Genomic DNA, 57,671 nt, shown 5'->3' on the forward strand with positions numbered 1-57,671 from the left:
AGTGTTACAAATCAAGAGGTGGCTAAGCAAAACGAATTGAGAATAGTTTCTGCAACTGTTGCAGCAACGCAAGTGTTAGAAAGGATGGATGTGGACTTGGTCGGTGTCCCTACAACGAATAGTGTTTTGCCTGAAAGATACTCTCAAGTAGAAAAAGTTGGACAGGCTTTTTCCCCAGATTTTGAGAAAATAGTATCTTTAACACCTAATTTGACTGTTGTTGATTCTAGTTTTGAAGAAAAATTAAAGGAGCAAGCGGCACAATACGGTTTAGATGTTTTTTATTTTGATACAACATCATTTGAAAATTTCAAAAATACAATTGTGCAATTAGGGAAATCCGTAAATAGAGAAAGCAATGCACAGGAAATAGTGAACTCTTTAGATTCGTCAGTTGCAGATGTTGTTGCTAAAAAGACAGAATCCAATAAAGACATCAAAGTAGCTTTGATATTTGGGACTTCAGAAAGTTTCATGTTGGCAACTAACAAATCCTACGTGGGAGATTTGTTAAATACGGTTGGTGTAAATAATATTACAGATGAAATAAGTGGAACTGATTCTGCTTACGTAAATTTTAGCTTGGAGACGATTGTTGAAAAGAATCCAGATATAATTCTTAGATTGGTTCATGGTGATACTGAGGCTGCAGCTAAAGCATTCAACGAAGAATTTACCTCTAATCCTGTTTGGCAATCTCTTGATGCTGTTAAGAATAACAGGGTATATGATTTAGATGCATCTGTATTTGGTGTTACAGCAAATTTGAAAGTGGTAGATGCAATTAACGAATTAGGAAGTATAATTTATGGGCAATAGGCTAAAACATAAAGGTAAACTAACTATTATAATAATTACTTTTTTAATTTTAGTAGTTTTATTTGTGTTATTTTCTACAGTGGGAAGTGTTAAACTAAGTTATTCAGAGATCTTTTCAGCTTTGATTAATAATGACAACAAAGTTGTAACTACTATAGTTTATCAAATTAGACTTCCGAGAAATGTACTGGCGATTTTGGTTGGAGCAGATTTAGCAGTATCTGGACTGTTACTTCAGGTAGTTATGAAAAATCCTTTATCTGATCCCGGAATAACTGGAGTTTCATCAGGAGCTAGTGTTGTTGCTATAGTTATATTATTGTTATTACCTCAGTTCACATATATCTTGCCATTAGGTTCTTTCTTTGGAGGTTCACTTGCTTGTGCCTGCGTGTATTTTATGGCTTGGAAAGATGGACTTAAGCCAGTAAGAGTTATTTTATCAGGTGTTGCGGTAAATGCGATTTTAGGTGGAGTAATATCTTTATTGACTGTGTTTTATAGTGATAGGATTCAAAGTGCCTTGTTGTGGTTAAATGGTAGTCTGGCAGCTAAAACGTGGAATGATGTTAAAGTGTTAGCCATTTATTCTATCGCGGGAATTTCGGTTGCTTTATGTTGTGCAAGAAGTGCGAACATATTGGGACTAGGTGATGAAACAGCTATAAATTTAGGAATTAATATCAACAAGACCAGATTGTTTTTATCAGCTGTTGCAGTGTTTTTGGCTGGAATTTCTACGGCTATCGTTGGTATAGTGAGTTTTGTAGGATTAATAGTTCCACATGTAGGGAGGATGATAATTGGATCAAATCATAAATATTTAATTCCATTTTCCATAGCTTTAGGAGCTTTAGTTTTGATGGTGGCTGATACCATAGCACGTAGTTTGTTAGGTGCTTTAGAGCTTCCAGTAGGTGTTATTATGTCTATAGTTGGTGGGCCATTCTTTTTGTATCTTCTTAGAAAAAGGGGGAATATTACTTGATACAGACTAGCGATTTGAAGGTGGGATATGAAAGAAATATAGTAATAGACAAACTATCACTTAAGATAGAAGAGGGAGAGCTTGTATCTATAATAGGTCCAAATGGTTCGGGAAAATCAACTTTACTTAAATCCATTGCAAGATTTATAAATAAGGAGTCTGGTGAGATACTATTATTGAATAAGACTTTAGGATCTATGCGAAATGGTGATATTGCAAAAACACTGTCCGTTGTTTTACAACATAATTCTTCACCGGGGGATATTACAGTGAAGGAACTTGTGTATTATGGAAGGAGTCCACATAAAAAATGGTATGAGTGTAGGAATAGATATGACGAAGAGATTGTTGAGTGGGCTATTATTAATACAGGGATGAGTAAATTTCACGATAGAAAAGTTATGAGTTTGTCAGGAGGAGAACGTCAAAGAGCTTGGATAGCGATGTCTTTGGCTCAAAAAACAGATATATTATTTTTAGACGAGCCTACTACGTATTTAGACATGTGTTGTCAGCTTGAACTTATGCAACTTATTGAAGATATAAATAGAAAGTTTAACATGACAATCGTTATGGTTCTTCATGATTTGAATCAAGCCATAAGGCATAGCAATAGAATTATACTTATGAAAGATGGTAAGATTATAGTTGATGGATGCCCTGATGAGATTATAACAGAAGAGATAATTTATGATGTTTATAATGTAAGGTGTAGTATAGGGAAGTGTCCTGTAGTCAACAAAAAATATATTTATCCTATTGGTGTGTGTAGTTAATAGGAAATAAAAATTAAGATTTAGGAGATAGTAAGATTATGGAAAGTTTAATCAAAAATCAAAAATCATTAATGATAAGTTCTTTAGATAAAAATGGGAATCCAAAAATAAGTTGTGCTCCATTTGTTTATATGAATAACAATTTGTATATTTATATAAGCAAGGTTGCTGATCATTATGATAATATTATTAATAATGGTAATATTAGTGTTATGATAATAGAGGATGAAAAAGATTCAGATTTAGTTTTCGTGAGAAAGAGAGTTTCATTTTCTTGCAATGCGAAATTGATAGAGGATAATGATGATATCCTTGATGAATTTTCTAAAAGAAATGGAGAACAAATAATGAGTAAACTAAGAAATATGGATTTTAATCTGTTCGAGATCACTTTAGAAAAGGGAAGACTTGTTAAAGGATTTGGACAAGCTTATGACGTGGTAAAAGTTAATGATAAATTTGAATTAACTCATGTTGTTATTGAAAAAAATCATGCAGAAAAGGCTAGCACTTAAGACATTGCGTTGAAATAAAACTGGTAGTATGCTCTTAAAAACAATTAACCTCAAAGTATGTTAAATCTTTGGGGTTAATTTTTATTTTATTTAAATGATGGATGATTAACATCAAGATTTGAAAATTTATTTTTGTCTGGAGATGGTGAAGATAAGTCGAAATATATTCTTGAATCTGACGTAGTACCAAAATCTTTATTGGATCCAGTTTCCTGAATTTTGTTAAATGCTTTTCTAAACATTGCATTATGTGCTTCTTCACGATTTAACAAGAAATCTATAATTTGGCGAACCTTCTTGTCATCAATTTGTCTATACAAATATTCATATACAACTTTTGCCCTTTGTTCTGATGCTATATTTGACAAAAGGTCAGCACATAAATCTCCCGTTACTGATACATAATCACCAGTCCATGAGTACCCAGATGAATTAACTAGTCCTGGACTTAATCCAAAATTTACGTGAGTTTGGATTTCCCCAACTTGAGTTGCAGAAGAATCAACATCATGACCATTGAGAAGTGTAATTGTTTGAGAAATTATTTCTAAATGTCCTAGTTCTTCTGCCGCAATATCTAAAAACAGATCTTTTATTTCTAAATTCTTTATTCTGAAGCTTTGAGACATATATTGAAGTGCGGCCTTTAATTCTCCATTTGAACCACCAAGTTGTTCCTGTAAGAGAGCAGCATAATGAGGATTTGGTTTTTCAATTTCTACAGGAAACAATAATTGTTTTTCATGTTTGAACATATATAATCTCCTTTTTGAAATATTTAAATATTAGTATTTTATAAATAATTTAAAAATATACAAAGGTATAATTATTTTTCTAGACATAGATAGATTTATTATTTAAACTTAATTGTATAAGCGTAAAGGAGGAGGTCCTGTGCCTATTATCAAAGATTACATAGATGAACTTTTTCAAAAGAATGATCTCTCTGATGATAAGCTATTATACATTTTGGAAAACGTGGATGATCGTTGGAGAAATTATTTGGTTTTTAGATCTAATGAAATTCGTATGAAGACATATGGAAATAAAGTTTTTATGAGGGGACTTATCGAGTTTACGAATTATTGTAAAAAGAATTGTGAATATTGTGGTATTCAAAACAAAAATACCAAAGCTCAGCGTTATAGGTTGACCTATGATCAAATTATGGAGTGTGCAGAGATAGGAGATAGATTGGGTTACAAAACGTATGTTCTTCAAGGAGGTGAAGACCCATATTTCAATGATGAGGTTATGATTGACATAATAAAGGGAATCAAAAAAAGATTTCCTAACAATGCAATAACTTTGTCTTTGGGTGAAAGAGGATATGACTCTTATAAAAAAATGTTTGATGCTGGTGCTGATAGGTATTTGTTAAGACATGAAACTGCATCGAAGGATCTTTATGAATGGTTGCATCCAGGAGAAGTTTTTGGAGATAGAATTCAGTGTTTGTATAATTTAAAGAAAATCGGATATCAATTTGGTGCTGGTTTTATGGTTGGTTTACCAAGACAGACAAATATGGATTTAGTTAAAGATTTAAGATTTGTAAAAGAGATTGAGCCACATATGTGTGGAATAGGACCTTTTATTCCACAAAGTGAAACTTCTCTTGGTAAGTATTCTGCCGGAACTCTTGAGGATACTATAACTATGCTTGCTATAGTTAGAATTTTGTTACCTAGTGTTTTGCTTCCAGCGACAACCGCTCTTGGAAGTATAAATAAAGGCGGGCGTGAAAAAGGAATTAAGGCTGGAGGAAATGTCGTTATGCCAAACTTATCACCGACAAATGTTCGAGATAAATATGCATTATACGATGGTAAAATTTGCACAGGCGATGAAGCTGCAGAGTGTAGGATGTGTATAGAACGAAGAATAAATAGTGCGGGATTTGAAGTGGCTATAACTCGGGGAGATAATGTTAAATGGGCTAAGGATAATCCTCATATTCTCCAATACGATACTAACGCCAGATCTATGGGTGGAATACTTGGATTTTGATTTTTAAGATTAGATGTTTAGAGGGGAAATAATTTCATATGTTGAGTACGCCTAATTCAAATAGAAAACATATTGGGATATATGGAAAAGTAAATTCTGGGAAATCATCATTGATTAATGAACTTGTGCAACAACACATATCCTCGGTTTCGCCTTTTAGTGGAACAACAACTGATGTTGTATACAAGGCTATGGAGTTAATACCTGTTGGTCCTGTTCTCTTTATAGATACTCCAGGGATCGGTGATTTAACAGAGCTTGGTGAAACTAGGATTAAAAATACATATAAAACGTTGAGTAGAGTAGATACTGCTTTGTACGTTATGGATTCTATAGATATTGATCATGACTTGTATAATGAAATGAAACTTAACTTCAAAAGATTTAATATTCCGTTTTTGACGGTTGTAAATAAAATTGACTTAGTTGATAATGCTAAACAGGATTTATTGAAAGCAGAATTTGATGATGCTGTTTTTATTTCTGTAAAAAACAAAATCGGAATCGACGATGTCAGAAATAAAATTGTAGATTTTCTAAAACAGGAAAATGAAGAGGGACCTATCGTAGGTGATATACTTCCTTATAACAGTAAAGTAATACTGGTAGTTCCAATTGATTCAGAGGCACCGAAAGGTAGGATAATTTTACCTCAGGTTCAATGCATAAGAGATTGTCTTGATCATGGAATAAAAAGTTATGTTGTTCGTGATACAGAACTTGAAGGGGCTCTAAATGACATAAAGGAAGTTGATCTTGTCATAACTGATTCTCAGGCTTTTAAGAAAGTAGGGGATATTGTTCCTTTAGATGTAATGCTTACAAGCTTTTCGATTTTGTTTGCAAGGCATAAAGGTGATTTGAACATTTTCTTAGAGGGAATTCGAAAAATAGAGAGTTTAAATAAGAGGTCTAAGATATTGGTTTTGGAAAGTTGCTCTCATAACATTTCTCATGAAGATGTTGGAAGATTTAAAATACCAAATTTATTAAACAAAAGAGTTGGATTTGATTTAGAATACCATTTTTATATAAGACATGATGTACCAGAGGATATCAAGAAATATGATTTAGTCATACATTGCGGTGCTTGTATGATTAATAGGAAAACCGTATTAAACAGAATAGAACGGTGCAAATATGAAAATGTAAGTATAACAAATTATGGAATTCTCTTAGCGTATCTAACAGGAAATCTCGAAAGATCTATAGCTATTTTTAAAAACAATATACATGATAAGAGCTCACAAATGCTTTGATGCTGTTTTGTCAACAAAGCGATTATTGGGTGATTTTATTTTTGTAAGGAAGTATATTGGTATTTGTTATTTACCTTTAGAGAATGAGTAAACAAGGAGAAAAGATATTTTATTATAAGAATTTGCATTGGTTGTAGAAATTATCTAGCGATTTCTTACAGTCAAGATCGGTAGAAAGAAGGTATGCGTATGAATGATAAAATAATACAGAATCAGCGGCTTGATTATTTGATAGATCAATTCAAAGCTGAATTTGATGAATATAAAGATTTGCAGATACCAAGTGATATAAGTAGCAAATGGCGTATGCTCCGTTCGCTCATGAATATTCGTATGCCACGAAAGATGGATGAAGAAATTTTGAATGCTCAGGATGAATATTTGCAGGAGTGCATTAAGGAAAATGGGATCGTTAAGCTTTCAGATATTCCAATAATAAAAAATGGATTATCCATATGGCAGGGCGATATAACTAGGCTTGCTGTAGATGCTATTGTAAATGCTGCTAATTCTCAAATGATCGGATGTTTTATTCCGATGCATACCTGTATCGATAATTGCATTCATACCTTTGCTGGAGTTCAACTTCGAGATGAGTGCAATCGACGGATGAATAATATGAGAGAGAGGTATGGTAAGAATTATGAACAGCCGATTGCTGTTCCGATGTTGACAGATGCCTATAACCTTCCTGCAAAGAAAATCATCCATATTGTAGGTCCTGTTGTTCAATATAAGCTGACATCGGAATTAGAAAATAATCTTAAAGAATGCTATTGGAATACTTTGGATATGTGTAAAGAAAATGATTTGAAGAGCGTTGCGTTTTGCTGTATTTCTACGGGTGAGTTTCACTTTCCAAACAAACGAGCAGCTGAGATTTCAATAGAAACCACTATTAATTGGATTAAAGAACATATGGGATGCATGGAAAGAGTGATATTTAACGTTTTTAAGGATGAGGATAAGAAACACTATGAAGAATTTATATAGTAAAATGCCGAATGGTTACCAAGAGAGTATTCAAAAGAGATTAAATGCAGCAAGATATTTTAGTAAGAACATGTCTTTAGGTACAGGGGTAAAGGAGGAAAATATAGCAAATCTGAAACATAAAATCGAGACTATGGACGCTATCATAATCGGATCCGAGGCAAGACTTTCTACATCTGCCGGACTTACATACAGTGGCGAGCGTTTTGAACGATACTTCTTTGATTTTGCGAATAAGTATGATATCCATGATATTTATTCTGGTGGTTTTTACGATTTTCCTGATGTTGAAACGAAATGGGCATGGTGGGCAAGGCATATATATTACAATCGCTATATCGAACCACCTAAACCTGTCTATAAGGATCTTCTTGCATTGGTGAAAGGAAAAGACTATTTTTCTATTACAACTAATGTGGATCATCAGTTTCAAAGATCGGGATTTGATAAAAAACGACTCCTCTATACACAGGGAGATTACGGTCTTTTTCAAACTTTGGATGGTAGAAATGGTAAGACCTATGATAATGAAGAATGGGTCATGAAAGCGATGGAGGCACAAGGTTTTACGAAGGATGAGGATGGTGTGTTTCAAGTGCCAGAGAGTAAAAATATTGTTATGAAAATTCCATCAGAATTAATTCCTAAATGCCTGGATGACGCTTCGGATGTTACAATGAATCTTCGTGTAGATGATTCATTTGTCGAAGATGAGGGATGGCACAGAGCATCAGCAGCATATTCTGGCTTTCTTCAAAGATTTAAGAATCTCAATGTGTTATACCTAGAACTCGGTGTGGGAGTTAATACACCGATTATTGTGAAATATCCGTTTTGGCATATGACAATGACAAATAATAATTCTATTTATGCTTGTATCAATTGTGGTGAGGCATTTTGCCCACTTGAAATTGAGGATAGGAGCATATGCATAAATAGTGATATCGGTGAAGTATTTGCACAAATGAATGAAGGTATTTAATTATTGTTTTGTTGAGTAGGAACTTAGATGTATTTAGCGAAAATACATCGTATTGATAGAGATTTTAGTTTTACTTTGACTTTGACTGTATGAAGCTATCGTAGATGATACTACGGGTATCTGGATTGTAAGTAGTAAAGATAAGAAGACGATCATATTAAGAGCAAAGGCATCTCTGTATGATCGTTTTTTATTTTTGGAAATAGAAAGAAAATAGGAAGATATGAATAGAAAATTATTTTTTTATATATTTCAAGTGTAATAACTCATGTGCTTTTCCCTTTCCCGGTTCGCCCATATATTTTTCATACATTTTTACTATTGCAGGATTTTGGTGTGACTTTCTGTATTTTAGATTTTTATCTTGATTATATAAAACTTTACCCCTTAACGACCTAAAGTCTATTTTCTCTCTCATATCTTGAGGAATACGAGGTTGTCCTCCACCATTTATGCAACCACCGTTACAAGCCATAACTTCTATGAAGTGGTATTGCCTTTTTTCAAGGAGACCTTCCTTTTTCATTTTGAAGAAATTACCTGCTCCATTTACAACAGCTACATTATATTTCTCATTATTTATTTCGACTGTAGCCTCTTTAATTCCTTGAAACCCACGTACATCTTCGTATTCTATTTTTTCTAAATATTTACCTTCCAAAATATCTTTTACACTTCTTAAAGCAGCTTCCATAACTCCACCTGTGACACCAAATATTGCTCCAGCACCACTATAGAGTCCCATTGCTTCATCCATTTCTCCATCCTCAAGTGAAGAGAAATCAATTTTCAATTCCTTGAGCATCATGCCAAACTCACGTGTAGTTATGACTGCATCAATATTTCTTATATCGTTATTTATCATCTCTGATCTATCTGCTTCGTATTTTTTCGCAGTACACGGCATTATGGTAACTGTAAAAACTTTTTTTGGATCAATGTTTTCAATCTCTGGATAATATGATTTGCTAGCAGCTCCAAAAATTTGTTGGGGAGATTTGGCAGATGACAAATTGCTCAAAAGCTCTGGATAAAAATTCTCAACTAGCCTAACCCATGCAGGACAACAAGATGTAAATATAGGAAAATCTGTATCTTTATTTCGTATTTTGTTCGCAAGTTCATTCGCTTCTTCCATTATTGTGAGATCTGCCCCAAAATTTATATCAAATATTTTATCAAAACCAATCTTTCTGAGAGCTGTATATATTTTGTGAGTTACGTCTATTCCGTAATCCATTTTAAAGAGCTCTCCTAATGACGTTCTAACAGATGGAGCCATTGCTACAATTACATGTTTCTCAGGATCGTCAAGAGCTTGCTTTACACGATCAATATGAGATTTTTCATATAGAGCGTCTACTGGACAAACATTTACACATTGACCACAAAGTAAACAGTTTGTATCATCAAAACAATTCAAATCCTGAGGTCCAATAATTACTTCTCCGTTTATATCATGAAACAAAATTGAATTTGTACCAACCTTTTCTTTGCATACAGCAACGCAGCGTCCACATTTAATACAACGAGATCTATCTATGACTATTGACTTGCTTCTTGAGTCTATGTATGAATCATGATCTTTTACAATAAAGGGTTTTGAAGCACGTGCTTTGGTTTGAACGACTAACGGTAAAAGTTCACAGGTTTCACGTCTCTTACACTTTCCGCAAGTAAAATTGTGTGAATTCAAAATCTTTGATACAGCATCTTTGATTGCTTCATTAACTTTATCACTATCAGTCCTTATAACCATATTGTCTTTTGCTATTGTCGAGCATGAGTAAACCAGTCTATCCTCTCCCTCAATTTCAACTAAGCAAGTTCCGCATTTATTTGTATTTGCACAGCCTTTTAAGTAGCATAGAGTTTTTATTTTAATCTCATTGTCGTTTGCGATTTCTAAAATTGTTTGATTCTCTTGAACTGATATTTTTTTATCATTAATAGATATAGTAATCATAAAAATTACCTCCACAATTTGAAAAAATTAACAGACCAAAATTGGGAATAATACGAAATGATTTTAACATAAAACCGTTTAATTATCATCCAAAATAATAAAATTCATATTTTGAATTTATTTATTTAAATACGTTAATAAATAAACATTAATTAAATAAACATTGATATTCAATTTTTAGTTATGATGAATTAGCATAAATAAAAAACTACATAATGAGTAAACATAAAGCTAGATAAACACCTAACAGCATTTTTAATAAACGTAAAGTTTGAATTTGAAAATAAAATTAACTTGTTTGAAACTAAATTTTATTTTTTATGGTATATAATTAAACGATTGTCTAAAAAACAATGAGTTGGGAGGTTTTAAATGTTTGGAGTATTTAAACACTTAAAGGATTACAAAAATGTTATTGTTCTCATAATTGCTTTGGTTTTTATTCAATCTATAATGGAACTTTTTCTCCCTACTATAATGTCGGGAGTAATTGATGATGGAATAGTTAAAAAAGATATGAATCGGATAATAGTCCAGTCTCTAAAGATGATTGGAGTAATAGTTGTTTCTATCATTAGTTCATTGACTTCTCTGTATCTAGCGTCCAAAGTTGCGGTTAGATTCAGTCAAGATATTCGAAGGAAGATATTTGTGAAGGTCCAAAGCTTTTCGTCACGAGAGTTTAATAAATTTGGAGTTGCCTCACTTATAAATAGAACCACAAACGATATAACACAAATTCAAATACTTACACTTATGTTGCTTAGAATGATGATTTTTGGACCGCTAATGGCAATAGGTGGATTGATAATAGCTATTTATAGCGATGTTAAGTTGGCAACTGTATTAATTGTATCAGTTCCAACGTTGCTTGTTATAGTTTCCTTTATAGGAATTAGGACCATGAGGATATTCTCTTTGATGCAGAAAAAATTGGATAGAGTTAATTTGATTTTTAGGGAGAATCTAACAGGAATAAGAGTTATAAGAGCTTTTAATAAACAGAAATATGAAGAAAAGAGATTTGATAATGCAAATAAAGATTTGACCAAATTCACAGCTAACGCTTACAAAATATTTGCGAGGCTTATGCCTGTTATGATGTTGATATTTTATTTAAATTCTGTTGCCATAATATGGTTTGGTGGTCACAGAGTTGGTGGTGGGACTCTTTTAGTTGGAGATTTAATTGCATTCATTCAGTACTCTAATCAAATAATGATAGCACTTATGACATTTTTTATGTTATTCGGTATAATTCCCAAAGCTGTTTCTTCAGCTAAAAGGATCGGCGAGGTATTAGAAACAGATTTTTCGATATCAGATTTAGATGAACCCACAATATTGAATAATGATTCAAAGGTTTCTTTGAAATTTGATAATGTCAGTTTTGCTTACAATGAAACTGGGGAATACGATATAGAAGATATAGATTTTGAATGTGTGGCTGGTGAAACTGTTGCCATAATTGGTGGAACCGGTTCAGGAAAATCGAGTGTTTTAAATTTAATAATGAGATTTTATGATGTTAGTAAAGGCAGTATATTAATTAATGGAATTGACATAAGAGAAATTTCTCAAAAAGAATTAAGGGAGCAAGTAGGTTATATTCCTCAAAAGGCTGTTTTATTTTCAGGAACTGTTCGTTCAAATTTGTGTTACGGTAAGGAAAATGCAACAGAGGAAGAAATGATAAATGCATTAAAGATTTCTCAATCTTATGATTTTGTATATAGCCTTGATAAGAATTTGGATGCTCCTATTTCTCAGGGAGGGGCTAACTTATCAGGAGGTCAAAAGCAAAGGCTATCTATAGCGAGAGCACTAATTAGAAATCCTAAGATATATTTATTTGATGATAGTTTTTCTGCATTAGATTTTAAAACAGATGTTAAATTAAGAACTGCTCTTAAGGAAAATGTTAAAGATTCAATAGTTATAATCGTTGGTCAAAGAATTACATCGATTATGAACTCAGATAAGATAATTGTTTTAGATAATGGGAAAATTGTAGGTATCGGTAACCACAGAGAACTTTTAGATAATTGCAAGGTGTATCAAGAAATTGCAAAATCTCAATTGTCAGAGGAGGAGTTATCATGAGTAAACGAGATGTAAAATCTTTCTCTGGATCTAAATCTAGGAATTCCAAAAAGACAACGGCACGATTGTTTGGATATTTTAAAGCAAGATCAGGTTTGTTAATTTTAATTATAATTTTTGCTATAGTAGGTCAAGTTTTTACAATATTGGGACCTAAGATAATGAGTACTGCTGTTAATGAAATTTTCAATGGATCTGTTAGAATTGCAAATGGAACGGGCGGAATTAATTTCGCTTATATAGGAAGGATAATTTTGATATTGGTATTTATCTATATTTTAGGATGTGTATTTGTTTATTTGCAAAATTACATTATGGCAAATGTTGGGCAGAATACAATGCATGACATAAGAAAGGATATAAATTTGAAAATATCACGAATTCCACTTAAGTATTATGATACTCAAACATATGGTGAGATATTGAGCAGACTAACAAATGATGTTGAACTTGTTAGTACGACAATTCAAGAGAGCGTAACTCAATTTATTTCATCAGTTATAACAATAGTGGGAGTTATATCTTTCATGATAAGCATAAGTCCAGTAATGACTGTTGTGGCTGTAGGGATTTTGATATTTGGGATATTTTGTATAAAGCCAATGATTGTAAAGGCACAAAAATATTTTAGAAATCAACAAAACTCTATAGGGAATTTAAATGGCTATATTGAAGAAATGTTTTCGGGTTATAACGTTGTAAAGGCATTTGGACGTGAGCCTAATAATATTAAGGAATTTGATGAAATAAATAACAGACTATATGAAAATGGTTGGAAGTCACAGTTTATATCTGGCATAGTGATGCCGGTGATGATGTTTATAAACAATATAAATTATATTGTTATAGCATTAATAGGAGGATACTCTGCCATAATTGGTAAAATGGGTATAGGAGATATACAAGCATTTATACAGTACTCAAGGCAATTTGGTATGCCTATAAATCAACTTGCGAGTATTTCAAATATTTATCAGTCTACAATAGCTGCAGCCGAGAGGATTTTTGAGTTTTTAGATGAAGAGGAGTCTGAAGGTAATGATGGGGAAGGAAAGCAAATAGAGAATGTTTTAGGAAATGTGAGATTTGAAAATGTAAGATTTGGATATTACCCAGATCAAATTTTAATGAGTGATATTAATATTGATGTAAAACCTGGTCAAAAGGTTGCCATAGTTGGGCATACAGGTGCTGGTAAAACAACACTTGTAAATTTATTAATGAGATTTTATGAAATAAACTCTGGAAGTATAAAGATAGATGGTGTAGATATATCGGAAATGAGCAGAGAGTATTTGAGAAGTTTATTTGCTATGGTTTTGCAAGATATATGGTTGTTTAATGGAACTATAAATGAGAATTTGGCCTATGGAAGATTGGATGATGTGACACAGGAGGAAATTTTATCTGCCTCTAAATCAGCTCACACAGATGAGTTTGTAAAATTACTTGAGAATGGTTATGACACGGTGTTAAATGAAGATGCATCCAATATTTCTCAAGGGCAAAGGCAACTTTTAACTATAGCTAGAGCTATAATTGCTAATCCTAAGATTTTGATACTTGATGAGGCAACAAGCAATGTGGATACAAGAACAGAAGCTTTGATACAAAATGCTATGAAGACTTTAATGAAAGGGCGAACTAGTTTTGTGATAGCTCATAGGCTTTCAACGATAAAAGATTCAGATATAATACTCGTTATGAAGCAAGGTGATATAATAGAACAGGGGAATCATGATGAACTTATGAGGCAAAATGGTGTTTATGCAGATTTGTATAATAGCCAATTTTCTGAAGATGCTTAAAGTTTTAAAAAAGAGCATGCATCCTAGCGATGTTTGCTCTTTTCTTTTTTTAGATTACGCACATGAGGATAAGAGAGGATCAACCCAGAAACCTCTCTCACAAAATGGCACACATTTTAATTAAACGAATAGATATTTTGGAAATTTGAAGTTTATTTAATTCAAATAATGTGTTACATTAAAGAGCATAACACACTACACTTGGCGGGAATATGTGGGAATCGAACCCACCCATCGTGGTATTAGCACGACAACGCAGTTTTGAAGACTGGCGAGTCCACCAGAACTCATCTATCCCCACAACATACTGAGTATTATAGTTTATTGTGGTATAAATGTCAAACAGAATAAAGGTTAGGAGATTTTTGTTTTATGAACATAAAATTTATGAAAAGTGACAAATTTAAATCAAATAGTATAAGTTTAAATATTCCAATTGACATAGATGAGAAAATTACAGATTTAAATTTACTTATTCAGATGTTAAAAATTGGGACAAAGAAGTATGACTCCGTTAAAAAAATATACAGTAAACTTCAGGATATGTACGGTACATATTTTAATTGTTATATAAATAAGTGCGGTGAAGTTGCTGTATTTACAATTTATTTGGAATTTTTAAAGGACAGTTACATAGATAAAGATATTTCTTTATGGAATGAAATTATAGATTTTCTATATGAGGTTTTTTGTAATCCTTTGATACGTGATGGAAGTTTTAATGAAGTATTTTTAGAAATTGAAAGAGAGAACGTAAGAAAGAATATTTTAAGTTTATATGATTCTAAAAGTTATTATGCTTATATTAGATGTGAGCAAATATCAACTCAGAATGAGCCTTATTCAAATTACATATATGGAGATGTTATGATACTAAAACACATAACAGGAGAAAGCTTGTATAAATTTTACTTAAAATTAAAAGAAATGCCTTACTATTTTTTTATAATTGGTGATTTTGATGAAACAAAAGTACGTTACTCAATTGAAGAGAAATTTAAAAAAGGTATAACGAAGAAATTTTATACAAACAATAACAAGTTTTTGAAAACTTATTTTGTCGAAGAGTCCGAACAGTTTGACGTTAGTCAAACAAAATTAGTAATAAACTTCAAGACTCCAATAACGATTTTTAATGGAGATTATTATGCATTTTTTGTTTTTAATAAAATACTTGGGGGAGGATATTCAAAGCTTTATAGAGAGATTAGAGTTAAGAGGAATCTGGTATATAATATAAATTCTCATTATGAAAAGTTTAAAGGAATGCTATCTATAGAATGTGGAATTAATGACGAAAATTTTGAATTGACTAAAGATGTTATATTAAACGAGATTGATAATATATCAAACGGTTCAGTTACTCAGGAGGATATAGATAATGCAAAAAGTAGTATTAAACGTGTTTTGATGTCTGTTCAAGATAAAATAATATCAATTCATTCATTTATGGTTCCACTTCTCATATTTGAAAAAGAAGGAAGAATTGATGAATTTTTAAGAGAAATAAAGTTAGTAGATAGAGATAGAATCATCGACTCCTCTAAACAAATAGCAAAATCAGCTATATTTTCTGTAAGACCTATAAAGGAGAATTAATATGAAAGTATTTAAAGACGATAAATTGAAAGAATCTATACAGGTTTTTAAAGTCAATGGATTACATGTTTACGTTATGGAAAAGAAACAATTTTCTAATGTGTTATGTTCATTTGTAGTAAAATATGGTTCGAATGATATTTCTTTCAAGATTGACAGTGATAAGAATTTCAAAAGGTATCCTTTGGGAATTGCACATTTCTTAGAACATAAAATGTTCGATGGTAATGAGAAAGATGAGGTTTTTAAAAAATTCTCTAAAATAGGAGCGGATGTGAATGCTTATACAACTTACGATGTAACAAATTACTATTTTAATACCACAGATAAATTTGAAGATTGTATAAGATATTTGTGCGAAATGATTTATGGATTAAATTTAAGCGAAGAGAGTGTGGAAAGTGAAAAATTAGTAATAGAACAAGAAATCAAGATGTATGATGACGACCCTTACACTAAAGTATATAGAAATTTTATTACTACAATGTACGAAGATCATCCTATAAGAAACGATATACTTGGAGATAACAATACAGCAAATGCTATAACGAAAAATCATCTTGAAGATTGTTATGAAAATTTTTATTCAAATAATAATATGTTTCTTACCATCGTAGGAAATGTAGATGTGAGTGAGGCTAAACACATCTTAAGTAAATATGTAAAAGATAAGATAAAGCCTGATGTTATACGAGAAAAGTTCAATGCATATTCACCAATCAATAAACACTATGTTGAGGAAAATATGGGAATGAATGTACCGACCAACATTTTAGGATTTAAAGATATGACTTTAATAAATTCGACAGATACTGATTATGTAAGGAAACTTATTGTTTTTGAAATGATACATAGGATTTATTTTAGAGCAACCTCGGATTTTTATGATAAAATTTATAAGAGTAAGATTATTGATGGAAGTTATTATACTGAATACTCTCGTGGGAATGATTATGGTCATTATATGTTTTATGGAGATGGAGAGAAATTTAAGTACTTAGCAGAGAATTTGTTTAATTATTATTCTAAATATGATTTTTCGAAAGATAAAAATATATTTGATAGAGTTAAGAGGTCTATGCAGGGAAATTACATAAGTTTGTTCAATAGTGTAGACAATATTTCAAATTTAATGATTGTATTAATAAAAAATAGATCAAATTTATTTGAGTACCTTGATGTGCTGAATAGAATAAAGCTCGATGATGTTATTTATGAGTTTAAGAATATATTTAATGAATCTAATATGGTTCATTCTAAGATTTTTTAAATAATAAAGCCAGATTTCATTTTGAAATTTGGCATTTATGTTTATATGGAAAAATTTCCAAAAATATAGAATATACATATTTTCTTTTATAATTCAAAAATATATAATTGATTTAGTAATTATATTGGTAAGAAATGAGGAATATTTTTGAAATTTGAACATTTTCCAGTAATGTTGAATGAATGTGTAGATGCTCTCAATATAAAACCAAATGGAGTTTATATAGATTGTACACTTGGAGGAGGAGGACATTCTTATGAAATTTTAAAAAGATTAAATAGTGATGGGAAACTTATTGCTATTGATCAAGATGATTATTCAATTAAGTATTGCGTAAAAAAATTTGAAGGGATAGAAAATATTAAAATTATTAAGGGAAATTTTGAAAATATAAACTTTATAATTAAAAGTTTGGATTTAGAAAGAGTAGATGGTATCTTGATGGATCTTGGCGTATCTTCACATCAAATTGATACAGAAGATAGAGGGTTTAGTTATATGCGGAATAGTGTACTTGATATGCGTATGGATAGATCTAATGAGTTAACAGCTGAGAGTATTATTAATACTTACAGTGAAGAGAGATTGTCTGAAATATTTAAAATTTATGGAGAGGAAAGATACCATAAAAAAATTGCTTCTAGCATTATAAAGAGAAGGAATATTAAACCAATACGGATGACTTTTGATTTAGTTGAAATAATAGACAAAGTTATTCCAGGCTATGAGAGTAGGATTAGAGGACATTCTTCAAAAAAGGTTTTTCAGGCTTTGAGAATAGAAGTTAATAGGGAATTGGAGATTTTGGAAAACTCTATAATAGATTCGATAAATAGTTTAAGTATTGGTGGAAGAATTGTAATTATAACTTTCCATTCGTTAGAAGATAAAATAGTGAAAAAGGTTTTTAAATATTTATCTATGGACTGTATATGTTCTAAGGATTTACCTATATGTTGTTGCAGTAAAAAGAAAGAAATAAATATATTGAATAAGAAACCAATATCACCATCTTTGGATGAATTAAAGGTAAATTCTAGATCTTCATCTGCAAAATTAAGAGTAGCTGAAAAAGTATAAAATTAGAAATATATAAATATGTAATAAAATACTTTGGGGGTACATAATTATGGGTAAAGACGAAAATATAAAAAAAGAATTCGACAGTGATGTATATAAAGATATAAAAAGACGTTCACTAAATATTTGCGTTAGAAGAAGCTTTTTTTGTATTCTCGTGTGTTTTATAATATGTGGAATTCTTCTGATTTTGAGTAGCTCTAAAATTTATAAAAGGCAAAGAGAAATAACTGAGATAAAAAATGAAATTAATAGAGCTACGCAGGAATTAGAGAGTTTGCAACTTGAAATTTTAAATTTGAAGGGGTTTGATAAAATAATGGAATATGCTGAATATTTAGATATGAGTCCTCCTAAATTGGGAGAATCAGTATTTGTAGATTTGAATAATGATAATTTTGATGTGGAAGAACAAAATCATCCGGATAAACCGTTTCTTCTGAAAATATATGATCAACTATTCGGTAGAAATCGTTAATATCAGGAATAACCTTTTTATTTTGCTAAGAGGGCATGCTATGAAACAGAAATTTACAGATAAATTTTTGACTAAAAAAAGGGCACTCGTGACTATGTTTATATTTTATTTCTTAATAGTGGCAATAGTATTAAATCTTTTTAGAGTTATGATAATAAAGGGAGAAGAGTATTATGCAATTGCTGAAGACCAGTGGACTAGTTCCGTTAAAATTCAAGCAAAAAGAGGATCGATTTTAGACAGAAATTTGAAAGAATTGGCAGTTAGTGCAAATGTTTATAGAGTAGATTTAGATTTAAAAACAATTAGGGAGTATTTAGAGAAAAATTCATTGACTGTTGAGGATATAGCACCTAAAATGGCTGAAGCATTGGAAATGAATACAGACAAAGTACTTAAAGTCTTGAATACTAAGGATAGTAAAGGTAATCCAGCTGGATCAGCTTATTTAGTACGGAGAGTTGAGAAACAAAAGGTGGATAAAGTTAAGGAGTTAAATATATCAGGAGTAATAGTTTCTCCCGATACAAAAAGGTATTATCCTAATAATTCATATTTGTCTCATGTGCTCGGTTCGACCGACATTGATGGTAAAGGGTTAACGGGTATTGAATTGATGTATGATGAAGAACTTACGGGAGTTGATGGATTTAGGATAGTTGAATTAGATGCAAAATCAAGAGATTTACCTTATTCGATAAGTGAGTATATCGATCCTATTGATGGGAAAAATGTAGTTCTCACTATAGATGAAAAAATTCAATTTTTTGCAGAAAAGGCGGCTAGTCAGGCTTTAACAGATAATCAGGCTAAAACAGTTAGTATAATTGTTACCAATCCAGAAAATGGAGAAATACTAGCTATGGTAAATAAACCGGACTTTAATCCAAATACTGTTAGGGATGAAGTTAGTACATACGATGAACTGCAACAATTATGGAGAAATAGGGCAGTAAATGACATATATGAGCCAGGGTCAATATTTAAAATTGTTACAGCTATGGCAGCTATTGAAGAGGGACTGGTATCAGAAAGTGATATTTTTCATTGTGATGGACATAAGGAAGTCGGAGGAAGAATTATACATTGTTGGAAGAGAATTGGACATGGAGCTCAGAGTTTTGCCGAAATATTACAAAATTCATGTAATGTTGGATTTATGGCCATTGGAGAAAGGCTAGGTGCTGAAACTTTGAATAAATACATAGAAAAATTTGGGTTTGGACAAAAAACGGGAGTTGATTTACCAGGAGAGGCAAAAGGAATAATTAAAAAGACGGAGAATATTTCTACGGTAGATCTTGCTACTATATCTTTTGGTCAAACAAATACTACAACTCCAATTCAATTTTTGGCAGCAGTTAATGCTGTAGCTAACGATGGTGTATGGGTTAGACCACATTTATTTAAAGAAGTTTCTTATTATGATGATAAGTATAATTATATAGTTGATAAGAGGTTTGAAGATTATTCAGAAAGACGAGTTGTGAGTGAAGAGAGTGCTGCTTTAATGAGGAATTTGCTTGAAAAAGTTATTTCTGAAGGATCTGGATGGCGAGCTTTTATAGAAGGATATGAGATCGCAGGTAAAACAGGAACAGCACAAAAGGTTGATTCAGAAACTGGTACTTATGGAGCAGGAAAATATATTTCATCATTTGTTGGATTTGCTCCTGCAAGTGATCCTAAAATTAGTATATTTATATCTATAGATGAGCCGTCAGCTGGCGAGTACTACGCAGGAGTTATTACAACACCTGTAGCTAGACAGCTTTTCTCGGATTTGTTTAATTATTTGTCGATAAATGTATCTTCCACTGATGATGAAGTTAGAAAGAGTTTACTTAAAGATGTTATAATCCCTGAAATTAGGGGTTTGAATGTTAATGATGGTCAGCAATTATTGAAAGAATTGAAATTGGAATATGAAATTAATGGAGAAGGTGAAAAGATCGTAGATATAACTCCTAAACCAGGATATTCTATTAAAGAAGGTACTAAAGTCATGATATACAAAGGAAACTCTGAACAAATAGATACTCAGATATTAATGCCAGATTTATACGGATATAGTAAACAAGGAGCAATTGAGATTTTGGAAAGTATAGGACTAAAATACAAAATAACTGGTGAAGGACTAATGGTAAGTCAAAGTATCGAAGTTGGAAAAATAATTCAAAAAGGTGATACTGTAGAGTTGACTTTCAGTATAAAGGATATTCATTAGTTTTAATCAGAATTAAGGAGGGCTAGATGAGGTTAGTAGAATTATTTAGTAATTTTGACTATAATCTGGTTTTGGGATCTGATAAAATCGAAATTAATGGAATTACAGATGATACAAACAATATTCACGATGGAGATGTTTTTTTCTGCATAAATGGCTATAATTTTGATGGTCATAATTTCATACATGATGCTGTTTTAAAAGGTGCTGATTCTGTAGTTGTGGAAAAAGGATTTGAAAAGAATCTACCTACAAATTTGGACTGCACGATTATATCTGTAGAGGATACTAGAAAAGCGTTATCTATTGCTTCTATAAATTATTTTGGAAGATTGTATGAGAAGATAAAGATTATAGGTATTACGGGTACAAATGGTAAAACTACAACAACGTTTATATTGAGGGAAATTTTTCGTAACGCTGGATTTAAAACAGGATTAATTGGGACTATAAATAATTTTATTAATGACATAAAGATAAAGTCTAATAGAACAACTCCTGGAGCGATACAATTAAATAGCATACTTAACGATATGTACAACAATGGTGTTGAATATTGTTTTATGGAAGTTTCATCACACGCATTAGAACTTGATAGAGTTTATGGAATTGAATTTGATTATGGTGTTTTCACTAATTTAACTCAGGATCATTTGGATTTTCATAAAAATTTTTCGAGCTATTTCAATGCTAAATTTAAATTATTTGATATGAGTCATAAAAAAATTATTAATAGTGATGATAACTATGGGAAAGAAATTATAAATAGAATTGATTCAAATGTTATTACATATGGGATAGATGATTTAAAGAGTGATTTTATCGCTAAACACATTGTTTTACAAAAAAATCAAACCAATTTTGTTATATGTGATAAATTTGGCAGAGAATATAAATTTGATTATAATTTAGTTGGGAGATTCAACATTTATAATGCATTGCCGTCCATAATTATTGCATTAAATGAAGGGATATCCGTTAACGTTATACGTGAAAGTTTAAAAAGTGTTTTTGTAAGTGGACGCCTCGAAAATGTTTCTAAAAAATATAATCTTGATTGTGATATATATCTGGATTATGCTCATACCCCAGACGGAGTAAAAAGTTGTCTCAATACTCTTAAATATATAGCAACTGGTAGGATAATTTGCGTTATAGGTTGTGGTGGGGATAGGGATAAAGAAAAGCGTCCTTTGATTGGTAAGATAGCTTCTGAATTAAGTGATTATGTTTATTTAACGTCGGATAATCCAAGGAGTGAGGATCCTATAGAAATTATAAAAGACATAGAAAGTGGTATTGAAAAATCGAATTATGAAATCATAGTAAATCGATTCGATGCGATAAAAAAGTCTATAAAAAATAGAAAAGCCAATGATATAATTCTTATAGCAGGTAAGGGTCATGAAGATTATCAAATTTTAAAAGATAAAGTTATACATTTTGATGAAAAGGAAATTATAGAAAATATTTTTCGAGAAAGTTGTTAGTTATTAGAGGATGTGACATAAATGAGATTGGATTTGGAAGAGATTTTGGATTGCATATCTGGAAAATTATTAATAAATGGTAGGCAAAATAGTTTTGATAAAATATCGATTGATACCAGAAGTTTAAATGGTCAAGAAATTTTTTTAGCCATTAACGGTAAAAATTTCGATGGAAATAAATATGTTCTAGATGCAATAAAGGGTGGAGCAAGGTTATGTATAATAGATAAAAAATATTTTGATATTGGAGAAATTAAATATCCTGATATCTCAATTATACTTGTTAAAGATACTTTAGAGGCCTTAGAAAAATTAGCTATTTATGTAAGAAATAAGTTGGATATTGATGTAATCGCTGTAACAGGATCAGTTGGCAAGACAACAACAAAGGACATTATATACGACTTTTTGGTTTCAAAGTACAAGGTGTACAAGGCACAAGGTAATTTGAATAATCATTTGGGAATGCCTATATCTCTTGTTAATATTGATGACGATTCTGAAGTGTGTGTCTTTGAACTGGGAATGAATAGGTTTGGAGAAATTGATTATTTAGTTAACATATTAAGACCTAATATAGGCATTATAACTAATATAGCTGAAAACCATATAGAGTATTTTCAAACTAGTGAGAATATATTAAAAGCTAAGATGGAGATTATCAATTATTTTAGTGACAATAGTGTACTTATCTTAAATAACGAAGATAAATTGCTAAGCAATGTAAATTGTGGTTTTAAAACACTTAGAGTAGGATTTACACAAGAGTGTGATTTGTATGCCGATAATATTAATTTAACTTCGTCTTTTACAGAATTTGATATTTTATACAATGGAGAAAAGGAAAGAGTGACTTTGCCACTGCTCGGAAAGCACAATGTGTTGAATTCTCTTATTGGTTTTAAAATATGTGAAATTTTTGATGTACCTATTGATTTGCTGAAATCTAGATTAGAGCTTTTAAGTATTTCTGAATTGAGACAAGAAGTATTTGAACATAAAGATATGATTATTATAAATGATTGCTACAATGCTGGACCGACTTCCATGAAGAGTAGTATAGATGTACTAAGTTTATACACTAATAAAGAAAAAGTTTGTATTTTAGGGGATATGAATGAATTAGGAGATAAATCTAAGTATTACCATGGTGAAATTTCTAAGTACTTAAACTCTAGGGTTGATAAGCTTGTGGCTATAGGTGAATATAGGTATGAATACAAAAGGTATTTTGGAAATATTAAAAACTGTTTCTGCTTTGAATCTATAGATGATTTTAAAAATGAGATACATAATATTTTGATCGGTAGAGAAGCAATTTTGATAAAGGCTTCCAGATCGTTAAAATTTGAGAAGGTTGCAAATATAATAAAGGAAAAATTTTGAAAAGGGGGGGCTTTCACTTATTTTTAAAATAAGTTTAAGTTGTTGAGAGAATGGGAATTATCATAGAGATGTTTCTTCCTTTAGCGTGTTCATTTATTTTGACGTATCTATTTGGGAAAATTATGATTCCAGTATTGCACAAGATGAAATATGGACAAAGCATAAGAGAAGAAGGACCTAAGACACATATGAAAAAACAGGGGACGCCCACTATAGGTGGAGTTATTTTCATAGTACCGACTTTTTTAATAACTATTTGTTATTCCATATTCTATGTAAAAACTTTAAAAAACAATGCAATTTTCGCTATGATATCATTTTTAGCATTTGGGTTTATTGGATTTTTGGATGATTATTTAAAGATAAAGAGAAGAAAGAATTTAGGATTAAGGGCATATCAGAAAATGATATTGTTACTAGTTGTGACTTACATAATTTATCTTTTATCAAATGATTACAGTACAGTTTTGTATATACCTGTGCTTAATTTGAATATTGAACTTTTACATTTTTATTTACCATTTCTGTTTTTGTATTTTACAGGTGTGACAAACGCAGTTAATTTAACTGATGGATTAGATGGACTAGCTACTACAGTAACAATAATTGTTCTTACATTTTTGTTTTTGGCTAGTTTTGTATTTGGAGATATTGATTTAGGTATATTTATATTTATTTTGATTGGAGCACTTATGGCTTTTCTAATTTTTAATATTAATCCAGCTAGGGTTTTTATGGGGGATACTGGTTCTCTTGCATTGGGAGGAGCTGTTTCTGTAAGTGCTTTTATTTTAGGAATAGAAGTGATTTTGATTTTGGTTGGTATAGTGTACGTTGTTGAAACACTGTCAGTTATAATTCAGGTAATTTCGTATAAGCTTACTAAAAAAAGAGTATTTAAAATGGCTCCAATACATCACCACTTTGAGCATATTGGATGGAGTGAAAATAAGGTTGTATATGTTTTTGGAATAGTTACTTTAATAGCATGTGTTTTATCTTTTTTATTATTGTGAAAGGAAATAATTTATACATGAAAGAAAAAGGTAATGATATAAAACATAAAACTAGGATTTCAAGATTACTCAGATTAAATAAAGCTGATGGTGAAATAGATTATGTTCTTTTTTATACTGTTATCCTTCTTGTTGCTATAGGAGCAATTATGATATACAGTGCTAGCTCATATAGAGCGGCAAATGAGCTACATGATAGTATGGCATATTTAAAAAAACAGTTAATGTTTATAGTAATTGGGGGATTTTCCATGTTTTTCTTCATGACTTGGAATTATAACAGATTGAAAAATGCTAGATTGATAATAGTCTTGATGATTGTAACGATAATACTTTTACTGTTAGTATTCTTATTTCCTCCAATAAATGGTGCACAAAGATGGATACAAATAGGACCATTATCACTTCAGCCATCTGAGATGGCCAAATATGTTGTTGTACTATATTTAGCAAAGAGTTTAGACAAAAAGGGTGATGAAATAAAAAAGTTTTGGAGAGGAATTTTTCCGACATTGTTAGTTGCAGGATTGTTTGCAATTCTTGTACTTGCGGAAAAAAACTTAAGTATAACTTCGGTAATAATGTTTGTAACTTTTATACTTATAACGATTTCTGGAGCTAGAAAAAGACATCTATTTACATTGGGGGGAGTAGGTTTGCTTGCTGGTGTATTGTTGATATTGTCAGCTCCTTATAGATTAAAAAGACTTTTGAGTTTTTTAGACCCATGGGCAGATCCTAGAGGAGATGGATATCAACTTATACAGTCTTTATTAGCACTTGGATCTGGGGGATTTTTAGGATTAGGATTTGGGATGTCAAGACAAAAAGCGTATTATTTACCAGAACCCCACAATGACTTTATATTTTCTGTTATTGCTGAGGAAACAGGATTTCTAGGTGGCATGTTGTTGATTATATTATTTGCGGTTTTGATATGGAGAGGAGTTGTTATTTCTATAAAGTGTAAGGACAATTTTGGGACTTTGATGTCTATGGGAATTACGTCAGTGATTGCAATACAAGCAATAATAAATTTAGCCGTTGTTACAGGTAGTATGCCCGTAACTGGGGTACCGTTACCTTTTATAAGTTATGGAGGATCATCATTGTTATTTAATATGACTGCTATGGGAATTCTTTTAAATATTTCTAGAAATAGAATTAGATCGTAAAAAATATTTATGAGGTAATTTGTTGAATACTAAGTACAGTAAAGAGATTATTAATAAAAATAGATTAATAAAGAGAAGAAGGATATTCCTTCTAAGAAGAATTATATTTATATTTTTGGTATTCGTATTGTTTATGCTTATATTTGTAAACTCATCCATTTTTGCTATAAGGCATATAAAAATTTCGGGAAATAGAATTTTGTCTGAAGATTACATAATTAAGGAAATAAATTCACTATATAACAAAAATATATTTTTTCATTCAATAAAATCGGATGTGGATGTGTTGAAGGGAAATAAATACGTAGAAAATGTTAGCTTTAAGAAGATTTATCCAAACACAATAGATTTAATTATAAATGAGGTCAATGCTTATTACTATATGTATAATAGTGATAATTATTACGTATTTGATAAAGATGCAAAGCTTATAGATATTTCTGAAGGTAAAAAAGATATTCAATTGATTGAGATAGTCGGAGTAAGTTTACCAGATGATATAAAGGATGGTCAAATATTGTTTGATGATGATAGTAGAGAGCTAAGATGGATAAGAAATTTAAGCGAATTATTGAGTTTGAATAAGAGTAGTATCAAATTTGATTATGTAAATTTGAGTAATGTACATAGTGTGATAATAGGATACAACAATATACAAATAAAAATAGGTAGCAATTCTGATTTGAGAGATAAGCTGAACTTAGCGATAAATATCATAAACTCAAATGAAAAATTTAAAAATATGAAAGGATACATAGATGTAAGAGCTAAGGACTATCCGGTAATTTTGTTAGAATAATTTTTGAAATATATTCTATAAAAGAAGGAAATAGACTTTTTTTGTAGAATATTCTATGCCAAGAGAGAAGTGAAAGAAATTATAGGGGGTAGGAAATATGGCTTTGAAGAATGCGGCCGAAAAGGTTTGGGGTTTTTTTGGTCTCAAAGATGAGTATGAGGATGTTTTTGAAAATGAAAATAAGCAAAAAAGTCCTGATGAAACTTTTTCCATTAATAAACAAAATAGCCAAGCAGATTTGCCAAATTTGAGTGGTAAGGTAGTAAATCTTCATTCGGGTGCTAATGTAGCTAAGATGACTATAATAAAGCCTGTTGCTTATGAGGAGGTTTTGGGTATTTGTGACGACCTAAAGAATAGGAAGATTGTTATAGTTAATGCGACCATTCTAGAACCTAAGGTTGCTCAGAGGACTGTGGATTTTTTGTGTGGGGCGAGTTATGCCTTGGATGCGGAATTTCAAGAAGTTGAAAAATCTATTTATATATTGGCTCCTTCGAATGTTGAGGTTACAAATGAATTGAAGAAAGAGATACAAACAAGGAGTAGTTTGTTTAGTTGGGCTAAGTAAGAGAATTGTTATCCAAAGATAGATTTTCAGAAATTTGTAGTGGTTCTTGTGAAAATATAGACAAGCTATATAGTTTGTATATCGCTTCACTTAGGAGTGGGAAGATCAAGATTTCGGATGTCTTTTATGATAGAATGGTGTTTAGTTCGCTGAGATGTGTTCCTTCGGTCATTGGTTTGAAGGTCTGTTCGTATGGATTCGTGGATGATGCTCAAAGGGTTCTTATTGCATTTTCTCATTACGATATAGATGAAGATACTATCTTTAATACTGTTGCTAGAGTTTTGAGGATTTCTTATAACGATAAGTTTATTAAGTTATCTCATAGGGATTTTTTGGGCGGTATTATGTCTTTGGGTTTTACTCGTGAGAAAATGGGAGATTTGGTTTTAGAAGGTAATTGTGCGTATGTTCCGATTGTAACAAGTTTTGCAGAATATGTTATTCAAAATTTGAAGAAGATCAAAAATGTGTGTGTTGATGTTGGTTTTGCATTATTTAATAAATTACCTCGGAAAAATTTTGAAATTTTATATAGGGTTGTAGGCTCACTTAGGATTGATTGTATGGTGTCAGCTCTAACAAATATTTCTAGGGAAAGTGCTAAGAGTTTAATTAGAAGTTCGAAAGTTAGGCTTAATGGATTTGTGGTGTTAGATGTTGATACAAAGGTTTGTGAGTATGATATAATTACCATAAGTGGTTATGGTAAATTTAAAATTAGGGAAAACTTGGGTAGTACAGCTAAAAATAAAATTAAAGTTATTGTAGATAAATTTATTTGAATGAAAGTTTTGAGGTGAATGTTTGTGAAATTAACTCCGGTTGATATTACTAATAAGGAATTTAGGAAAATGCTCAGGGGGTATGATCCAGAAGAAGTAGATGAGTTTTTGGATCAGATCGTCGAAGATTACGAGGAGCTTTTTAAAGAGAATTCTTTATTAAAAGAGAAAATTAATGCCATGAATGAAAAGATTGAGCATTATGCCAAGATAGAATCAACTATACAAAATACATTGTTATTGGCTCAGAATGCAGCTGAGCAAGCTAAAATTTCTTCTCAGAAGGAAGCAGATATGGTTATAAAGCATGCAAATGATTCTGCTAAAAAGATATTGGATAAAGCACACACTGATGTGGTATCTATAACGCACGAATATGATAAATTAAAGCAGGAGTTTGTGAAATTTAGGGCTAAATTTAGGAATTTTATAACTGTGCAGATGGAAACTTTTGAAGACTTGGAGAAGGATTTTATCAAAAATTATAATTTGAATAAAGTTAATGAAGCAACACTTGAAAGCGTTAAGGAAGATGAAAATTTTGATAAAGAGTCTAATTTAGAATTGGAAAAAATCAATAAAGAGGATAAGGGGCATTCGATACAGAATTTTGGATCTGAGGATGAGCTTGCATCCAGATTTGGAAATTCGGAAGAGCTTGATTCTGATCTTGAAAATATAAAGAAGTTTTTTGTTAGTGAAACATAAAGTTTGTTCTATACTGCACTGGAGTCATTTATTGTACTCGGTGCAGTTTGTTTATAGGTTAACGTATGAAAGAAATTGTTGTTGATAGTGAAAAGTATTTGAATTTTAGACTTGATAAAGTTTTGTTGGATTATCTTGGGGAGCTTTATAGTAGGAGTTTTATTCAAAAATTAATTTTAGACAAAAAGATTATGGTAAATGATAAAGTTGTGAAAGTTTCCTATAGGTTAAGATTAAATGATAAAATTTCTATTTTAGATCGTGAAATTAAGAAATTATCCATTGAAAAAGAGGATATACCTTTAGACATTGTTTATGAGGACATAGATATTATTGTTGTAAACAAACCACAGGGAATGATAGTTCATCCTGCACAAAATATAAATACGGGTACTTTAGTTAATGCCTTAATGCATCACTATAAAGATTTGTCCGCTATTAACGGAATCGAAAGACCTGGAATTGTACATAGAATTGATAAAAATACGTCTGGCGTATTGGTTATTGCAAAAAATGATTTTTCTCATAGGTTTTTGAGTGAGCAATTTAAAGTTCACTCGATACGAAGAGAGTATGTTGCTTTGTTAAATGGTGTAATTAAAGATTCTGAAGGGACGGTTTCCGGTAACATTGGAAGACATCCTAAGGACAGAATTAAAATGGCGATTGTTAAAAATAGTAATGGTAAAAGTGCTATAACAGAATTTAAAGTTTTAAAGAGATACCATAAACATTCTCTGGTTTTGTGTAAACTTCATACGGGGAGGACTCATCAGATTAGAGTCCATATGAGCAGTATTGGATTTCCTATAGTTGGAGATTCTGTTTATGGATTGAAAAAAAATGATATATATAATGAAGGGCAACTTCTTCATGCTAGAGTTATAGGGTTCGTACATCCAAGTACGAAGAGATATATAGAATTTAAGGTAAAAATTCCAGATTATTTCAAAAATATAATATCTAACCTTTAAAGAATGTTATCACTTTGGAAAAAATATATTTCCCTCAATTGGATAAAAATAATGTAGATTAGTTTTGCTTAGTTTATTGTTTGTTTCGTAGTTTAGATTGAAGGAGGAAGTGTTGGTATGGGACTAAAAAATGCAGCGGATAAGGTTTGGGGATTTTTTGGGCTTAAAGATGGAGAATTTGAGTTTGAAGATGAAATGAGTGAAGAGATGAACACTAAGAATGATTTAAATAAAGATTTTGGCAAAATTACAAATTTTAAATCTATAGTGGGCAAAAATGACAACAAGTTTTATGGCGATACGAAAATGAGAATTGTTAAACCGGTTGTGTATAGTGACGTTCTCAATATATGTGAGGATTTAAAGGATAGAAAAATAATATTGATAAATACAACTTTGTTAGATTCCAAAATAGCTCATAGGATGTTGGATTTTTTATGTGGAGCGAGTTATGTTTTGAATGCGGAGCTTCAGGAAATTGAAAAGGGAATATATGTTTTTGTACCTTTCAATATAGAGCTTACATCCAAAGACGAAGATGAGCAAGATGGTAAAAAGTCAATTTTAGAATGGGATAATTAATACATATGGTTGGTTCATTATACAAGCTGTGGATTTTGGGTTTTTAAAAATCCACAGTTTATTTTTACAAAAAAGTAAATTCATAGAAATTATAAATATATTTTATTAAATATGTTTATTTGATTGAGCAATGTCGAATAGGTATATAAATATAATTCATTTTAATTAAAGAGGATTTTTTATAATGTCAAATAAAGAATATTTATATGAAAAATTTCAAATTGAAGAATACATGGTTAATTTTTTGAATGATGTGCTTTCTACCAAGTGGGATACTGATATAAGAAAGGAAATAGTTTTTTTAGGAGATTCGTTAATTAGAGATTATGATTTAAATAGATTCTTCCCAAATATTAAAGATAAATTATTTAATTGTGGCATATCTGGAATAACTACTGAGGGAATGTTCAATATAATTAAGCAAGGTGTCGTGCGTCATAAACCTGATACTGTCGTATTGCTAGTTGGAACAAACGATATGAGTGAATACAATGATAAACGAGATGGGGAAATAATTTTAAATATCGCACGGATAGTAACAGAATTAAAGATAATACTTGGGGGAGTAAATATAGTTTTGATATCGATATTGCCATGTGATGAAAAAAGATATGGAAAAGATGTTGTAGGAGGAGGAAGAGAAAATTCTAGAATAGTACAATTGAATGAGAGTCTTAAATATTTTAAAAAGTATTTTAAAGATTTATTTTATGTTGATGCCTTCGACGTTTTGTCAGATAAGAATGGTAATTTGATAAATTCACTTACTCATGATGGACTCCATTTAAATGTCAATGGATATGAGAAATTGACATCGTCACTAGAGCCAATTATAAACAAGCTATTAAAAAAAGATTGAAAAATTAGTGAAAAGTTTACATACTTAGTTATGTAAACTTATTTTGTTTTTGTTGTAAAATTTAAATAATCTAATTAGCTACTTAATTTATTTTGAGGAGTTGAAATTCTGTGAAAAGGAATACGAAAAAGAAGTTGATAACCATAGTATCCTCAATAATATTAATTATATTTTTAACAAGTATAATTATAGGATTAGTTATTTGAAAATTTTATCAGAGAGGATAAAAATTTTGATATGATTCTAAAATCTATAGAGATAAAAGGATTTAAGTCATTTGCTGATTACACAGAGCTTACATTTAGACAAGGCATAACCTCAGTTGTTGGACCTAACGGAAGTGGAAAAAGCAATATTTCAGATGCTATAAGGTGGTGTCTTGGTGAGCAAAGTGTGAAAACTTTGCGTGGTGGCAAAATGGAGGACATTATATTTTCAGGGACTCAATTCAGGAAACCAATATCTTTGGCTCAGGTTTCTCTTAGTATAGATAATTCAAAAAGAGAACTTCCAATAGAGTATTCCACATTAACAGTTTCTAGAAAATTGTACAGATCAGGTGAAAGTGAATATTTGATCAACAATAAGGTATGTAAACTTAAAGACATACACGAGTTGTTTTTTGATACAGGAATAGGAAAGGAAGGCTATTCGCTAATAGGTCAAGGAAGGATAGAAGCAATATTAAGTGGTAAGGTTGATGATAGGAGAGCACTTATAGAAGAGGCTGTTGGTATAACAAAGTATAAATTTAAAAAAGATGAAGCACAAAATAAAATTGATCAAGCAAATGAAAATTTAATAAGGATAAATCATATATTGAGTACCTATAATGAGTACATGAAGCCTTTGTATATTGAAAAAAATAAAGCAAAACAGTTCTTAAAATTGTCTAAAGAACTTAGAGAGATTGAGATTCTGCTATTTTCAAATAAAGTACATAAAATTTATAGTGAAATTAGAGATTTGAAAGTTGAGCTGAATTATAATTGCAAAGAATTAAATAATGTAAATGATGAAAAGGCATCTTTGGAAAATGATAAAGAGAAATTTGAAAATATTTTAAATCAGTTAGTCAATGAAGAAAAAGAGAATCGCAGTAATTTTTACGAAATAAAAGATAAAATTCAATCCATTACTAATGAATTGAATTTGGAAAATAATAGTATAAATGTCCTTAATAATTCAAACGCTATTTATAAAAAACAGTTGGATGAAAATAATTTTAAGCTAGATAACATAGAGTCAAAGGAAAATATAATTGATAAAACAAGAGCTAAATTCGAAAATGATCTTGAGGAGTTGTGTAATTATATAAATGAATTTAAAAAAATTGTTCAAGATAAAAAGCACCAAATAGAGGATATGAATTCTCAATTGGAAAAATTTAAATTGCAAGAATTAGAGCTCTTTGAAACTAACACAACTATAAGAAATAAAATTGGGTTTATGAATTCAAATTTTGAATCATTGATACACGAAAGAGATTCTTTGAAAATTGAAATAAGTATGATACAAAAAAGAATTTATGATATAGAGAATGATATTCAAGAACAAGAATTTAAAAGGGAAATAAAAAATAAAAATTTACTCGATAATCAAAATGATTTAACTGACATTGGAATTTTGATTAATGATATTGAGAGAAAGGTAAATACATATAAAGCAGAACTGGATAAACTTAATAAATCAATTGTAGTTCAAAAAACAAATTTGGATATGATGATCCAGTTTGAAAGTAATTATGATGGGTTTAGTCGAACTGGAAAAAGTTTAATGAATGAAATAAATAATGGAACTTTATCTATGTTTAAGGATAAATGTTTCATTGTAGGAAGCATTTTTAGTACCAAGCAAAAGTATGAACTCGCAATAGAAACTGCAATTGGAGGACATATATCAGATATAATTACAGAAAATGATTACATAATCAAAGAGATTATCAATTATTTAAAACGGAATAATGGTGGTAGGGTTACATTCCATCCTCTCAATATAATTAAAGATTTTAATGTAAAAACTATAACGGGTATTGAGGAGCAAAATGGATTTATAGATTTTGCTATTAATCTTGTAGATGTTGATAAGAGATTTATTAAAATTGCTAGAAACATTCTCGGTAAAACTATAATCTGTGATACCATAGATAATGGTATTGATATTGCCAAATTTATAAACTTTTCCAGTAAAATAGTGACCATTGATTCCCAAATTATTAATCCAGGAGGTTCTATAACTGGAGGAAGTAACAATCATTTTAAAAATACAAACATATTGGGTAGAAAGAGAAAGATTGAAGAACAAAGAGCTGAAATAAAGCAAAGTTTAATTAATGTTAAGCAAATTGAAGAAAAATATTTTGAGTATCAAAATAAATATGAAGAATTAAATTCAAATTCCAAGAGAATCGAGACTATCATTCAAGATTTGAAAATTGATTTGTTAAGAATAGACAATGAAGTAGATTTTAAAAATAAGAATAGAATTCGAGAGATCGAGGAAATGAATACCAGAAATAATAGTTTGATGAATTTGGAAAATTATATCTTGAATGAGGAAAGTGGCATTGAAAAATTAAATAGCGAATGTATATTTAATGAAGATGTATATCAAAGCGTAAAGAAAAATATAGAAGACATAAGTGAAAAAATAGCTTTATGCAATGAAAAATTAAAAATTGAGGAAGATAAAATAGCTTTAGATAGAATTGAAAAATCAAAAATAGAGGGGAATATTTCAAATATTAATTATGAAATCGAGAGGATTGCACTAGATAAAAAAGAGATAACTTTGATTAATGAAAGTATAAGAAAAGAGATTTATGGTATCGAAGATAAGATAAAAAATCATATACGTAATACTGAAGACTTGAAGGAGAAAATTAATATTCTTACTAACCATAATTTAGAAAACGAAAAGAAATTTGACGAGTATACAATTAGGCAAAATGATCTTAAAAATAAGGTCAAAGAGATAAGTACATATATAGAGGATACGAATCAAAGATCATATAAATTTGAAAATCTCATAAATTCTTTGAATATAAAAATTGCTAAGCTAGAGACAGAGTTTGATGCTCTTAGCTATAAATTACATAATGAGTATGATATTGAATTCAATGGAAGCAAAAATGAAAAGTATTTTTTAACAAACTCTGATATCGATTCTTTTACAGTGAAAGTTGTAACTTTGAAAAAGAATATATCAGATTTAGGAAATATAAATCTTGGTGCTATCGAAGAGTATGAAGAGCTAAATAAAAAAGTCGAATTCATGACTCATCAAAAAGAGGATCTTGATAAAAGTAAAAAGGAACTTCAAGAATTTATTGAAGAGATAACTTTAAAAATGAGAGAGATCTTTCTGGAAAAGTTTGAAATCATGAATAAAAATTTCGATAAAACTTTCAAAGAACTCTTTAAAGGTGGAAGTGCTTCTTTATTTTTGGGAGAAGGGGATGAGCTTGAAAGCAATATAGAAATAATCGTTCAGCCTCCAGGGAAAAAACTTCAGAATCTGAATCTGTTATCCGGTGGAGAAAAAGGATTGTCGGCTATTTCTCTTTTGTTTGCAATTCTTAGAATGAAGCCAGTATCATTTTGTGTTCTTGATGAAATAGAGGCTGCTCTTGATGATAGTAATGTTTTAAGATTCTCAGAATTTTTAAAAGAGTTTTCCTCAAATATACAATTTATAATAATAACTCATAGAAAGATAATAATGGAAGCGAGTGATGTTATATATGGGGTAACTATGCAGGAAAAGGGAATTTCAAAAGTTGTTTCTATAAATCTGGCAAATTATAAAGTGTGAGGGGGTACTACTGTGCTTAATAATTTTTTTTCCAAGTTAAAGCAGGGGCTAAATAAAACTAGAGAGAATTTTACGGACAAGTTAAATTCTATACTCGGAATAGCAATAGCTATAGATGAAGATTTGTATGAGGAAATTGAAGAAATGATTATTATGAGTGACATAAGTGTGGATGTCGCTTCACAGATGATAGAAAAATTAAAATGTGTAATACGTGAGAGAAAAATTAAAGATCCCGATATGATAAAACCACTACTCAAAGAAATCATGCTCGATATGTTAGAGGATACCACGGAATTATCAGAAGAGGAATTTCCCCAAATTATTGTTATGATTGGGATAAATGGTGTTGGCAAAACTACAAGTATCGGTAAGCTTGCTAATCATTTTAAAAATGAAGATAAAAGTGTTATTATAGCAGCAGGTGATACATTTAGGGCAGCAGCTATAGAACAATTACAGGTTTGGGCTGATAGAGTAGATGTGAAAATGATAAAGCATGATCAAGGAGCCGATTCTTCAGCTGTTATTTTTGATGCTATAAAATCTTTTAAAGCGAAGTCTTTGGACATTTTGATTTGTGATACAGCAGGTAGGTTACATAACAAAAAGAATCTTATGAATGAACTTAGGAAAATAAATAAGATTATTGAAAAAGAATGTGACAATGTGAGTAGGGAAATATATCTCGTTCTTGATGCGACTACTGGTCAAAATGCTCTCAATCAAGCTATTGAATTTAAAGAGGTTGCAGACATAACTGGTTTGATTTTAACCAAACTTGATGGAACAGCAAAGGGAGGAATGATTTTATCAATAAAGGATAAGTTAGGAATACCAGTTAAGTATATAGGAGTTGGTGAAGGTGTTGATGATTTGCAAAAATTTTCTCCAGAGGATTTTGTAGATGCATTGTTTTAGTTAATATGTCAAGTAGTTTTACTTGACATATTTTTTTTATAATGTTAGAATGGATTGGGTAATGGATAAGAGGAATTTGGAGAATAGAAATTACATAATTTTGCTCATAGACGCCTACGGAAATCTTTTAACTGATAAACAAAGATATATTTTAGAATTATATTTCTTTGAGGATTTGTCGTTAGTCGAAATCGCAAAAATTAATAATTCTAGTAGGCAGTCAATCTTATATTCAATAAACAATAGTGTGAATCAACTTGAGGCTTTTGAGAAAAAGGTAAAAGTATTAGAGAAAGATGAGGAACTCAAAGTTAAAAAAGGTGTGTTGGTGGAGATCTTGATGAAGCATTTGGATTATGATTCAAATTTGGATTTGTATAATTTTATTGAGAATATGTAGAACGGGGGTGTAGAATTGGCTTTTGATGGATTGGCGAATAAGCTTCAGGGGATTTTTAAAAAGCTGAGAGGCAAAGGTAGGTTATCTGAGCAAGATATAAAACTTGCTATGAGAGAAGTTAGATTGGCTTTACTCGAATCTGATGTCAATTATAAAGTTGTGAAAAGGTTTGTGAATAACGTAAGTGAGAAATCCTTAGGTGAAGAAGTCCTTGATAGCCTAACCCCTGCTCAGCAAGTTATAAAAATAGTAAATGAAGAATTAAAATTCATAATGGGAAATGAACAAAGCAAATTGAATTTCAAACATAGTGGGACTACAGTTATTATGCTTGTAGGGCTTCAAGGTGCTGGTAAAACGACTATGGCGGCGAAGTTAGCACTTCATTGTAGAAAGTTGGGTAAAAGTCCTATGTTAGTTGCTTGCGATGTTTATAGACCGGCTGCTATAAAACAATTGGAAGTTTTGGCTAACCAGATAAACATTCCAATGTTTTCGATGGGGAATGAAGTTAGTCCAGTTGAAATTGTGAAGAGTGCACTTGAGAAATCGAAGGATAGTTCATCGAATTTGTTAATAATAGATACAGCAGGTAGGTTGCATATAGATGAAGAATTGATGGATGAGCTCAAAAAGATTAAAGAGATTTCTGATCCAGATGATATCTTGATGGTCGTTGATTCTATGATTGGTCAGGAGTCGGTCAATGTAGCCCAAACCTTTGATGAAAATTTGGATATTAGTGGATTTATTTTAACGAAATTAGATGGAGATACTAGGGGGGGAGTAGCCCTTTCTATAAAGGAAGTAATAGGTAAGAATATTAAATTTATAGGTACTGGTGAAAAAGTAAATGATTTAGAGGTATTTCATCCAGACAGAATGGCTTCAAGGATACTTGGTATGGGTGACGTTATTTCACTTATCGAAAGGGCTCAAGAGGCTATCGATAAAGATGAAGCACAAAAATTGAGTGAAAGAATGCTTGCCAACGAATTTAATTTTGAAGATTTTAAGAGTGCTATGAAACAAATGCGAAAGATAGGTTCTTTTTCAAAAATATTGGAGATGATTCCTGGAATAGGAAGCTCCATGAAGGGTCTTAAAGGGATAAACTTAGAAGATAGTGAGAAGGAGCTTCAGAGGATTGGAGTTATTATAGATTCTATGACTTTGGCTGAAAGACGTAACCCTAAGCTTTTGATAGGTTCTTCGTCGAGGAAAAATAGAATTGCCAAAGGTTCGGGAAGTACTATACAGCAAGTTAATAAATTGATAAAAGATTTTGAAAATATGAGTAAGGTTATGAAACAGTTTAAAGGATTTGGAAAAGGTAAATTTGGAAAGAATGGAATTTTCCCTAAATTACCTTTCTAGCGTGAATGGATAGAAATTTTGAATAATCAGGAGGAAAAAATTATGGTAAAAATAAGATTAAGAAGAATGGGAAGTAAGAAAAGACCATTTTATAGAATTGTTGTGGCTGATTCAAGAAGTCCTAGAGATGGGAGATTTATAGCTGAAGTTGGCAATTATAATCCTATGAAAGATCCAATTGAGTTTAATTTTAAGGAAGAAGAAATAAGAAAGTGGATTTCTAATGGTGCTCAACCGACAGATGCAGTTAATAGATTGTTAATTAAGGCAGGTATTAATTAGTTTTAGAGATTTGTGGTGTTTGTTGTGATTAGATTTTTTTCTATAGGTAAAATATCTAAGCCTCATGGGGTTAGAGGTGAAGTCAATGTCTTGCCGTTTGATGAGGAGCTTAATATATTTAAGAAATTAGATAAAGTATTTTTGAGTAGTTATGATGTGGATGAAAGCGACTTGGAAGAAATTGAAATTGAATTTGTGAAATTTAAAAACAAGAGGGTCGTAATTAAATTTAGTCAATTTGATTCTTGTGATGATGCTGAGTCATTAAGAAATAAATTCGTGAGGATAAAGAGAGAGGATATTTCACTTAAGGATGGAGATTATTTTGTAGCAGATATAGTAGGGTGTTGCGTGTATGATGAGAACGGTTTATTTTTAGGTAAAATTGCAGATGTGATAAAGACTAAAAATAACGATGTGTATTGGATAAAGAAGTCAGATGACAATGATGAGTTACTGATTCCTATTTTAAGATCAGTAGTTTTAGATATAGATGTTTTCCAGAAGAAGATAATTATTAAACCTGTAAAGAGTTGGTTGTTATGAAGATAAGTATCTTAACTTTGTTCCCGAATATGTTTGAAGTATTTAATTATAGTATAGTGGGTAGAGCAAGGGCTAGCGGAAACGTAGAGATGAATTTGGTAAATATTAGGGATTTTTCTGTTGACAAGCATAAAAAGGTTGATGATTATCCTTTTGGTGGTGGTGCAGGACTCGTAATGGGGGTTGAGCCCATATACAATGCTATAAATAGCGTAAATAAAGCTATGGGAGATATGGTAATATATCTAGGACCAAGAGGAAGTACCTTTGATCATAAAAAGGCAATTGAGTTATCAAACCGAGAGCATTTGATATTTCTGTGTGGACATTACGAGGGAATTGATGAGAGGTGTTATAATTTTATAGATGAAGAAATTTCTATTGGCGATTTTGTTTTAACTGGTGGTGAGATGGCAGCTATTCCTATTATCGATAGTATAGTTAGACTTTTGCCAAATGTTATAAACGAACATAGTTTAGAAAGCGAGTCATTTGTTGGAGGCTTGATGGATTTTCCTCAATACACAAGACCACGTGAGTTTATGGGATTAAGTGTTCCAGATGTACTTTTGTCAGGAGATCATAACGAAATAAACAAATGGAGATATGCCAAATCCTTAGAGATAACACGTAAATTTAAACCTTATTTGTTAGAAGATCATAAATAAACTTGGAGGTTGTAAAAAATGAATGAATTGATTAAGTACATAGAATCTAAGTATATGAAAGAGGAAGTGCCTGCTTTTAATGTAGGCGATACTGTTAAAGTTAGTATACTTGTAACTGAGGGTAGTAAGGAAAGAACTCAGATTTATGAAGGAACAGTTATAAAAAGACAGAATGGTGGAATTAGGGAAACGTTTACTGTTAGGAGAATAGCTTATGGCGTTGGAACAGAGAAGACTTTTTTGTTGCACTCTCCTAAAGTTTTAAATATAGAAGTAACTAGATATGGTAAAGTTAGAAGAGCTAAGCTTTATTACTTAAGAGATAGAATAGGAAAAGCTACTAAAGTTAAGGAGAGAATTGTAAATAGGAAGTAGTTGGCGAGCTTATTTTATAAATGGTAAATTTCTGGTTTGGGGATTTACCTATTTTATTTTTTATTAAGGAGTTTTGTTATGAATATAAATTGGTTTCCTGGACATATGTTCAAAACACAAAAGGAAATTAAAAGTATGATTAATTTAGTTGATTTAATTATAGAAATACGAGATGCACGAGCTGTTATTGCAACTACAAATCCAGATATAGAAAATTTAACTAGAGGGAAACCTAGGATTATAGTTTTGAGTAAAATTGATTTGGCTGATAGCAATGTAACCAACGAATGGATTAAATTTTATGAAAATAGTGATATTAACTGCGTTAGTCTAAATATTGTTAGAAACAAAAATATAAAAGATATTAATTTTATGATTAACAGAATTCTCGGAGATAAAATAAAGAGGTATGAATTGAAAGGTGTTAAAAATTACACATTAAGAGGAATAATTCTTGGCATACCAAATGTCGGAAAGTCATCTTTAATAAATAGGATTTGTAATAGCAGTGTTGCTCGAGTTGGAAATAAGCCTGGAGTTACAAAATCTAAGCAATGGATTAAGACTAAATGGGGTATTGATTTATTGGATACTCCGGGAATACTATGGCCCAAATTCAGTAGTGAGGATGTGGCATTAAATCTTAGTTACATAGGGTCTATAAAAGATGAAATTTTAGATATTCAGGAATTGGCATATAGGTTAACCGAATTTTTATCATTAAATTATAGGAAAAATTTAGAATCTGTGTACAACCTGGTTGTATCAGATGATGTTTCTGAGAACTTTGATAATATAGGAATAAGACTTGGGTGTATAAAGAAAGGTTCTACTATTGATTATGATAGATTATCAAAGATGATATTAACAGATTTCAGATCAGGAAAGTTAGGAAATATTTCCTTAGAAACTCCTCAAGATTTTGAAAGGGTACAAAGAAATGAAATTTGAAAATTATAAGGTAAGCGATATAAAAATGTTTTTGAGCGATTTGGACATGGATAATCCCGAATTGGATATAATTATTGATGAAATATCGGGAGATAGTAGGGCAACAGTTAAGAGATTATTATCGCAATTTAAAAATAAGTATAGAAATTTTAATGATAGAAAATTAATGAATGAGAAATTTTATAATTTTGATAGAGATTATGTCCTAAGATATAACTATATTATTGCTGGATGTGATGAAGTTGGAAGAGGTCCATTAGCAGGACCTATTGTATGTGCTTGCGTTATACTTGATTTATATAGTAATGATAAAATCATAAAAGATATAAATGATTCTAAAAAAATAAAAGATAGAAATTTCAGAAAATATCTAAGTGATGTGATTAAAGAAAAGGCTAAGCACTTTAATATAGTTGAGATATCAAACACTGAAATAGATAGAATTGGAATAGGTGTTGCTAACCAGATTGGACTTAGAAGAAGTGTTGAAGGGGTTAATAGTTCAATTGATTTGGTTCTTTCGGATGGATATCCTATTGAAGATCTAAAATTTAAAAATATTCACTTAATAAAGGGGGATACAAAAAGTGCATCGATAATGTGTGCGTCTATAATTGCGAAGGTATATAGAGATGAAATTTTGATTAGCTACCATGAAGAATTTCCACAGTATGATTTTATAAATAACGTTGGGTATGGAACTCGTACTCATGTTCAAGCAATAATGAAATACGGTGCATGTAAATATCATCGCAGAAGTTTTCTAAAAAATTATATCCGCTAAAATATATTTTCAATATAGTTATAACTGTATTTGTTTGATGCCCAAAATTTTATTTCCATCAAATCAAATCTAAAATTGACATCGTGGAGATTGTTTATGCTTATGAAGTAGTTTGCTGTACGTTTAATTCTGAATTGTTTTGTCTTGGTAATTTGTTCCTTTGGCTCGTATATGAAATTACGCTTGAATAAAGACAGACTTTTAACTTCGACAAATGAAATCACATTATCTTTGACACATATTATATCAATTTCTCCAACTTGAGATCTGAAGTTTCTATGTAAAATTTTAAAATGTTTATTTACAAGCAACTGGGTTGTTAAATCCTCAGCGACATTTCCTATTTTCCTAGACACTATATTAGATTCCCTCGTTTTAAGAATTCTAAAAAATCTCATATAACAGGACTATTCTAAGGGATTTAGATTTTATTGTCAATTTAAATATTTATATTGATAAAAAAGGCACTCGTATAATACGAATGCCTTTTGACATTTTAGAACAGAGGGGCAAATAACCTACTTAAACCTTCTTCAAGTTTAATTAAAAAGGATTTATTCTTTTCATAATTCTCATCAAGCTTAATGCTATTTTTAACATCATCATAAAATATAGATTTCATTTTTGAATTTACTTCACGGTTCGTTATAAAAGCATTAATCTCATAGTTTAGTGAAAAACTTCTAGTATTAAAATTCGCCGTACCAACAGAAGTCACGTCATCATCCATAATCATTACCTTGGAATGTATAAATCCTTTGTACAAATAAACTTCAATGCCAGCATGTATAAGTTGGTTTATATATGAAGATGTTACTCTGTAAACAATTCTTTTATCATATATATAAGGGAGCATTATGCGAATTCTTACTCCATATTGTGCTGTGGAAATCAACGCCGACAAAAAGCTCTCATCAAGTCCGAGGTATGGCGTTTGAATGAAAACCTCTTTCCTCGAATTGTAAAGCATTCTCAAATACGAAGATTTTATTTTCTCGTAGTCTTTGTTATTAGGACCACTTGCTACAATTTGTGTATATGTCTTTTTTTGCACATCGGATTTAGGGAAATACTTTTTCATAAAGTTGTCCTCTGTCTCGATTCTGTGATTGCTTACGTATGCTAAATCTTGTATAAATTGACGCTGAAGAAAGTTTACAGACTCTCCAATTATTTTTAAATGACAATCTTTCCATGGACTAAGATTTTTTTTGAGTGACATGTATTCATCACCAACATTGACCCCACCTACATATCCTATTTTTCCATCAATTACAACTATTTTTCTATGATTTCTATAATTTAAATTCAGATTTATAAACTTTAAATAAGAAGGAAAGAATGGATGAACCTCGCCTCCTGCTTGTTTGAGTTTATCGAATAATTTTTTTGAAACAGAAATACATCCAACATCATCGTATATTAAACGCACTTTAACACCTTGTTGGGCTTTTTCTGTAAGAGTATCCACAAGTACATTTCCAATATTATCATTTTTTATTATATAGTAAAGTAAATGAATACTTTGTGTTGCATTTTTTATATCATTTATTAGCTCGCGAAATTTCTCTTGAGCAGTATTTAGAATTTTCACATCATTAAATTCCGTGATAGCAGAACCATTGTGTAGTAAATTAAATTTTAATATTGATACATCTATTTCTTCATTGGGTATATTGCTATATTGTTTAACATTTAATACCTTATCTATTTCGTTAAATATAATAAAATTTCTAAGTTCGACTTTATTTTTATTTAATTTGGGACCTCGTCCTAAAATAAAATATATATATAATGAAAATCCAGGTGGAAGAAGAAGAAATGTAAGAATCCACGACTGGATGCTTCTAGAATCTTTTCTTTCTAAAAAAATCATAATAAGTATGCTTAGCACATTTAAAAACAAGGATATCCACGAAAAAACTACAATCAAGATTGCCATACTTTAATACTCCTTTAAGAGAGGATTACAAGATACTAAACATAATTTTATATTTTACAAAATTTCTAATAAAAATACTATAGACAATGTATAAAAAAAATTTCATTGTTAATAATCTTTTGTAAGAGGTGGTTAATTTTGGTAATTATTTTAAAGAGTGCAACTTTTAATTATATAAAGGGACAAATAATAAATATTGAAGTTTCGATAACTAAGGGTATACCATCTTTTACGATAGTTGGTCTTCCAAGTACAGAAATCAGAGAATCTCGAGAGAGGGTACGAAGTGCGATATTAAATAGCGGATTTAAGTTTCCATTGGGGAGAATTACCGTTAATTTAGCACCTACTTATAGATGGTAAAAAGGAGGGATATGAAGAGTATGTTTTACCTGAGGAGAATTTTTGTGAATCAAAGTTTGTACAAGATGTTAAAATAGAGTATTTTAAAGATTTAAAAGGTTTTATATCTTATATATAATCAGGAATAAGGAGGCAATTTTTTGTATCTTGTAAAGATGAGAAATTACAAACGAATGAAATCCTGTTTGAAGATATACTTGGTCATATAAGTGAGAAAAGAGCTTTGCAAATAGCAGCAGCAGGATTTCATAATATAATTTTATATGGACCTGTCGGTAGTGGTAAAAGTATGCTTGCTAAATCTCTTAAGTCTGTGTTGCCTAAATTAGATTATGAAGAGAGTTTAGAGAAGGGAAGAGTATACAGTACTACATCTATTAGGGAAAATTTTAATGATCCAGTGTTTAGGGAAATATACCATACTGCATCTCCAAAACATATTTTTGGAAGCACAAAAGATTCTAGTATCGGTGAAGTTACCTTAAGTAACAATGGAGTTTTGTTTTTAGATGAGATGCTTGAATTTAAGAAAGATACTCTTGAAGCCTTACGAAAGGTTTTAGAGGATAGAAAAATTTTTATGACTAGGCTTAGAGAATTTATAGAATGTCCCGCAAAATTTATTTTGCTAGGAGCTACAAATTTATGCCCATGTGGAAATTATTTAAATAACAGTTCTATAAAACAGTGTGTATGTGATAATGTAAAACGCGAAAAATACATAAATAAATTATCTAAGAGTATGTTAGATCGTATTGATATTTTTACGTATGTTCCTGTAATTTATTATTTAGATCTAGGATTTGAAAAGGATATGAGAATGACTACGAAGCAAGTATTAAATGAAGTAGTCGAAGCTAGAGATATACAAGGAGTAGGTTTGGAAAATTTGGAATTAAGTATAATAGCGAAATGGATAATGAACTCATAAATAGATTCTGTAAATTAAAGCCATCTAGCAAGAGAATATTAGAGAATGTTTATAGAAATGAAAACATATCGACCAGATCATATTTTAAAATTTTGAAGATTGCAAGAACTATATCTGATCTGGATGGGAGTGATCAAATAAATGATGAGCATATAATGGAAGTCATAAATTACAGAAAGTTTATAAGCAAGGAGGCTGTTTGAAAATGGAAAAACATATGGATTTCTATGATTATTGGATCTTGCGTACAAATGTTAATTCGAATTTAAAGATTAGGTTGGTTAAAGAATATGAGAATTCAAAAAATGTATTTAACAATATTGTATTGAATAAAAATTTGGAATTTATAAATTTAGAGCAATATGGTAGATTTGTTAAGATGTATGAGGAATTGAAAGAAACATTTGATATAATTCAGTATAATAAAATTTTAAGTAAACATTCAGTGAAATTTACTAAAATAACAGATAATGATTATCCAAATAAGCTCAAAAATATAGAACATCCACCTTTTATATTATTTTATAAAGGGAATATAAAGCTTGTAGATTTATATTCTCTTTCAGTGATTGGTACTAGAAATTCTACCCCCTATGGCGAAGAAGTTTGTAAAAAAAATTGCAAAAGAATTGAGTTTGAATGGTGTAAATATAGTTAGTGGAGGGGCTAGAGGTATAGATATTTTGAGTCATAAGGTATGTATAGAAAATATGGGATTTCCAATATGTATTTTAGGGTCAGGGTTACTAAATTATTATCCTAAAGAAAATTCTGCTTATTTTGATAAAATTTCTGAAATGGGGTGTTTAATATCGGAATATGATTTGTATGTTAAGCCTAGCAGATATAATTTCCCAGAAAGAAATCGTATAATAAGTGCGATTGGTGATGGATTGATAGTAATTGAAGCTAAAGAAAAGAGTGGTACAATGATAACTGTTAGATATGCTCTTGATTATGGGAAAGATATAGCAGCTGTTCCAGGACCTATATTTTGGGAGAAAAGTTCGGGATGTAATGTTTTGATAAGAGATGGTGCTCACATAATTTCTAATATTTCGGATTTATATGAAATATTTAAAATAAAGAGAAAGATTTTTCCTGAAAATGCTGTTCAAGAGAAATGTGTTGATTTATTTAAAGATCCAGATAAATATAAAGTATTTTCGTTTATAAGGAGTAAACCAAGAAATGTAGATGAAATTGTTAACGGGATAAACATTGATCTTGTAGAATTGTATAAAATATTATTTGAGTTAGAGTATTTGGATGTAATTGAGATGCAAAATGGAAATTTATATCAATTGAAAACAGTATAAAATTTTGATTTTACTTTTAGACGTTGACTATATATAAAAAAATATATTATATTTAAAAATATAAATTATGAACTGTGTTTGTTTTACTATTGGGAAGGCTGGAGGTGCAAATCCTTTAGGATAGGATATAAAATATGGCAAAGTATTTAGTTATCGTTGAGTCACCGGCAAAAGCTAAAACTATAAAAAAATACTTAGGTTCTAATTATGATGTTATGGCATCCATGGGTCATGTTAGAGATTTACCTAAAAGTAGACTTGGTGTTTCTGTAGAAGAAAATTATGAACCTAGTTATATAAATGTCAGAGGCAAGGCTGATTTGATAAAATCTTTAAAAAAGGCTTACCAGAAGAGTGATAAAGTATTTCTTGCGACTGATCCAGATAGAGAAGGAGAAGCGATTTCTTGGCATCTGGCTTATATATTAGGTATAGATGCATCTGAAAAGTGTAGAGTTGAGTTCAATGAAATAACTAAGAGTACGATTAAAAATTCTATAAAAAATGCTAGAGAGATAAATATAAATTTGGTTGATGCGCAGCAAGCAAGGAGAATTGTAGATAGACTTGTTGGTTATGGGATAAGTCCGATTTTGTGGAAAAATGTTAAATCTAAATTAAGTGCAGGAAGAGTTCAATCTGCAGCATTGAGATTGATATGTGATAGAGAAAATGAGATAAGTAATTTTGAAGTAAAGCAGTACTTTACTATAGAGGCTCATGGTAAGAAAGATACAGTGAAATACGTCATGAAGCTACTCTCGTATGACTGCAAAAAGATAGAAAATTTAGATGAAAGTCAAGCTTTGAAAATATTAGAAGAATTGTCTGTTAATAGATACATAGTTAAGGAAGTGAAGCACGGTGTCAAAAACAGAAAACCTTTTCCTCCTTTTACAACGAGTACATTGCAGCAAGATGCGTATAAGAAATTAAACTTTCAGAGTAAGAAGACTATGTCGATAGCTCAGAGTTTATATGAAGGTGTGGAGATTAAAGGTCATGGCACAGTAGGTTTGATTACATATATGAGAACAGATTCTGTGCGTATATCAAATGATTCTCTTGCTCAAGCTAATGAATTTATAACTTCGCTTTATGGAAAGGAGTATGCTACTAAAACATTTAGACATTATTCTAAAAACAAAAATGTTCAAGATGCACATGAAGCTATAAGACCAACAAATATAAGTATAACCCCTGATATAGCGAAGCAAACTTTGAAGGATGATCAATATAAGTTGTATCTTTTGATATGGAATAGGTTTTTAGCGAGTCAAATGAGTGATGCTATTTATAAAACGGTTTCGGTAAGTGTTAGTAATGGAAATTATTTGTTTAAAATGAGTGGGTCTGTTTTACAGTTTGATGGTTTCTTGAAGTTATACATAGAGGATAGTGGAGAAGATAAAGATTTAATTATTCCAGAATTTGAGGAAAATGAGGAGTTAATAAATGTTAAGGCAGAGCATATTGAGCATTTTACACACCCACCACCAAGATACACAGAGGCGTCTTTTATAAAGCTGTTAGAAGAAAAGTCTATTGGTAGACCTAGTACATATGTTCCTACGATTGGAACTTTATTCGATAGAGTGTACATAAAGAGGCAAAATAAACAATTTGTTCCAACGGAACTCGGGATTATCGTAAATAATTTAATGAAAGAAAATTTTACAGAAATAGTTGATGTAGAATTCACTGCAGATATGGAAAAAAAATTAGATTTTATTGAAGAGGGTAAGATAAAGTGGAGAAATATTGTTCACGAGTTTTATGAGCCCTTAAAGAAGAAGATAGCTGAAGCTGAGAGCACAATTGAAAGAGTTATCATAGAAGATGAAGTAACTGATGTCGTGTGTGAGAAATGTGGAGGGAATATGGTCAAGAAACATAGTAGATTTGGAGTTTTTTTGGCGTGCCCTAATTATCCTGAATGTAAAAATACAAAATCTATAGTAAAGGAATTAAAGGTTAATTGTCCTAAATGCAGTGGGAAGATATTAATTAAAAAGAGTAAAAGAGGAAAACCATTTTACGGATGTGAAAATTATCCAAATTGTGACTTTGTGTCTTGGTACGAGCCGTCTTCTAGTGTTAAGTGCTCTAGATGTGGTGGATTAACTGTGAAAAAGAAGAGTAAGAAAAAAGGAGATACGTATGAATGTATCAATCCTAATTGCAGTTCGAGTGATAAATAAGATTCAATAAAATAATTAAAAACTATGTTGAACCATTAAAAATGATGTGGTATAGTAGTAGCATAATTATGCACATTATTTGTTTTTAAACAAGGGTGACTTTTTATTGAAAGTTTTGTTTAAATTTAAGGATAGTGGAAGAATTAACCGAAATGGAGGAATGTAAAATATGTCAGTTATATCTATGAAGCAGTTGCTAGAGGCAGGTGTTCATTTTGGGCATCAAACAAGGAGATGGAATCCTAAAATGGATAAATTTATATTTGCCGAAAGAAATGGAATTTATATAATAGATTTACAAAAAACGGTTAAAAAATTGGAAGAAGCTTATGAATTTGTGAGAGGTTTGTCGTCCGAAGGAAAGGATATTTTGTTTGTTGGGACTAAGAAGCAGGCTCAAGATACAATTTCTGAAGAAGCAAAGAGAGTTGGTATGCACTATGTTAATCATAGATGGTTAGGTGGAATGTTAACTAATTTTCGCACCATAAAGACTAGGATAAAGCGTCTTGAGGAATTAAGAAATATGGAAGAAGATGGTACATTCTCTGTTTTGTTAAAGAAGGAAGTTATAAAGTTGAGGGCGGAAATTGATAAGCTAGAGCGTAATCTTGGTGGTATCAAACAATTGGACGATACCAATATAGGTGCTATGTTTATAATAGATCCTAAAAAAGAGAGAAATGCAGTACTTGAAGCTAAAAAATTGGGCATACCTATAGTTTCTGTAGTTGATACTAATTGTGATCCCGACGAAATAGATTTTCCAATACCAGGAAATGATGATGCTATAAGAGCCGTTAAGTTAATAACGAGTAAGATTGCCGATGCTGTTATCGAAGGAAGGCAAGGTGTAGATATAGATGAGCCAGTAGAGGTTCAGGAAGCTTAATATTTGGAGGTGTTGTTGTATGGTAAGTGCTCAATTGGTCAAAGAGCTTAGAGAATTGACAGGTGCAGGTATGATGGATTGCAAAAGGGCTTTGTCTGAAGCGAGTGGTAATTTGGAGAGAGCGGTTGATATTCTGAGAGAGAAGGGTTTGTCATATGCTGCTAAAAAAGCAGGAAGAGTAGCGGCGGAAGGAGTGGTTTCTTCGTATGTAAGTTCGGATTTTTCTAGAGGTACTTTGATTGAACTCAATTGTGAAACTGATTTTGTTGCTATGAATCCTATGTTTCTAGATTTATCAAAACAGATAGCTGAAATCGCTTCCGATAAGTTTTGTGATGATGTCGAGGGCGTTCTGAGATCGTCTTATAAGTTTAGCGATGAGTTTGAGACTGTTGGAGATGCGATAGTTGGACTTATGGCTAAATTGGGCGAGAATATAAGTTTAAGAAGAATTGTAAATTATAGTACTGATCAAGGGGTTATATGTACATATATACATGGAGATGGGAAAATTGGTTCTATTGTAGAACTTAGAAGTGAATTAAAAGATGAAAAGATATTTAAAATTGCTAAGGATATTTGCATGCAGGTAGCTGCTAGTAACCCGATGTTTTTAAGTATTGATAATGTTGATAGAGATGTTGTGGATAGAGAACGTCAGATTTTAAAAGTTCAAGCTATCAATGAAGGAAAACCTGAGAGTGTTGTTGATAAGATGGTAGAAGGTAGGATGAAAAAGTATTTTCAGGAAGTATGTTTGCTTGAACAGAGTTTTATTAAGGATTCAGATTTAACGATTAAGGAGTTTATTAGTGCCGAATCTAAAGAACTAGGGTGTGTTGTTGACGTAATCGAATTTTCTCGTTTCGAGAAAGGTGAAGGCATAGAGAAGAGTGAGGAGAATTTTGCTGAAGAGGTTCGAAAGCAGATTGATATAGGTAAGTAGATCTATTTTTATTTAGAGAGAACATGTGTTTTGCTGTTCTCTTTTTTTAGAATTAGATTTAATTTTGGAGGGTGAGAATTTGGAGTACAAATTTAAAAGAGTGTTACTGAAATTATCAGGTGAAGCACTTGCTGGTAAAAAAGGATTTGGTATTGATTTTGATGTTTGTAGAAAAATTGCCAGAGAAGTTAAGCAATTGAAAGATAGTGGGGTAGAAGTAGGAATTGTCGTTGGTGGAGGTAATATATGGAGAGGTAGAGCTGGTAAAGGTATGGATCGTACAACAGCTGACCATATGGGTATGCTTGCCACTTGTATAAACTCTTTAGCATTGCAGGATTCTTTAGAGGAATGTGGAGTTGTTACTAGGGTGTTAAGTGCTATTGAAATAAGGCAAATTGCTGAGCCTTACATAAGAAGAAAGGCTGTTAGGCATTTAGAAAAAGGTAGAGCAGTTATTTTTTCAGCGGGTACTGGAAATCCATTTTTTTCAACAGATACAGCAGCTGCATTAAGGGCTGCTGAAATTGAGGCAGAGGTTATACTTTTAGCTAAAAAGGTTGATGGGATATATGATAAGGACCCTGTACAAAATCCTGATGCTAAAAAATATAGGGAATTAAATTATATAGATATACTCAGTAAAAAATTAAAAGTTATGGATTCTACGGCTTCTTCTTTATGCATGGATAATAATATTCCAATAATTGTGTTCAATATTGATGTAGAAGGTAATATTTTGAAAGCTGTAAAAGGAGAGAATATAGGAACTTTTGTAAATAAGTAGATAAATTATAGAGGGGTTTAGTGATGGATAATGTGATTTTAATTTTTAAAGATAAAATGTCGAAAACTTTAGAAATTTTACGTTCTGATCTATCTTCAGTAAAGGTGGGTAGGGCTAATCCGAGTATACTCGATAAAATAGAGGTAGAGTATTACGGTGTTATGACCAAACTTAATCAAATTGCAAATATATCGACTCCAGATTCTAAAATGATTGTTATACAGCCTTGGGAAAAAGGTATACTTAAAGATATAGAAAAGTCTATCCTGAAATCTGATTTAGGGTTGGTTCCAAATAATGATGGTACATCTATAAGGTTAGTTATACCAGAAATGACAGAGGAAACTCGTAGAAATACTGTGAAAAAAGTTAAGAAAATAGCAGAGGATAGTAAGGTGGTGATAAGAACAATAAGAAGAGAAGCAAACGATAAGGTTAAATCCTTAAAAAAAGATGGTACTATAACAGAAGATGATCTCAAAAAGCTTGAGGAAGAAATTCAAAAAATAACTGATAAATATATAAAAGATATAGATTTTGTTATTATAGCTAAAGAAAAAGAAATAATGTTGATTTAAGGAAGGCTTTAAATTTGGGTAATAAAGATATCAATATTCCGAATCATTTGGCAATTATATTAGATGGTAATGGTAGATGGGCTAAGAATAGAGGGTTTTCTCGAACGGAAGGCCATAAGGAAGGCGTTAAAAATTTGGAAATGCTCATCAAGGAATGTAAAGAACTTAGTATAAAATATTTAACCTTGTATATTTTTTCTACTGAAAATTGGAAGAGACCTGTATTTGAGGTAAATAATTTAATGTTACTTTTAAATAAATATCTAACTGATAAAGCAGAGGTTCTCTTTGATGAGGGTGTAAGATTAAATGTTATTGGTGAAATTACTGGTCTTCCATCAAAAACATTTAGGCTTATACAAGATGTTGTACAGAAAACTAGGAATAATTCGAGATTAGTTTTAAGTCTTGCAGTGAATTATGGGTCTAGAAATGAAATTATAAATGCGATTAAAAAAATATCAGAAGATGTGTTGAATGGGATTCTTAATCTCAATGACATAAATGAGAATTTATTTTCAAATTATTTATATACGAATGGTTTACCTGATCCTGATTTATTAATAAGGACAAGTGGAGAATATAGATTAAGTAATTTTTTGTTATGGCAATGTGCATATACAGAATTTTGGTATACTGATATACTTTGGCCAGATTTTAGAAAGGAGAATTTATATGAAGCAATAGAAAGTTTTAGTAAAAGAAAGCGAAGGTTTGGAAGGGTAAGCAATGAAAGTTAATTGCAGGTTTGTAGGATCTTTATTTGTAACTATACCTATAGTTACAGCTTTGATTATAGGTGGTATTTTATTAAAATTTGTAACTCTATGTTTGACTTTACTATCTATAATGGAATTTTCACAAGCTTTAAGTAAAAAAAAAATAAGTATTAATAAATATTTAATAATAATTTTTATAATAATATATTATATAGTCGGATTGAAATACTTAGATATATTAGTTTTTGTGTTTTTTATTTTATTATTATTTTGTATACTTAATAGGAATAATACTATAATAGATATAAGTTTAGGTTTTATATCTATTTTTTATATAGTTATACCATTTAGTTTTATTTTTATTTTGGGAGAGACAAATATATATTTGTGTTGGATGATATTTTTAAGTGCATGGAGTACTGATACTATAGCGTATTTTGCAGGAAAAAGTTTTGGAAAACATAAAATTAGTAGTATAAGTCCAAATAAAACTCTCGAAGGATTTATCTTTGGACTTATAGGATGTATTTTAGTAATTTTAACCTATGGAATAATGTTTAAAGATATTTTAAATATATCGGTTACGAATTTGATATTAGCTGGAATTTTGATGGGAATTATGGGGCAAATGGGTGATTTAATGGCTTCATCTATAAAAAGGTTTGTTGGAATTAAAGATTTTGGAAATTTAATACCAGGTCATGGTGGTATTTTAGATAGATTTGATAGTATATTGATGATATCTAGTGTTGTGTTTGTTCTCTCGAAGGTTTTAATATGAGGAAGGAGTATTAAATGAACGGTGTAATTATAGTATTTTTAGTGGCATTAAGTTTTGGATTACTTATAGTTGGTCATGAATTTGGCCACTTTATAGTAGCAAAAATTAATGGTGTAAAAGTTGAAGAATTTGCTGTAGGAATGGGTCCATTAATTTGCAAATTTCAAGGAAAAGAAACTATGTATTCATTAAGACTCTTACCTATAGGTGGGTATGTTAAAATGTTAGGTGAGTATGATGAATCAGAAAATGATGTTTCAGATCATTTTAAGGATAGAGCGTACATATTTAAGCATCCTTTGAGAAAGATATCTATAATTTTAGCTGGTCCTGTTATGAATTTTATCTTAGCGTTTGCTATATTTTGGGGTATAGTTTCTTTTCATGGATATAATTCTATGATTGTTGGAGAAGTTAGAGATGGAAGTCCTGCCTATAAGTCTGGAATAATGGTTGGTGATGAAATCGTATCTTTAAATTTCGGAAGTTTTTTAAATTGGAACGATTTTGTATATAAATTACAAAATTTGGACAGTAATGAATCTATTAATATAGGTTTGATAAGAGACGGTGAAAAATTGAATTTTATTGTTGAGCCTGAAGTTGAAGGAAATTCTATTATAATAGGAATTGCTCCAAAGTTTGTAAGTAATGTAGGATTTGGAGAAGGTGTAGTTAACGGATTTAAGAGGATGATTTTTGAAGTGAAACAGGTTGTAAATTCCTTAGTTCAATTGATTACTGGTAAGGTTTCGGTTACTGATTTAGGAGGACCTGTTACCATATTTAAATTTTCTGGTTATGCTGCTCAACAAGGCATTTTACAGTTAATGAATTTTACTGCATTTTTAAGTATCAATCTCGGAGTTTTTAATTTAATACCATTTCCAGCTCTAGATGGTGGTACAATTATAGTTAATTTGGTAGAATTGATATCTAAGAAGAAAATTAAACAAGAAATATTAGCAAAAATAAATTTTGTTGGATTCTCATTATTAATTTTATTTATGATATTTGTTACGCTGAAGGATATTTTTTTCCCATTGAAATTTTAAAAAAGTTAGTTATGTATTTTTGGAAAGGAGTACTTATAATTGAGTAGAGTAGTAAAAAAAAAAATAAAAATAGGAAATAAGTATATCGGAGGCAATAATTCGATAGCTATTCAATCTATGACTAACACGAGTACAAAAGATATAAGTGCAACGGTTGATCAAATAAATAAATTAGAAGAAGTAGGCTGTGATATAGTTAGAATAGCGGTAACGGACTTAGATGAATCGGGATCTATTAGGAAGATAAAAAAAATGGTAAATTTACCACTTGTTGCAGATATACAGTTCGATTATAAACTTGCTATAGATTGTGTGAAAAATGGTATAGATAAAATAAGGATAAATCCAGGGAATATAGGTAATAAAGGGAAAATAAAGGAAATAGTAGATGTATGCAAGTATTATGATATTCCAATCAGGATCGGCGTCAATGGTGGATCTCTTGAAAGGGATCTGTTAGAAAAATATGCTAAGAAAACAACAGATGCTTTAGTTGAGAGTGTGTTGAGGAATATAGACATATTGGAAAGTTTCCAATTTAATAATATTGTAGTATCTGTTAAATCATCTGATGTAAAAATGATGATAGATTCTTATGTTAGAATATCGAGTTTGATTAATTATCCTTTACATCTTGGAGTGACAGAAGCAGGTTTGTTTTTATCTGGATCTGTAAAGTCAAGTGTTGGGATAGGTACTTTATTATATAAAGGTATAGGGGATACTGTACGTGTCTCATTGACTGATGATCCAATAAATGAGATAAAGGTTGCAAAAGAAATTTTAAAATCTTTAGGTTTGTATGATGAAGGTGTTAATTTAATTTCTTGTCCGACGTGTTCGAGAACCAAGGTTAATTTAATAGATTTGACAAATCAGGTGAAAAAGATTACTGAAAGAATTGATAAAAATTTAACTATTGCAGTAATGGGTTGTGTTGTCAATGGTCCTGGTGAAGCTAGAGAGGCTGATCTTGGTATTGCTGGTGGAAATGGTGAGGGGTTAATATTCAAAAAGGGAAAGATTTTAAGGAAGGTAAAGGAAGAAGATCTAATTAAAGAAATTGAAAAAGAACTGGATACGTTATAGGAGAGGTTATTTTAAAAAACCTCTCTTTTAAATTTAGATTTTAAAGGTATATACAAAATGGAAATTTTAAAAATTGAAATTTTTAAATCGTTACATAAAATTTTAATTTATGCTAAAAGAGTGAGTGTTGATTCAAATAAATTTATTGACGAATTAAAAATGACATTAAGTAAAGATTTTGAATATAGGATAATTCATATAAAGGAATTACCTAATAAGAATTTAAAAGATTTTATAGTTTATTGTTATAGTTCATTATTAGACTTCATTAAATTTAATTTTCCAATACTTTACTCTGTATTTTCTACTAAGCCTAACTTAGATGATACAAATTTAATATATAAAACGTCAAATAGTTTTATAATTGATAGATTCTATAAAAATGATTTACATATTGAAATTAGCAATTTTATGAAAAAATTCTTTGATTTAGATGTTAATATACAGATTATTAAAACTAAAGAAATAAAAACACATGATTATAAAGAATTTATTCCACAAATTAAGGTAGATTCTATCAAAGATACCTCTTTTACCAAAGAAATAAAACTAAATACAGCGTCTAGTGAAAGTGTAATTGTTGGAAACAATATTGCTGAAGAGTCCGTAAATATTAAATCATTAGATATTCCTGAAAAAAACATTGTTATTGAAGGTATTATTTTTAATCTAAACTTAATAAATACCAAAACTGGAAAAAAGCTTATTACTTTTTTTGTTCATGATGAGACGTCTTCCATAAATGTAAAATATTTTGTGAAAACTAAGGAATATAAGGATATAACTACTAAGCTGACCGAAGGTATCTATGTAAAAATTAAAGGTGAAGTTATAACAGATAAGTTCACTCAAGATTTAATAATTATGGCAAATAGCATAAATTTATCTAAAAAACTAGAGAGAATGGATAATCATGATCAAAAAAGGGTTGAGCTACACCTTCACACTAATATGAGTACCATGGATTCAGTTATAGGCATTAATGAGTTATTTAAAACTATAAAACGTTGGGGTCATAAATCTATTGCTATAACTGATCATAATGTTGTGCAAGCATTTCCTAATATAATGGATATTGCAAAGAAATTTGATATAAAGCCTATATATGGTATAGAAATTAGTTTTGTTGATGATTTAAAGCCTATGATAGATAAAACAGAAAATAAAAATATCAATGATACATTTGTGGTTTTTGATATCGAAACTACTGGTTTTTCTAATTTGAATGATAAAATTATTGAAATCGGTGCTGTAAAAATAAGAAATGCTGAAATCATTGATGAGTTTTCAACATTTGTAAATCCTCAAAAAAATATTCCAAATAAGATCGTTGAACTTACAGGAATAACAAATGAAATGGTTTCAGAAGCACCTATTATAGATGATGTGATCCATAAGTTTTATAGATTTTGTAAAGACTCAATTGTTGTTGCTCATAATATAGATTTTGACATGTCATTTATACGCAGAAATAGTAAAAAGTTTGAATTAGATTTTCACAATCCATTATTAGATACTATCGATTTATGTAAATTTTTATTTCCAGAACTTAAAAAGTATAAGTTGAATAGCATTTCGAAATATTTAAATATAAATCTTGAAAATCATCATAGAGCTGTAGATGATGCAAGAGCTACTGCAATTATATTAATTAAGTGTTTTGAAAAATTGAAATCAATGGGTATAATCAATTTATCAGAGCTTAATGATAGATATTTAAAGAACATCAACACTTCGAAGCTTTATACAAATCATGTTGTATTGCTAGCTAAAAATCAGGTAGGACTTAAAAATATTTACAAGCTTGTATCTAAAGGACACCTGAATTATTTTTTTAAAACACCTAGAATTCCTAAGAGTGAGTTGTTAAAACATAGAGAAGGTTTAATAATTGGTGCATCGTTCAGAGAAGGGGAAGTGTTTAAATGTATTGCAAATTTTTATGATGAAGGTAGGATAAAGGACATTGTTTCTATGTACGATTATCTAGAAGTTTCATCTCCATTAAATTGCAAAGAATACATAAATTCAGAAAAAATTCTAGATTACAAGGAAGCTGAAGATATAATTCGAAAAATTTATAAAATAGGAAAAGATAATAATAAGTTAGTAATTGCAGTTTCTAATGCTCATTATATAAATAAAAATGATAATATTTATAGAAATATTTTAAGGGTCTGTCAAAACTTCAAAGTAGATTTAGATGATACAGGATTTTATTTACGCACTACTGATGAAATGTTTGAAGAATTTAAATTTTTACCACATGATGTTGCCGAAGAAATAATTATCACAAACACAAATAAAATTGATGAAATGATCGAGGAAGCATGTCCTATACCATCAGGTACGTTCCCTCCAAAAATTGATGGTGCTGATAAAGAAGTGAAAAATATGACATTCAATAAAGCATATTCAATATATGGAAATCCATTACCTGATATCGTCAAAACCAGAATTGACAAAGAGATAAATTCCATAATCGATAATGGATATGCTGTCTTGTATCTTATTGCCCATAAATTAGTAACAAAATCTCTAGATGATGGTTACCTTGTTGGTTCCAGAGGCTCGGTTGGATCATCCATAGTTGCAACATTTTGCGGAATAACAGAGGTCAATGGTCTTCCTCCTCATTATATTTGTCCAAAATGTCAGAATAGCGAATTCATTTTAGATGGAAGTGTTAATGCAGGTGTCGATTTACCTCCTAAGAAATGTAATATTTGTGGA

The 57,671-nt window shown here is 30.5% G+C and carries 55 protein-coding genes and 1 tRNA gene (2 of these 56 only partly in view); 51 read left to right on the forward strand and 5 right to left on the reverse strand.

Features of this window, described 5'->3' with window-relative positions; genetic code table 11:
* The 4 genes in view from AALI31_RS03530 to AALI31_RS03545 are tightly spaced (at most 38 nt apart) and all read left to right on the forward strand, a layout consistent with a single transcriptional unit that may run on beyond the window.
* Nucleotides 1-819: the 3' portion of an ABC transporter substrate-binding protein gene (locus AALI31_RS03530; protein ID WP_489885149.1), read on the forward strand. It extends 99 nt beyond the left edge of the window; the window shows 819 of its 918 coding nt (coding positions 100-918); its start codon lies beyond the left edge, outside the window; its stop codon occupies nucleotides 817-819.
* On the forward strand, nucleotides 809-1,807 hold the full coding sequence (locus tag AALI31_RS03535; RefSeq protein WP_489885150.1) for a FecCD family ABC transporter permease: 999 nt from the start codon (nucleotides 809-811) through the stop codon (nucleotides 1,805-1,807). The genes AALI31_RS03530 and AALI31_RS03535 overlap by 11 nt, the downstream gene beginning before the upstream one ends.
* Nucleotides 1,804-2,583, forward strand: a complete 780-nt coding sequence (locus tag AALI31_RS03540; RefSeq protein ID WP_489885151.1) for an ABC transporter ATP-binding protein — start codon at nucleotides 1,804-1,806, stop codon at nucleotides 2,581-2,583. Before AALI31_RS03535 ends, AALI31_RS03540 begins: the two co-directional genes overlap by 4 nt.
* 38 nt (nucleotides 2,584-2,621) lie before the next feature.
* Complete coding sequence (locus tag AALI31_RS03545) at nucleotides 2,622-3,098, forward strand: HugZ family pyridoxamine 5'-phosphate oxidase (RefSeq protein WP_489885152.1); 477 nt, start codon at nucleotides 2,622-2,624, stop codon at nucleotides 3,096-3,098.
* A gap of 86 nt (nucleotides 3,099-3,184) precedes the next feature.
* On the opposite strand, the gene AALI31_RS03550 is transcribed toward AALI31_RS03545, so the two are convergent.
* Complete coding sequence (locus AALI31_RS03550; protein ID WP_489885153.1) at nucleotides 3,185-3,853, reverse strand: manganese catalase family protein; 669 nt, start codon at nucleotides 3,851-3,853, stop codon at nucleotides 3,185-3,187.
* A gap of 145 nt (nucleotides 3,854-3,998) precedes the next feature.
* Here AALI31_RS03550 and hydE point away from each other — a divergent pair, with 145 nt between their 5' ends.
* The 4 genes from hydE (at nucleotide 3,999) to AALI31_RS03570 (ending at nucleotide 8,342) form a co-directional block, all read left to right on the forward strand.
* Nucleotides 3,999-5,108, forward strand: a complete 1,110-nt coding sequence (hydE, locus tag AALI31_RS03555; RefSeq protein ID WP_489885364.1) for a [FeFe] hydrogenase H-cluster radical SAM maturase HydE — start codon at nucleotides 3,999-4,001, stop codon at nucleotides 5,106-5,108.
* A 38-nt stretch (nucleotides 5,109-5,146) separates the two neighbouring features.
* Nucleotides 5,147-6,367, forward strand: a complete 1,221-nt coding sequence (hydF, locus tag AALI31_RS03560) for a [FeFe] hydrogenase H-cluster maturation GTPase HydF (RefSeq protein ID WP_489885154.1) — start codon at nucleotides 5,147-5,149, stop codon at nucleotides 6,365-6,367.
* Nucleotides 6,368-6,556: 189 nt separating this feature from the next.
* Complete coding sequence (locus tag AALI31_RS03565) at nucleotides 6,557-7,360, forward strand: protein-ADP-ribose hydrolase (protein WP_489885155.1); 804 nt, start codon at nucleotides 6,557-6,559, stop codon at nucleotides 7,358-7,360.
* Nucleotides 7,344-8,342 (forward strand): SIR2 family NAD-dependent protein deacylase, encoded by a 999-nt coding sequence (locus AALI31_RS03570; RefSeq protein ID WP_489885156.1) that lies wholly within the window; start codon nucleotides 7,344-7,346, stop codon nucleotides 8,340-8,342. Before AALI31_RS03565 ends, AALI31_RS03570 begins: the two co-directional genes overlap by 17 nt.
* Nucleotides 8,343-8,577: 235 nt before the next feature.
* On the opposite strand, the gene AALI31_RS03575 is transcribed toward AALI31_RS03570, so the two are convergent.
* Nucleotides 8,578-10,308, reverse strand: a complete 1,731-nt coding sequence (locus AALI31_RS03575; protein WP_489885157.1) for a ferredoxin hydrogenase — start codon at nucleotides 10,306-10,308, stop codon at nucleotides 8,578-8,580.
* A 372-nt stretch (nucleotides 10,309-10,680) separates the two neighbouring features.
* Here AALI31_RS03575 and AALI31_RS03580 point away from each other — a divergent pair, with 372 nt between their 5' ends.
* Together AALI31_RS03580 and AALI31_RS03585 are read left to right on the forward strand one after the other, a co-directional pair.
* Nucleotides 10,681-12,411 (forward strand): ABC transporter ATP-binding protein, encoded by a 1,731-nt coding sequence (locus tag AALI31_RS03580; protein WP_489885158.1) that lies wholly within the window; start codon nucleotides 10,681-10,683, stop codon nucleotides 12,409-12,411.
* Complete coding sequence (locus AALI31_RS03585) at nucleotides 12,408-14,219, forward strand: ABC transporter ATP-binding protein (protein ID WP_489885159.1); 1,812 nt, start codon at nucleotides 12,408-12,410, stop codon at nucleotides 14,217-14,219. Before AALI31_RS03580 ends, AALI31_RS03585 begins: the two co-directional genes overlap by 4 nt.
* A 202-nt stretch (nucleotides 14,220-14,421) precedes the next feature.
* Here AALI31_RS03585 and AALI31_RS03590 read toward each other — a convergent pair.
* Nucleotides 14,422-14,518: transfer RNA gene (locus AALI31_RS03590), tRNA-Sec, on the reverse strand.
* Between the two features lie 73 nt (nucleotides 14,519-14,591).
* On the opposite strand from AALI31_RS03590, the gene yfmF reads away from it, so the two are divergent.
* The 26 genes from yfmF (at nucleotide 14,592) to rnhB (ending at nucleotide 41,335) form a co-directional block, all read left to right on the forward strand.
* A complete protein-coding gene (gene yfmF / locus AALI31_RS03595; protein ID WP_489885160.1) occupies nucleotides 14,592-15,818 on the forward strand; it encodes an EF-P 5-aminopentanol modification-associated protein YfmF in 1,227 nt (408 codons plus the stop codon).
* Between the two features lies 1 nt (nucleotide 15,819).
* Nucleotides 15,820-17,088 carry an EF-P 5-aminopentanol modification-associated protein YfmH gene (gene yfmH, locus AALI31_RS03600; protein ID WP_489885161.1) on the forward strand — a complete coding sequence of 423 codons (1,269 nt, stop codon included), beginning with the start codon at nucleotides 15,820-15,822 and terminating at the stop codon, nucleotides 17,086-17,088.
* A gap of 147 nt (nucleotides 17,089-17,235) precedes the next feature.
* Nucleotides 17,236-18,168 carry a 16S rRNA (cytosine(1402)-N(4))-methyltransferase RsmH gene (gene rsmH, locus AALI31_RS03605; protein WP_489885162.1) on the forward strand — a complete coding sequence of 311 codons (933 nt, stop codon included), beginning with the start codon at nucleotides 17,236-17,238 and terminating at the stop codon, nucleotides 18,166-18,168.
* Nucleotides 18,169-18,217: 49 nt separating this feature from the next.
* The gene (locus AALI31_RS03610; protein ID WP_489885163.1) at nucleotides 18,218-18,646 is read left to right on the forward strand and encodes a septum formation initiator family protein; all 429 of its coding nucleotides are present in this window, start codon (nucleotides 18,218-18,220) and stop codon (nucleotides 18,644-18,646) included.
* 40 nt (nucleotides 18,647-18,686) lie between these two features.
* Entirely contained in the window at nucleotides 18,687-20,873 is a 2,187-nt protein-coding gene (locus AALI31_RS03615; protein WP_489885164.1) for a stage V sporulation protein D, read from the forward strand.
* Nucleotides 20,874-20,899: 26 nt separating this feature from the next.
* Complete coding sequence (locus tag AALI31_RS03620) at nucleotides 20,900-22,363, forward strand: UDP-N-acetylmuramoyl-L-alanyl-D-glutamate--2,6-diaminopimelate ligase (protein ID WP_489885165.1); 1,464 nt, start codon at nucleotides 20,900-20,902, stop codon at nucleotides 22,361-22,363.
* Nucleotides 22,364-22,384: 21 nt separating this feature from the next.
* Nucleotides 22,385-23,749 (forward strand): UDP-N-acetylmuramoyl-tripeptide--D-alanyl-D-alanine ligase, encoded by a 1,365-nt coding sequence (locus tag AALI31_RS03625; protein WP_489885166.1) that lies wholly within the window; start codon nucleotides 22,385-22,387, stop codon nucleotides 23,747-23,749.
* Nucleotides 23,750-23,808: 59 nt separating this feature from the next.
* The gene (gene mraY, locus AALI31_RS03630) at nucleotides 23,809-24,765 is read left to right on the forward strand and encodes a phospho-N-acetylmuramoyl-pentapeptide-transferase (protein WP_489885365.1); all 957 of its coding nucleotides are present in this window, start codon (nucleotides 23,809-23,811) and stop codon (nucleotides 24,763-24,765) included.
* 17 nt (nucleotides 24,766-24,782) lie between these two features.
* On the forward strand, nucleotides 24,783-25,940 hold the full coding sequence (gene spoVE / locus AALI31_RS03635; RefSeq protein WP_489885167.1) for a stage V sporulation protein E: 1,158 nt from the start codon (nucleotides 24,783-24,785) through the stop codon (nucleotides 25,938-25,940).
* 22 nt (nucleotides 25,941-25,962) lie between these two features.
* Nucleotides 25,963-26,739 carry a cell division protein FtsQ/DivIB gene (locus AALI31_RS03640; protein ID WP_489885168.1) on the forward strand — a complete coding sequence of 259 codons (777 nt, stop codon included), beginning with the start codon at nucleotides 25,963-25,965 and terminating at the stop codon, nucleotides 26,737-26,739.
* Nucleotides 26,740-26,836: 97 nt separating this feature from the next.
* Nucleotides 26,837-27,310 (forward strand): cell division protein SepF, encoded by a 474-nt coding sequence (locus AALI31_RS03645; RefSeq protein WP_489885169.1) that lies wholly within the window; start codon nucleotides 26,837-26,839, stop codon nucleotides 27,308-27,310.
* Nucleotides 27,311-27,315: 5 nt separating this feature from the next.
* On the forward strand, nucleotides 27,316-28,095 hold the full coding sequence (locus tag AALI31_RS03650) for a YlmH/Sll1252 family protein (RefSeq protein WP_489885170.1): 780 nt from the start codon (nucleotides 27,316-27,318) through the stop codon (nucleotides 28,093-28,095).
* Nucleotides 28,096-28,119: 24 nt separating this feature from the next.
* Entirely contained in the window at nucleotides 28,120-28,803 is a 684-nt protein-coding gene (locus AALI31_RS03655; protein ID WP_489885171.1) for a DivIVA domain-containing protein, read from the forward strand.
* 65 nt (nucleotides 28,804-28,868) lie between these two features.
* The gene (locus AALI31_RS03660) at nucleotides 28,869-29,777 is read left to right on the forward strand and encodes an RluA family pseudouridine synthase (protein ID WP_489885172.1); all 909 of its coding nucleotides are present in this window, start codon (nucleotides 28,869-28,871) and stop codon (nucleotides 29,775-29,777) included.
* A 117-nt stretch (nucleotides 29,778-29,894) separates the two neighbouring features.
* Nucleotides 29,895-30,359: a cell division protein SepF gene (locus AALI31_RS03665; protein ID WP_489885173.1), complete on the forward strand. Its 465-nt coding sequence runs from the start codon at nucleotides 29,895-29,897 to the stop codon at nucleotides 30,357-30,359.
* 184 nt (nucleotides 30,360-30,543) lie between these two features.
* Nucleotides 30,544-31,218, forward strand: coding sequence for an SGNH/GDSL hydrolase family protein (locus AALI31_RS03670; RefSeq protein ID WP_489885174.1), 675 nt, complete (start codon nucleotides 30,544-30,546; stop codon nucleotides 31,216-31,218).
* A gap of 237 nt (nucleotides 31,219-31,455) precedes the next feature.
* Nucleotides 31,456-35,031, forward strand: coding sequence for a chromosome segregation protein SMC (smc, locus tag AALI31_RS03675; protein WP_489885175.1), 3,576 nt, complete (start codon nucleotides 31,456-31,458; stop codon nucleotides 35,029-35,031).
* Between the two features lie 12 nt (nucleotides 35,032-35,043).
* Complete coding sequence (ftsY, locus tag AALI31_RS03680; protein ID WP_489885176.1) at nucleotides 35,044-35,952, forward strand: signal recognition particle-docking protein FtsY; 909 nt, start codon at nucleotides 35,044-35,046, stop codon at nucleotides 35,950-35,952.
* Nucleotides 35,953-36,013: 61 nt separating this feature from the next.
* Nucleotides 36,014-36,352 (forward strand): sigma factor-like helix-turn-helix DNA-binding protein, encoded by a 339-nt coding sequence (locus tag AALI31_RS03685; protein ID WP_489885177.1) that lies wholly within the window; start codon nucleotides 36,014-36,016, stop codon nucleotides 36,350-36,352.
* 15 nt (nucleotides 36,353-36,367) lie between these two features.
* Nucleotides 36,368-37,729 (forward strand): signal recognition particle protein, encoded by a 1,362-nt coding sequence (gene ffh / locus AALI31_RS03690; RefSeq protein WP_489885178.1) that lies wholly within the window; start codon nucleotides 36,368-36,370, stop codon nucleotides 37,727-37,729.
* A 39-nt stretch (nucleotides 37,730-37,768) separates the two neighbouring features.
* Nucleotides 37,769-38,011 carry a 30S ribosomal protein S16 gene (gene rpsP, locus AALI31_RS03695; protein ID WP_489885366.1) on the forward strand — a complete coding sequence of 81 codons (243 nt, stop codon included), beginning with the start codon at nucleotides 37,769-37,771 and terminating at the stop codon, nucleotides 38,009-38,011.
* A 24-nt stretch (nucleotides 38,012-38,035) separates the two neighbouring features.
* Entirely contained in the window at nucleotides 38,036-38,557 is a 522-nt protein-coding gene (rimM, locus tag AALI31_RS03700) for a ribosome maturation factor RimM (RefSeq protein WP_489885179.1), read from the forward strand.
* The gene (gene trmD / locus AALI31_RS03705; RefSeq protein ID WP_489885180.1) at nucleotides 38,554-39,225 is read left to right on the forward strand and encodes a tRNA (guanosine(37)-N1)-methyltransferase TrmD; all 672 of its coding nucleotides are present in this window, start codon (nucleotides 38,554-38,556) and stop codon (nucleotides 39,223-39,225) included. Before rimM ends, trmD begins: the two co-directional genes overlap by 4 nt.
* 18 nt (nucleotides 39,226-39,243) lie before the next feature.
* Nucleotides 39,244-39,600 (forward strand): 50S ribosomal protein L19, encoded by a 357-nt coding sequence (gene rplS, locus AALI31_RS03710; RefSeq protein WP_489885181.1) that lies wholly within the window; start codon nucleotides 39,244-39,246, stop codon nucleotides 39,598-39,600.
* Nucleotides 39,601-39,678: 78 nt separating this feature from the next.
* Nucleotides 39,679-40,551, forward strand: a complete 873-nt coding sequence (gene ylqF, locus AALI31_RS03715) for a ribosome biogenesis GTPase YlqF (protein WP_489885182.1) — start codon at nucleotides 39,679-39,681, stop codon at nucleotides 40,549-40,551.
* Complete coding sequence (gene rnhB, locus AALI31_RS03720) at nucleotides 40,523-41,335, forward strand: ribonuclease HII (protein ID WP_489885183.1); 813 nt, start codon at nucleotides 40,523-40,525, stop codon at nucleotides 41,333-41,335. The genes ylqF and rnhB overlap by 29 nt, the downstream gene beginning before the upstream one ends.
* Here the strand turns inward: rnhB and AALI31_RS03725 are convergent.
* Both AALI31_RS03725 and cls read right to left on the reverse strand, forming a co-directional pair.
* The gene (locus AALI31_RS03725) at nucleotides 41,332-41,691 is read right to left on the reverse strand and encodes a YraN family protein (RefSeq protein ID WP_489885184.1); all 360 of its coding nucleotides are present in this window, start codon (nucleotides 41,689-41,691) and stop codon (nucleotides 41,332-41,334) included. The two genes, rnhB and AALI31_RS03725, sit on opposite strands and share 4 nt — an antisense overlap.
* A 140-nt stretch (nucleotides 41,692-41,831) precedes the next feature.
* Complete coding sequence (cls, locus tag AALI31_RS03730) at nucleotides 41,832-43,277, reverse strand: cardiolipin synthase (protein ID WP_489885185.1); 1,446 nt, start codon at nucleotides 43,275-43,277, stop codon at nucleotides 41,832-41,834.
* 138 nt (nucleotides 43,278-43,415) lie between these two features.
* Between cls and AALI31_RS03735 the strand changes: the two genes are divergently transcribed.
* The 15 genes from AALI31_RS03735 to AALI31_RS03805 all read left to right on the forward strand — a co-directional run.
* Nucleotides 43,416-43,640 carry a magnesium chelatase domain-containing protein gene (locus AALI31_RS03735; protein ID WP_489885186.1) on the forward strand — a complete coding sequence of 75 codons (225 nt, stop codon included), beginning with the start codon at nucleotides 43,416-43,418 and terminating at the stop codon, nucleotides 43,638-43,640.
* 223 nt (nucleotides 43,641-43,863) lie between these two features.
* A complete protein-coding gene (locus tag AALI31_RS03740; protein WP_489885187.1) occupies nucleotides 43,864-44,571 on the forward strand; it encodes an ATP-binding protein in 708 nt (235 codons plus the stop codon).
* Nucleotides 44,553-44,774 (forward strand): magnesium chelatase subunit ChlI family protein, encoded by a 222-nt coding sequence (locus AALI31_RS03745; RefSeq protein WP_489885188.1) that lies wholly within the window; start codon nucleotides 44,553-44,555, stop codon nucleotides 44,772-44,774. Before AALI31_RS03740 ends, AALI31_RS03745 begins: the two co-directional genes overlap by 19 nt.
* Nucleotides 44,775-44,776: 2 nt before the next feature.
* Nucleotides 44,777-45,229 carry a DNA-processing protein DprA gene (locus tag AALI31_RS03750; protein WP_489885189.1) on the forward strand — a complete coding sequence of 151 codons (453 nt, stop codon included), beginning with the start codon at nucleotides 44,777-44,779 and terminating at the stop codon, nucleotides 45,227-45,229.
* A complete protein-coding gene (locus tag AALI31_RS03755; RefSeq protein ID WP_489885190.1) occupies nucleotides 45,165-45,890 on the forward strand; it encodes a DNA-processing protein DprA in 726 nt (241 codons plus the stop codon). Before AALI31_RS03750 ends, AALI31_RS03755 begins: the two co-directional genes overlap by 65 nt.
* Before the next feature lie 134 nt (nucleotides 45,891-46,024).
* The gene (gene topA / locus AALI31_RS03760; RefSeq protein ID WP_489885191.1) at nucleotides 46,025-48,091 is read left to right on the forward strand and encodes a type I DNA topoisomerase; all 2,067 of its coding nucleotides are present in this window, start codon (nucleotides 46,025-46,027) and stop codon (nucleotides 48,089-48,091) included.
* Between the two features lie 169 nt (nucleotides 48,092-48,260).
* Nucleotides 48,261-48,983 (forward strand): 30S ribosomal protein S2, encoded by a 723-nt coding sequence (gene rpsB / locus AALI31_RS03765; protein ID WP_489885192.1) that lies wholly within the window; start codon nucleotides 48,261-48,263, stop codon nucleotides 48,981-48,983.
* Between the two features lie 19 nt (nucleotides 48,984-49,002).
* Nucleotides 49,003-49,929, forward strand: a complete 927-nt coding sequence (tsf, locus tag AALI31_RS03770) for a translation elongation factor Ts (protein WP_489885193.1) — start codon at nucleotides 49,003-49,005, stop codon at nucleotides 49,927-49,929.
* 79 nt (nucleotides 49,930-50,008) lie between these two features.
* On the forward strand, nucleotides 50,009-50,716 hold the full coding sequence (gene pyrH / locus AALI31_RS03775; RefSeq protein WP_489885194.1) for a UMP kinase: 708 nt from the start codon (nucleotides 50,009-50,011) through the stop codon (nucleotides 50,714-50,716).
* Between the two features lie 20 nt (nucleotides 50,717-50,736).
* Nucleotides 50,737-51,294 carry a ribosome recycling factor gene (frr, locus tag AALI31_RS03780; protein WP_489885195.1) on the forward strand — a complete coding sequence of 186 codons (558 nt, stop codon included), beginning with the start codon at nucleotides 50,737-50,739 and terminating at the stop codon, nucleotides 51,292-51,294.
* Nucleotides 51,295-51,308: 14 nt separating this feature from the next.
* The gene (uppS, locus tag AALI31_RS03785) at nucleotides 51,309-52,034 is read left to right on the forward strand and encodes an undecaprenyl pyrophosphate synthase (protein WP_489885196.1); all 726 of its coding nucleotides are present in this window, start codon (nucleotides 51,309-51,311) and stop codon (nucleotides 52,032-52,034) included.
* The gene (locus tag AALI31_RS03790) at nucleotides 52,024-52,794 is read left to right on the forward strand and encodes a phosphatidate cytidylyltransferase (protein ID WP_489885197.1); all 771 of its coding nucleotides are present in this window, start codon (nucleotides 52,024-52,026) and stop codon (nucleotides 52,792-52,794) included. The genes uppS and AALI31_RS03790 overlap by 11 nt, the downstream gene beginning before the upstream one ends.
* 14 nt (nucleotides 52,795-52,808) lie before the next feature.
* Nucleotides 52,809-53,849 (forward strand): RIP metalloprotease RseP, encoded by a 1,041-nt coding sequence (gene rseP, locus AALI31_RS03795; protein ID WP_489885198.1) that lies wholly within the window; start codon nucleotides 52,809-52,811, stop codon nucleotides 53,847-53,849.
* A gap of 39 nt (nucleotides 53,850-53,888) precedes the next feature.
* Nucleotides 53,889-54,938: a flavodoxin-dependent (E)-4-hydroxy-3-methylbut-2-enyl-diphosphate synthase gene (gene ispG / locus AALI31_RS03800; RefSeq protein ID WP_489885199.1), complete on the forward strand. Its 1,050-nt coding sequence runs from the start codon at nucleotides 53,889-53,891 to the stop codon at nucleotides 54,936-54,938.
* A gap of 57 nt (nucleotides 54,939-54,995) precedes the next feature.
* A protein-coding gene (locus AALI31_RS03805; protein ID WP_489885200.1) for a PolC-type DNA polymerase III crosses the window boundary here: on the forward strand, nucleotides 54,996-57,671 show its 5' portion. The gene runs 1,500 nt beyond the window's last position; 2,676 of the gene's 4,176 nt are visible here — the first part of the coding sequence; the start codon lies at nucleotides 54,996-54,998; the stop codon falls past the right edge of the window.

This window comes from Anisomitus miae (SeqCode) (genome assembly GCF_054906395.1).

Excerpts from the sequence above, each read along its gene's own strand:
- AALI31_RS03535 (WP_489885150.1), top strand. The coding sequence starts at position 809 with ATGGGCAATAGGCTAAAACATAAAGGTAAACTAACTATTATAATAATT.
- AALI31_RS03545 (WP_489885152.1), top strand. The coding sequence starts at position 2,622 with ATGGAAAGTTTAATCAAAAATCAAAAATCATTAATGATAAGTTCTTTA.
- AALI31_RS03550 (WP_489885153.1), bottom strand. The coding sequence starts at position 3,853 with ATGTTCAAACATGAAAAACAATTATTGTTTCCTGTAGAAATTGAAAAA.
- hydF (WP_489885154.1), top strand. The coding sequence starts at position 5,147 with ATGTTGAGTACGCCTAATTCAAATAGAAAACATATTGGGATATATGGA.
- AALI31_RS03565 (WP_489885155.1), top strand. The coding sequence starts at position 6,557 with ATGAATGATAAAATAATACAGAATCAGCGGCTTGATTATTTGATAGAT.
- AALI31_RS03570 (WP_489885156.1), top strand. The coding sequence starts at position 7,344 with ATGAAGAATTTATATAGTAAAATGCCGAATGGTTACCAAGAGAGTATT.
- AALI31_RS03575 (WP_489885157.1), bottom strand. The coding sequence starts at position 10,308 with ATGATTACTATATCTATTAATGATAAAAAAATATCAGTTCAAGAGAAT.
- AALI31_RS03580 (WP_489885158.1), top strand. The coding sequence starts at position 10,681 with ATGTTTGGAGTATTTAAACACTTAAAGGATTACAAAAATGTTATTGTT.
- AALI31_RS03585 (WP_489885159.1), top strand. The coding sequence starts at position 12,408 with ATGAGTAAACGAGATGTAAAATCTTTCTCTGGATCTAAATCTAGGAAT.
- yfmF (WP_489885160.1), top strand. The coding sequence starts at position 14,592 with ATGAACATAAAATTTATGAAAAGTGACAAATTTAAATCAAATAGTATA.
- yfmH (WP_489885161.1), top strand. The coding sequence starts at position 15,820 with ATGAAAGTATTTAAAGACGATAAATTGAAAGAATCTATACAGGTTTTT.
- AALI31_RS03610 (WP_489885163.1), top strand. The coding sequence starts at position 18,218 with ATGGGTAAAGACGAAAATATAAAAAAAGAATTCGACAGTGATGTATAT.
- AALI31_RS03615 (WP_489885164.1), top strand. The coding sequence starts at position 18,687 with ATGAAACAGAAATTTACAGATAAATTTTTGACTAAAAAAAGGGCACTC.
- AALI31_RS03620 (WP_489885165.1), top strand. The coding sequence starts at position 20,900 with ATGAGGTTAGTAGAATTATTTAGTAATTTTGACTATAATCTGGTTTTG.
- AALI31_RS03625 (WP_489885166.1), top strand. The coding sequence starts at position 22,385 with ATGAGATTGGATTTGGAAGAGATTTTGGATTGCATATCTGGAAAATTA.
- spoVE (WP_489885167.1), top strand. The coding sequence starts at position 24,783 with ATGAAAGAAAAAGGTAATGATATAAAACATAAAACTAGGATTTCAAGA.
- AALI31_RS03645 (WP_489885169.1), top strand. The coding sequence starts at position 26,837 with ATGGCTTTGAAGAATGCGGCCGAAAAGGTTTGGGGTTTTTTTGGTCTC.
- AALI31_RS03660 (WP_489885172.1), top strand. The coding sequence starts at position 28,869 with ATGAAAGAAATTGTTGTTGATAGTGAAAAGTATTTGAATTTTAGACTT.
- AALI31_RS03665 (WP_489885173.1), top strand. The coding sequence starts at position 29,895 with ATGGGACTAAAAAATGCAGCGGATAAGGTTTGGGGATTTTTTGGGCTT.
- AALI31_RS03670 (WP_489885174.1), top strand. The coding sequence starts at position 30,544 with ATGTCAAATAAAGAATATTTATATGAAAAATTTCAAATTGAAGAATAC.
- smc (WP_489885175.1), top strand. The coding sequence starts at position 31,456 with ATGATTCTAAAATCTATAGAGATAAAAGGATTTAAGTCATTTGCTGAT.
- AALI31_RS03685 (WP_489885177.1), top strand. The coding sequence starts at position 36,014 with ATGGATAAGAGGAATTTGGAGAATAGAAATTACATAATTTTGCTCATA.
- trmD (WP_489885180.1), top strand. The coding sequence starts at position 38,554 with ATGAAGATAAGTATCTTAACTTTGTTCCCGAATATGTTTGAAGTATTT.
- rplS (WP_489885181.1), top strand. The coding sequence starts at position 39,244 with ATGAATGAATTGATTAAGTACATAGAATCTAAGTATATGAAAGAGGAA.
- ylqF (WP_489885182.1), top strand. The coding sequence starts at position 39,679 with ATGAATATAAATTGGTTTCCTGGACATATGTTCAAAACACAAAAGGAA.
- cls (WP_489885185.1), bottom strand. The coding sequence starts at position 43,277 with ATGGCAATCTTGATTGTAGTTTTTTCGTGGATATCCTTGTTTTTAAAT.
- AALI31_RS03745 (WP_489885188.1), top strand. The coding sequence starts at position 44,553 with ATGGATAATGAACTCATAAATAGATTCTGTAAATTAAAGCCATCTAGC.
- AALI31_RS03750 (WP_489885189.1), top strand. The coding sequence starts at position 44,777 with ATGGAAAAACATATGGATTTCTATGATTATTGGATCTTGCGTACAAAT.
- AALI31_RS03755 (WP_489885190.1), top strand. The coding sequence starts at position 45,165 with ATGGCGAAGAAGTTTGTAAAAAAAATTGCAAAAGAATTGAGTTTGAAT.
- topA (WP_489885191.1), top strand. The coding sequence starts at position 46,025 with ATGGCAAAGTATTTAGTTATCGTTGAGTCACCGGCAAAAGCTAAAACT.
- rpsB (WP_489885192.1), top strand. The coding sequence starts at position 48,261 with ATGTCAGTTATATCTATGAAGCAGTTGCTAGAGGCAGGTGTTCATTTT.
- tsf (WP_489885193.1), top strand. The coding sequence starts at position 49,003 with ATGGTAAGTGCTCAATTGGTCAAAGAGCTTAGAGAATTGACAGGTGCA.
- AALI31_RS03790 (WP_489885197.1), top strand. The coding sequence starts at position 52,024 with ATGAAAGTTAATTGCAGGTTTGTAGGATCTTTATTTGTAACTATACCT.
- rseP (WP_489885198.1), top strand. The coding sequence starts at position 52,809 with ATGAACGGTGTAATTATAGTATTTTTAGTGGCATTAAGTTTTGGATTA.